The following is a 55399-nucleotide window of genomic DNA, read 5'->3' on the forward strand; positions in this document are numbered from 1 at the left end:
CGTCACCAATCCCCTGCGCATCCCCCACGATCTTGATCCTATCCGCGTTGACTTGATCAGCTTCAGAGAGGAGCCGACCGGCGCGCAAGTACGCCTCCTGCAACCGCATCGCCCCATCGATCAACTGGCTCAGCACCTCGACACCTTCGGCCGCTTTGTTCGAGAAGCCAGCTTGCAACTCCTGCCCAGAAGGAAAGCCACCAAAACCCCTGGCGTCTTTCACAGTACGGAGCTTGTCGCGAACCTTCTGCAGCGCAATGATCATCTGGCTGTACAGCTGGACCGCCTCGTGAACGGACTGCGGATCGAACTCGATGACCCCTGCACGCGCCGCGTCATCGAACGCCTTGATCTCGGCTCGACCGTAGTCGATTTGCGCCTCCACCATCGCTACCCCCGATCCAGTGCCTCGCTGGAGGGTACCAGCCAAGGGCTATCCGGTCGCCGTCTATGCCGGGCCACGCCGCGATATGCCCCAGGCTGCCACCTTGACGCCCGCGTCACGTACAGACACCATGGGGCCCAGCGCGATCACCGGTGGCTGGGATTGCCGATCATGTTCTTGTCCGTTCATTTTCGAGTGCTGGCGATGTCGATCCGGACGTTGTCTGCTCGAGGGACGACAAAAACCCGGTCTCGGGTGGCCTGCCACTGCTGAGGGATCAGGAAGTAGGTATCGGAAGTCCGCGCCAGGAGCCGCAGGCCGCTATAGGCGTAGCGAAACTTCTCGCCCGGCATAGTGATTGGGTCGACCTGCGCACCTTCGCCCTCGATCGCCAGTCGGTCGACGCTCAGAAGAAGAATCGACGGCTGGCCCGGGAACTTCGCCTGAGCCAGGCCGCGCGCATCCGAAATACCCCGCCGGTCGGCGTACGCCCCGATACCCCAAAAGACGCCGGCGAAGCCCAATGCCAACAGCGCGATCAAGATCGTCGTCAGTGCTGATCGCTCTGCATTGCGTTGCGCAAAACGACCGGAACCGATCAGTGCCGGGTAGTTCGCTCGGAGCGTGGTGGCAAAGCCGAGCAGCAAAGCACCCGTTACAAGAAAGCCCGGCAGATAGGTTTCCCATGGCGAGCCGACGGTTGGGGCAAGCAGCCACACCAGACCCGGCGCCACAGCAAGTAGCCCACCGACAGACAGCGTGCACCGGTACCAGCGGCGAAGGGTGCGCCGCGGGCGACGACTTCGAACGGCAAGCACTAAGGGGAGCCCGCGCGCGGAGATGAGCCCCAGCACGACGAGCAGTGAAATCACGACAGGCCAGAAGGTAGGGATGAGACTCCGCAGGACGTAGTCGGCCGTGGTGAAGCCCAGCATGCCGACGTCGATGCCGAAATACCCGTACCATGCACGGGCATAGGCCAGCCCGAAGTAGTAGAGGACTGCTCCCAAAACCACTGTCTGCGAAGCAATCGCTCCCGCCAACGACAGCGCAGAGGCCAACGGCGCCGCAGATGTCTGAGGCGTCGGTGCTGAGTTCACCGGACAACCGGCGACTCGGTCGGCGACACCGTCGTTGTAGTCGTGGTCGTTCTAGTGGTCGTGGTTGAAGGCAATACGGTCGTCGGCCCCAACGTTGTGGTGAGCTCGGCAGTTGGCACCGGTGTCGCTGTGAAGGGAATGACCCTTGTGGATCTCGCGTCCGACGACGGTTCTGTACCCGCCGACGAGCTCGATGAAGGCGACGATGTCAACGACGGCGGTGTGCTGACGTCCGTCCGTTCCGGACTGCCCGGTGAACATGCAGCCAGTGCCGGGACAACAATCGAAGCGACGATGTACCCGATTCGTCGAGAACCGATGTGCATCCGCAGCCACCCCCCTGCATGTGATTGTGGAAGGCGAATTGCCATTCGCTCATCGTAGACACGGGCGCGCACGCAAGTACGTCAAGGAGCTATTCGAGAACTCCTTGCGGGAGTCGGCACCCGAGCGCTGCCGCGAGGAGCCGATAGTGGGCTGGCGCCCAATTGGTGTGGCAGGCCTGGCAGATGCAGCCGTCCGCGGTGATCTGGAGGGCGGCTTGGCGGACGGGTTCACCGCTGGCGTCGGGCCGGTGTACGGTACGCACGCCGCAGGCCGGGCAAGCGGCGACGAGTTCCCAACGGCGCGTGGGCTCGATCAACGTCGTTCCCGCGGCCGCCCAGCGGCGCAGGTCGTTGACCCAAACCTCAAGTAATGGTGTATCTTCCGGCCTCCAAGATGTCGCGGCGAGCTGGTTGAGCCTGCGGATAGTGCCGGGTTGGCCGTTGTCCTCACCAGCGTCTGGACACCAGGCGGCGACGGTGGCGTCGACCTCGGTCAGCCAATCCAGGCCCTCAACCCAGGCCGGTGGAAGGCTGCGCGGGCGTAGGGTTCCGCCCTCGCCTTGGCGTGCGGCAAGTTCGGAGCGGATCTCGAGATAGATGCTGTCGCGATAACCATGGAGGGTTCCGTCGCTGGTGCCGTGGGATTGGTAGCGGTGGCCGATGACCGCATGTACGGCGTCTTCGAGGTCTCGGCAGATCTTAGTGACCGGTTCTGCGCCTGTCATGGTCGCGAATCCTGTTGTGCCGCTGATATCCAAACCATGGTCTCTACCGTAGCGCGAGTCAGTAGATAAAGTGGTGTGGATACCTCCTGCAGCAAGCGATCAGCGAGCGATCGTGGTCGCTGACATGTGTTGCACCTCAACGCGACTCTCGCTTTCTGAACCGGTGCGGCTGGTCAGCTTGCGCGATAGAAGTCGGCCTGCAGCGCGACGAGTTGGGCGTGCTGGTGAACGCAGCTTTGCTCGACCCATCGCGCCAGCACGGCAACAACTTCGGCTTCGTCACGCAGGTAGCAGAGTTCCCTGGCCTGCGCCGGATCGAGCCCGAGCAGGTCTCCGGCCAGCACCGGGATCGATCGAAGCTTCCCTCGCCACGACACCAATCCGGGCAGTGGCCCCCATACCGCCCCGCTGAGCTCGACCGTCCATCCGGCCACGCAGTGCGCGACCCCCTCGGCGCGGTCCTCTCGCCACACGGACTGGTCGTGCAGGTGCGGCTTGGTCCGCAGTGCGTCCAGGACGCGCCGGGCGAGCGGCAAGTTCAATAGGACAGGTCTTCGAACTAGCACAACATAAACCCCCTTTGGCCGAGTAGAGTCGGCCACGTTCAGTGGACCCGCTGGCGCCGCCGATGTCGGCGTCGCGGGCATGATTCGGACTTGCGAATTGCTGCCGCGGAGGCGTGGCCTGCTACGCGAGGGCTACGCCTTGCCGCGAGCAGAGAATTAGACGTGAAATCCATTATGTAGGAACAACTTTCAGCTAACCCACGTGTGGCCTGTGACCCTTTCGTCAGGCGGCGGCGGTTCGGATCCGCCGGTCAGCCGCACACGCTTGGCATCGACACGGACTGTCGTCCAGTCGCCCTGGGTGTCACGTGCCAACATGCCGCCGGTCACCTCTCCGAATTTGTCACCCGCTTGCGGGTGAAGATACGTTGATTAGTTGCCCCGCGAGATGTTGGCTCCGGTCCAGAGATTGCGGTCGGCAGCGCGATAGCCTTCGGCGCTTCTTTCAACGGCGTGTAGTGATCGATGACATCGCTTGCAGCACAGGGGTTCACGTCGATGGTCATTGACCGAGTCTCGATATGTTGCCCTGTTCTGGTCAAGATCATCTCGGGGACAACGTGTCCCGGCGATACAGCAAGAAGGGGACGGGCATTGGAGACCACGAAAGCAGTCGGTCAATGGTTGCGGGCGCGTCGCATCCAGGTCGGGCTGGAGAGACCCGAGGACCTTGGCAACCTAGTGGGTCTGAGCGCGGATCAGATCAAGAAGGCCGAGAACGGTACGCGCACATTGAGCATCGAGTCGTTCGAAGCGATCATCAGGGCGCTCGCACTTCCCGCTTGGTGGGGTCGAATGATTCTCGCCATGACCCGGACCACCCTCATCCCGTCAAACCTCGCCACGGACTACCCGCTAGAGGTCCGAGACCTCCGGATCCTGGAAGGCTATCCGGGACCTGCATGCTTCTACGAAGTGCCGCTGTTCAAGGTGAGGGCGGCAAACAGCAAGTACCTCGAGGCATTTCCTGGTCTGGTTCCTGGTCGATGCATCCTCGAGTGGTTGGTAAACGAACCTGCCGCACGAGAGGTCCTGGTGAACTGGTTCTTCGAGGCGGCGCTGATGGCACAAGGCCTCAAACTCATGTCGCCTGGCCTTGTGCCGCAGAACGAGGTCAACGCCGTCGTGGATGCCTGCCGCCATGCACCGGAATGGGATGACCTTTGGAATGCGGAATTCCCGCAGAGCTGGGCATCCATGGAGGGGAACGCTCTCGAGTGCTCCGTTATCAAGGATATCGAGACCGGGGAGGAACGACCGATGTGGGTTTCTCTCGACGTGAGCGAGTTGCCGTTCAGGCCGTGGTGGATCTACCACCTCACGCCGGTCGACGGACCGCTTGCGATCGCGTCGTAGCCGATGGCCACTCACATCGGCGTGTCAGAGCGAGTGGGAACGGACTGGTTCACAGCGATGGTCAGCGTCGTCCTCTGTCGGCTGCACTTTCGCTCCGCAATCGCTCGAACTCCGTTGCGCAGTGTGAGGAGAACACCGTCACCGCGTCACGGTGATCGCGTACCAGCTCCCGCAACCGCCGCTGGTTTTCGATCCGCAACGGGCGGGATGTGTCCACCGACCGCTGGAAAGCGCGCGCCCCCAACGGCATCCGCGGTCGCTCCTCCATCTGGCCGTGATAGGTATATGCGTCCCCGGCGTGTAACAGCCAGCCATTCCCGGTATCGACCGCAACGCCGACATGCCCACGGGTGTGTCCTGCCAACGGCACCATCAGTATTCCCGGGGGCAGGCTGCCTAGCGCCTGCACTGCTCGCAAGCCGAACCAGTGGTCGTCTCGACTGTCGGACTCCCCGTAGGTCGTCCACTTCGGTCCGTGCTCGAACTGTAAAGGCCGGTACCGGAACCGCTCACGACGCCCGTATACACCCGTCACGGCATCCAGTTCGGCCTGATAGACATGGACAGTTGCGTCCGGAAAGTCCGCCAGCCCGCCCGCATGATCCAGATCCAGATGAGTCACGATGATGTCGCGAACATCCTCACGCGCGAATCCCAGATCCTCCACGTGCCGGGCAATCACCTGATCGAGAACGGGTCTCGTGCGTCGAATGATCTGCGACCCCACCCAGACTTCGGGCCTGGTCACCGCTTGCTCTCCATAGCCGGTGTCAACCAACACCAACCCTGTCGAGTGCTCGATCAGCAGGCAGTGGCACGCAGTCTCTGCACGGCGGAGCATTCCCGGTCGGCCATCGATCAACCGGCCCCCAAGAGGCCGCGTCCCCCCGCCATCCAGATGATGGACACGCACGAATCTGCTCCCTCCCCGATTACCTCAGCTAGTCGGCAACGTTACACGTTCCGCAATCTGCTGCAAGAAGTTCAGCTGTGGCATGCAAGGCTAAAATCGCTGTGCTAGTGCATCATTCGGGAATGTTGGCGGGATAACCGGGGGTCGGGTTGATCAGGTGCGTGTGGTCGGCGCTGCTGCCGAATGGAGGGGTGTCGTGGCTCGCAAGCCATCGATCTTGTACGTCAAAGTTGCCCATTCCTACGCCGTCCATCACGTGACTGAAGCAATATCCCGAACCAGGGAACCGACCAATACCCACTCGCGTCTAACCTGTTGATCCGCACCAACGTTCGAGGAGGCTGCATGACAGGCCAACCCGGCTCGACCCCCAACGATTTCGCGCTGGTCCCCGACGAAGTCGCTGACGCTGGCCGGTACGTCCAGCAGGTCGCTGAATCGCTCGTCAACGGCTTGACCTCGATCGATACCGACATCACAGCACTGCTGTCCAATTGGCGCGGCACCTCCGCCGATTCGTTCAGCGCGGGGTGGACAGAAACCAAGCAGGGCGCCGACACCGTCCTCGACGCATTGGCCGATATGGCCGAACTGCTCGGTGTCACGAGCAAGACCCTGGACGATCAGGACAGGACACGGGCAGACACCAGCCTCGCGTTCACCGGGTCGTTGGACCTTCCGGAGTTGTGATGGTCGAGAACTCACAGCCTTTCCGTGTCGATCTCGACGAGCTCGAGCAGATGGTCGCCCGGGTCTCGGGGTTCATCGGTTTCCTCAACGACAGTCTCGACGGGTTACAGCAACGTATCTCGACGGTGCAGCAGAACTGGAACGGTGCCGCCGCGGATGCGCAGGCCGCGGCTTTTCGCGAGTGGCACACCGGGGCGACTGATGTTTCCGAGGGTATCGACACCATGCGCCAAGCCGTCCGGGATGCGCACGACCGGTACACGGCCGCCATCGCCGCGAATCTCGCGATGCTGGGCAGGTCGTAGGACTCGATGACAACGTTGGTAGTCGATCCTGCGGTGTATTCCTCGGCTGGCAAGACACTGTATTCGTACGCCATCGCGTACCAGCGGATCTTCTCCACACAGATCGCCGCGCTGAGCGAAACCGCCAATATGGGTGGCAATGTGGGCGAATCCAAAGCGTGGGCCACGTCCTATGATTCGACCGTCACCACGGCGAGGAGTATGACCGAACTGCTCGTCACCGCGATGGGCAACTACGCCGGCATACTGAACCAGCTCGGCTACAACCACGCTCTCGCGGATTACGTTGCCGGAACCGGCCGACCGGAACCGACGAAACCAGCGGATTTGTTGCCGGCATGGTCGGTATGCGTGACACCGCCGCCCTCGGCCGGCGGACCTGGTAGTGGCTTGTTCGACGATGTCGGGTTCGCGGTGTCGGCGCTCGAGGATTTCGGCGTGTCGATGCCCGACGGGGAACCGAACGACTTGCAGACCGCCGCCGATGCTTGGGACAAGCTCGCCTCCTCCGAATCGGGAGTGGGCAACTTACCGACGCTGCTGGACCAGCTGGCGAAGACATTCGAAAGCGAAACCGCTCCCGATGCCTCCCATGTCGACGAGGACATCCGGGAGCTGAAGGCGTCCGCCGAGGGCGTGCTCACCCTCTACAAGGACCTCGCTAAATCCTGCCGCGACCATCGCTCGGCGATTCTGGAGTTTCGGACGCAATTGGGCCAGCTGCTGGTCGATCTCGCCAAGGATCTCGCGCAGGAGGTCGCCGAGACCGTCGTCCTCAGTGTGATAGCGGGTGCATTGACGGCCGGGTTCGGTGCCGCGGCGATTGCCGCCGCCAAAGCGGGCAAGCTCGCGGTGAAGATGAAGAAGTATGTCGACCGGGTGCTTGCCGCCAAACGCTTAGCGAAATTCGTCGACAAGGTCACCGAAACCGGCGAGGATCTCGCCGCGAGACGGGCGGCGCTCCAGCGCATCGCCGACCTCATGGCGCAGCGCACGGCCGATATCGCCAGGATCGCGCGCGACAAGTTGAAGAGTTCGCTTGACTACGCGCTCAAGGACGAACCGATGAAACATGTATTCGACTATTCGAAGCATAATCTAGACGAATTTGTCCAGCAATCCGGTAGCCGGGAACAAGCCATGAGAAAATTGATTGAGAGTGTTCAGGGGGTTCCCGAGGGGGTCTATGGGCCGGGCAACGCTTTGGTGCGAACAATAGATGGGCATACGATACATGTACGCGGCGCGATGATTGACGGCGTATTCAAGATCAGTACGGCATACATTCCCTAACGCTTTGGAAGGTGAGGAAATATGAATGGAACATCGACAATGCCACGCCCGCTCTCTTCGTTGGAAGAGTCAATCATTCGGAAATTGTTGTCGGTCGACTTTCCCGGTGCGAGTGAGTTCGTATCACAAATCGCGCACACTCGGGTGGCTGCCAAGTGGAGCGACGGGTCGCCGAGTCTTTATCTGCATGTCTCTTCCGATGCGCCAAAGTCGAGCTTTGAAGATGGCGAGTTGCCGGTATCCGGTGAAGTGACCGACCCGCGCGGGACTGTCACTGGATTCATCACCCTTTGGGCAGAGGATGGGTTTCTACACGGGCTTGAGTACGCGTGGCACACAGACCGGTGCCCAGTGTCGCTACCGAACCCGGCCGATGTCTTGATCAAGCGGTTCAAGTAACACCACCTACGAGGAGGGCTGATGAGTGCCACACCGATTCAGCCGCGGGCGCTCACCGAGCTCGAGTCCGGTGTCGTCGCCAAGCTGCTGTCGTCCGGTGCCGCCGGTGCGGGCGAGTTCCTGTCGCAGATCCCGTTCGCGCAGGCCGTCGCGACCTGGGGTGTCGGTTCGCCCAGCGTTGACTTGTCGGTGCTGCCCAGTGCGGTGCCGGCGTCCGGGTCAACGGACGGAATCTTTGCCAGCGGAGCGGTCACGGACCGGAACGGGGCACCTGTCGGTGAGGTCATCCTGTGGGTCGAGAACGGCAGGCTCAGCGGAATCGAGTTCGCCTGGTATACGGATGAGCGCCCACGGGCGCTGCCCGAGCCCGCGCGGATCGAGGTGCTGTAGAGCTGGCCGAGCTCGCGTGGTTGCTGGCGCGGATACGAGAACTTCAGCCGGAACCGTGGCCAATCGATGTCAACCGGCCATTGTTCGAGACGGGAATCGACTCGCTGGCCCTGACCCAAATCGGAGCAAGAGCTCGACTCGCGTTTACAGTCGACGGCAAGGGCTGGCTGATTTCCTCGCTGGTGATGCAATCGGTCGAAGACGTGGCAGGGCTTCTCGCGCAACGCAGAACCAATGGCGGACCAGCGTACAGTCCGCTCGAGCCGAGACCCGAGAAGTCGCTATTCACGGCGCTGCCTGTGCGTCACGTCGACTCGCTACCGACAATTACCGCTGGCCACAACGACATTGATGACTGGGGCCTACGAGCATGCTGGGTGATGGTCCGGCCGCCGATCGTTGTGTCTGATCGGGCGGCCGGACCTGCAGTGGTTATTCCACTGTCGCAACCACCATCTGTCCGGTGATCTGCTGGACGAACACGTCCGGGTTGACGTTCCCGTCGGCGCGGTGGCGTGCGCCGTGGTCGCCGATCTCGATGTTGACGCCGTGGCCGTCGATGGCGGCTCCGTAGCGTTCGATGTCGCTGTCGTCGTCCATGATGGACAACAGTTCCCCGCCGACGAGGAAGGATTCCCGCGATGGTGGTTGTGGTGTGCCGGGCGGGAAGTACCGGAACAGGGCGGTTTCGGAGATCGTCGTCAGCCCGGCGCCGGTGTCGATGTCGATGTCGATGTCGCGTTGGACGTGCATGACCACGACATAGTCGGTGTCGCGCCAGGGGCGTAAGAGCCGGTAGGCCCAGACCGGTCCCCGGTATGCGTCGGCCGCGGGGAACGGAACGCGCAGCGCACAGCCGTCCGGCGGTGCGGGTGAGGGCGGTAGCGGTGCCGGCGCGGGTGGCTCACGCAGTAGTGCGGCGATGTCGATCACGATGACACCGGCGCGGGCGGCGCGCGTCTCAAGCGGTTCGAGGGGGCCGTGGAAGGTTGAGCCGGGGCAGATGATGGGGCTGGTGTCGCTGACATAGTCGTAGGCGGCGAGGATTCGGTCACAGCCCTCACATCCGCAGTACAGCTGTCGCATCATCAGTAGCGTCTTGCGGATCGGCAGGGAGTGCCATTCGTCATAGCAGTGCGGGCACGTCTCGCGGGTGCCGCTGTCGGGTGCGGCGGCGAGTTGTTCATCGACGAGGACGTCGATCTCGTCGACGAGGGCGCGATCGGGGGTTGGATTGTGTTGAGGCATCAGTTGATTCCGAGTTCGTCTAGTTTGTCCTCGAGCGCGTCAGCGGCGGCGTCGGGGTCGGTGTGAATGGCGCGCAGGCGGCGGATGCGCCCGGCCTGGTCGCGGTAGACAGTGGTCGCCGACCATCGTTCGGGTTGACCACCGTGCGACGGCAGCTGCGCAATGGTGATGGGATTGGAGGTTCCGGGGGCCAGGAGTGGTCTCATAGCCTGCTCCCGGCAACGCCTCGGATGCGCAGATCAGCGACGTCGAGGGCGTCTCGCCATCGGCGTCCTTTGCCTTCGTGGGATTGAACGATGTTGAGCCACAACAGGTCTTGACCCCACATGCCGAAACGCACGAAGTGCATGACCGTGGCGGCGGCGCTGAGGGCGTAGGCGTCGTGTTCGGCGAGCAGCTCGGGGTCGGCACCGAGGTCGAGCAGGGCACGGCCGATCAGCCGTGACCCTTGCCAGTGGCCATCGGCGTCGCGCACGACGTAGCGGTCACCGTGTGGATGTTCGGCGGCGGTGGGGGTGGTGGCATCAGGTGTGGCCGCGACGAGTTCGCGGACCTTCTCCACCAGTGCGGTGGCGGTGATGACGGTACTCATATCAGGCCCTTGCCGATTCGGTTGATGACCTCGGTGAGGTCATCGAGGGTGTTGGTGGCGAAGAACAGCTCGTCGGCCTGGCGCGCGGTGAGTCCGAGCCGTCGCCTGGCGTAGGCGCGGGCGGGCAGGTTGTCTCCGGTGGTGAGATCGCGTGCGGTGGTCAGGTCCGGGCGCAGCTGGACGGGCGGGCAGACGGTGTCGTTGGCCAAGCCTGCGGTGCGTAGTGTCATCGAGTCGTAGGCCCAGGCGACATCAGGGTCGAGCTCGACGACCCACCCGGCGAAGCACATCGCGGTCCGGCAGACCGGCGCACCGTAATCGGCGTGGACGATGTCGTGGATGTGGACGAATCGGTAGGCCCGCTGGTCCCACTCCCTACCTGGGTAGTGCCCGTGGTCGGGCAGATGGCCGATCGTGTCGAGCACGCGGCGAGCGAATCGGATATCAGGGGTGGCGCGGCGGATCATGACCGAACCCCGTGCCTTGCAGCATGTTCGACGCCCATGAGGCGTCCGGCGGCCAGGAGCCGCGTCTGATGGCCCGGCAGCCAGGTGGCTTGACAGCAGGGGCAGTACCCGGTTTCGTGCTCTAGTCCGCCGGTGAGGGTGACGCCTGGTTCGAGGGACTGTTCTGGGCAGGTCGGACACCGCCGCCCCGCCAGCAGTCGAGTCAGGCTGGATACGATCCGCGCGGCCGTCGAGCGCCCGGAATCATGAGCGTCGACGTGCGCTTCCGGGCAATACATATTCATGACGATTTTCATCGTTTCTCCCGTAGATGCGGTATTCAATTCACACAGAAGATTCCGGTGGTGCTAGCCACAGTGAAATCCCCTGCCTCACAGTCTATTTCATGCAATATCGATCTTCAATGGCTCATATTCGTTGTTAAACAAGATAATTCGCACTCTCTATCCGTCGAACACTCCTCTGCTGCGGCACAGACTGAAATAGCTACCCGACGGTGTCCACGGCAGGCCGTGGGTGGAATGGTGCAACTCGTGCGGGAACAGGCGTTCATCGCGGGCGTAGCGCCATTGGCGCAGGTTCACCACGGTCGGATGTTCTTCGTCTTCGTAGCCGCGTCCAGGGACGATGCCGTACCCGAATTCGGGCCACCGCAGCAGCAGTGACGAACCGATCGGGCGCACCGACCGCGACCGCCCATCGGCAGCGTGCGGGATATGGCCTTCCAGGATCAGCGTGAACCGGTATTTCACGCGCAACCGGTCCAGGATCCGCACCAATTCCCGTGCACCATCAGCGCCCTCGGTATCCAGCGCATTGAGCCGATACAGCGGCCCCGCCACCACGAGCACGGGCTGATGGGCAGCGATCGCGGCTTCGATGCGGCGCAGCTCGCGCGGTTCCTCGAGCCGCACCCCGTCGGGGCGGGCCTCGATGCGCAGTTCGTCGTTCCAGTCCGGGTGCGGATGGTTTTGTTGCTCGCAGACGGCGTCGACGCGGGTGACGATATTGCGGTAGCGGCGGCGCAGCTGGCCGGGCAGGTTCTCCGCGTCGATCACCAGCACCCGATGCGACACCGATTCCGGCGCACCGTGACCGGTGATCGGCGCGGCCAAGAACGGATGCAGGCCCGCGGTCACCGCGCACGCGATCTGTGCCAGCAGCGTGGATTTCCCGAGTCCTTCGATACCGGTGAGGATCATGCGGTCCCCGTACTCGAACAATTGTGGGATCAGCCAGTCGTAGGAGTCGCTGCCGGCCAGCAGCTCGGCCACCGACGGCGGTAGCGCCGAAACCCCCGGCGCCGCAGGGTCGGTGAAATCCAGATCCAGGCCCTCGCGCGCGCGGGCGACGACCTGACCAGTTAACGATAGGTCCCCGTTGCGGTGCAGGACGTGCAGTTTCTGGATCATCCGGGTGGCTTCGGCGACGGCGGTGCGGGCGTGCCAGAGGGTGATGATGCGGTCGGCGAAGTACGGCACCGATCCCGGTACGCCCTTGCCGAGGAGGTGAAGGGTGAGCGTGCGCAGCCGCTGGCTGTTTGTACCGAGTTCGCCTCTGCTGGCGGCCTTGTCGAGGATCACGACCGGATCAGCTGGCTGCCCGTCGCGCAGCACCTCGACCAGGGTGGCGTGCAGCAGCTGATGCGCGGGCGGGTAGAACGCGTCGGTGGGGATCTCGGCGACCATGTGTGCGACCTCGGTGTTGTGCTCGGCGTAGAGCGCCGCGCCGAGGATCTGCTGCTCGGCCTCGATATCGCACATCTCGGGGCACTCCCAGTCCTCGGCGTTCACGTGCGAGCCCTCTGAAGGCGTTCACGCAGCTTCGAGGCCGCCCACATCCCGGCCTCACGCATTCCGGCGAGTTCGGCACGCAACAGGTCCTGGTGGACGCCATCGCCGAGCAAGGTTTCCAACTCGGCGCGCAGGGCTTCTCGCGCTGGACCAGGTGGGGTGCCGCCGTGGCGGGTGATGGCGTCGATGTGGTCGCGGGCCAGCCGGAACGCCATCGCCCGCACCTCACCGGGTGTGACCGGATCCGGGGTCGGTAGCGGGGTGTGCGCGGCCGCCATCCGCCGGGCATAGCCGCTGTCGCCGTGTGGGTCGAAAAGCCGGTCGGTGTCGGGGTTTTCGGTAAGGTCGCCGGTGGCGAGGAATTCGGCGCGGGCCTCGATCAGCGCGTCGGCGCGGTCCAGTTCGGCCTGGGCGTGGGCGTGGCGCAGCCGACCGGCGTGCGGGTCGGCCAGGACCGCGACAGCGTCAGGTGCGAGCCTGGCCAGGACGCGTTGGCGCATCGCTGGGGTGGCCGGGATTTCCGGTGCGGCGGCGTTGAGCCGGTCGGCGACGTCCTCGCCGCCGTGGTGACGACGCGGAGCCGGTCTCGGTGGTCTTGGTGGGGGTGGTTTTCCTTCCCGCGCGTTACTTACCGCAGGGTGGATACCTACAGAAGAAGAGATATCTATAACTTGTAACTTGTGAGACGCGTACGCGAGGCCCGCTTCGGCGTCTGTGGTTTCGCCAGCGATTTCGGTAGCGGTTTCGCTAGCCGAACCGCGTGTTTCCGCCGTTTCCGTCCGACTCTCTGATTTGCCTTCTGAGCTGGTCTTTTCATGCGTTCCGGTGGGGTGGCAGTAGTGGTTTTGATGCTTGCGATAGTCGTGCATGATGTCGAAACCTTGGCGGCATGGTGTCGCCGCTGTGCAGCCACCGTGGCGGCATGGTGTCGCCGTGGTGCACTCGTGGTGATGCCAGGATCCCGCCACGGTGAGGACGTCACGGATGCGTCGCGGCGCAATCCTGCGCGCTTGGGCGGCGGCGATGACGCCGTTGGTGCGGTTGCGGGCACAGTAGATCCACAACTCGATCAACGTCAGCTTCGTCACCGGGGACATCGGCCCGGTCTTACGGTGCTCGAGGAAATCGAAGCTGACCTTGATATAGCCGCGAGTGTCCTTCTCACCTCGGGCGGCATCGTCGGTGTAGACGTTCTGATGCTTGCCGTAGTCGTGCATGACGTAGACACCCTGACCGCACGATGCCGCCACCGTGCACACACCATGGCGGCATGGCGTCGCTGGCGTGCACTCGTGGTGATGCCAGGACCTCACCTCGGTGAGAACATCACGGATGCGTCGCGGCACCTTGCGGGCTCGAGACGCCGCAACAATGCCGTTGGTGCGGTTGCGAGCGCAATAGATCCACAGCTCGATCAAGGTCAGCTTGGTGACCGGCGACATCGGGCCGGTCTTGCGGTTCTCCAGGAAGTCGAGGCTGACCTTGATGTAGCCGCGAGTGTCCTTCTTGATCTCGTCGCGGGATTCAACGGGCATCGGCGTACTCCGAAAGGCTGGGCGCGCCAAAGCCGCTCGGCACCGCCGATACGGTGCCGAGCTGCTGGGTGTTGAGCGCGCGTTCGGCAGGCAGCGGGTCAGGTGCGCGGCTGGACATCGCGGGATTCGTGTTCACCGTCGTGCCAGCGACGTTCGGTCACCCACGCGCTACCGCCACCGCCACCGCTCTCGACGACGTAGCTGCACTCATACAGCACGCGCACCACCCGACCGTTCATATCGCGGCACTGGTGGATCGCAGACCACTGCTGCCCGTCGCCGAACGGGTCACGCTCACCCGACAGCGGCAATCGCGCTGGTGTACTGGCGATCTCGTGCGCGCTCATGGGCGGCTCCATACCGGCGTGTATACCGAGGGCTGCTGTGTTCTTCTGGACCGTGTCTGCGATGAGCGGATGCGGCCCCGTTTGAGGGCAGCGCTGATCAGCCAGTGGGCTGTCCCGTCATCGAGCGAACAGACCTGCTCGAGGGTGAACGGCTCTCCGTGTTCGATGAGGGCGTCGAGGTTGTCGGAGATGCGTTGCTCGGCTGGCGACAGAATCAGGCAGTCGTAGCGCAGGATCCGGGCTTGCAGAGTGCCCACCGTGATTCCGAGCTTGCGAGCAATCGCCTCGTGGCTCATCAGCGACTGACGCAGAAACCGGTATTCCTCGACAAAGACCATGCGGGCGTCCTCAGCGGCGATACGTGCGGCGCTGGGCTGCGAACGCCCGCGGCGGGCTCTCATGCCGACCTCGGCTGCATGAGCTCATCGAGGTATTGGTGATAGTCGCATTCGCGCCACCGCAGTGGCCCGGACTCACCGTTGAGCCGGAAACCCTTGTCCGCCAACAGATGCGGCTTCACTTGAGCCCGCCACTGCAACACCAGCTGCTTGGTCACCTTCAACCGTGCTGCGATCTCGCCGGTGTCGAGCAACCCGTGCCCGCATCCCAGCGCGTCACATCGTTTCGCCATTTTGTTCTTCACCCCCTCTCCTCGCCGTAGTCGTCGGAGGTCTCAGCGGTCGTGCGCTGCCGCGCCTGTTTGGCGTCCACCGCTTCCATGGCTGTCTTGATCGCCACGATCAACTCCCGCAGCGTCGTCGGCGCGCCTTCCAGGTCGACCGTGGGTGCACCGAGCATCCGATAGGACTCGATCTCGAGATAGATCCCGCGCAACTGGTCCATGGATTCCACGTCGAGGATCCGCTGTCGGAACTCTGCCACCGTGGGAACTTCTTCACCGCCGTCGAGCCAATCAGCGATCTGATTGGCCAACTCCGCACCCGGGGTGGGAACCACCTGGTTGGTCAGAAACGGCAGACGGGTCTTGGAAATATGCAAGTTGTTGTGCAGGTCGAGGTCGGCGACGATATCGAACTCGAACTCCAACCCCTCCCGCTGCACCGGCCGCGTCCCGACCTTACGAGGCACCGAACGGCCTCTGCCGTCCTCGTCGACAACGTATTCGGTCTTGGTACGCATGGTGACGATCAGGTGCCCAGGAAAGGTCAACATGGCCTCGACCATCCGGCGCTCGTCGGGGTTGGCTTCCTTCCACCCCGAGAAGCTGTTGCTACCCGATTTGCAGCGGTCGACCTGCTCGAGCATCCCGTCCTGGCCCATCCAGTAGTGCGACCACGAGTCGATGATCAGCGTGGTGAACCCGCGCCCGGCCGCCACCCCTAGGATCTCGACCAGACTGGCTGGTGAGAACCGGTCCGGTTCGACCGTCTGCCAACCCCAGCCATTGAGTCCCTGATACTTGCTGGCGCTGCCGTGCTCGGTGTCGACCATGCCGACAACGCCGCCCTCACGCTGCGCCCATTCCCAGGCCAGCGCGAGAGCTGTGTAGGTCTTCCCCGACCCAGATGGTCCGGCTAACGCCATGCGCGCCTTGCTCTTTCGCCGGACCGCGGGCTTGAACTCGAACGCCATCACCACCACCCGACTGGTGGATAGACGGCAAGCCCGGCCACCAAGACATCGGTGGCCGGGTTAAACTGATACCGCATAACTACTCCCGTAGATGTGCACCGACCCGGCGGAGTGCTAGCCCGCCGGGTCAACCTTTTCTCCCGTAGACGAAATCTGCGCTCGGGCCTGTTCGGCTATCCCTTCTCCTCGATCCGGAACATGTGTTCGGCCGGGACATCCAGTGCCGCAGCGAGTTTCGCCGCCAGCTCCGGGCTGCACGAATTCCGCGCCCCCGACCGCAACAGCCCGACGATGCTCTTGCCGCACCCGGCACGCTCAGCCAGAACACGCACCGGCACACCCGTGGCCTGCATCGCCTCACGTAATGCTGTCCGGGACTTCAACCTCGCCCGATAGACCATTCTGGATTCCCTCCTGTGCCCTCTCCCTGAGCAGACACTATCAGGAGAATCCATTTATGGCTATCCGAACATGGATGAGTGGAATATGTTTCCGCAGCTCATGCAATATTTGAAGTTGTTTTACGTGCACATCGTTCGCGCATACTGCACTAGCTGCTATGTCGGTGTGGACATATGCCCTACGCTTGTGGACATGCCACGCAAGCGCGCCATACCCGAGCCCTGGGCCTCCGCCATGGCCGCAGCGGGTATCACCAGCCGAAACGAACTCGCAGACACCGCCGGTGTACACCCGACCACCGTCAGTCGATTGATCGACAACCCTGAACACCCGTCCTCGATCGACACCATCCGCGCCGTAGCTCAGGCCCTGAAGCTCGACGTGCGCGATGTCGCGCACTGGTCCGGCATCGCACTCGAGCTCGACGAGGCCTACCTCCCTCCACCGGAAGCAGCTCTCCTCGGTCGAGAGCAACGCAAACTCGTCACCGACCTCATCCGCGCGCTCGCGGCGACGAACCGACATCCACGGCCGCCGTTGAAGATTCAGACCACCGGAGTTGTCGTCCTCTCCGGCGACTAGCTTGTTCACGAGTGGCCACCGATGCGTGGTTCGGATCGGGAGGTCCTGATGGAACCGAACGTGCGTGGCCCGCGTCTGACCTAGAATGTCGGCATCTTCTACCAGGTGCGCGTCACTCGCGGCCAGCTCCAGCCTGAGCCGAATGGTGAAACCGCTGAGTCGATCTGGATTCCGATCCCTGACGTGGCCCGCCTACGCCGACCTTCACTTGTCGATATCGGCCTCGCCCTGGCTCGGACGGGTCCGGCGACCTGCCACGTCGCTGCCGTACGGGTCGGTGGCTTGATCCAGCACTGAGGCATGCGCGGCTCGGCGCCGAGCTGCTGTTCCAGATCCTCGCCGAACACGAGGATAAAGCGTTCTCGCAACCGACACTATTTCACGCAGCCGAATCAGACGGAATCAGCTTCATTACCGAAAGTGCCTGCACCCCAGTAGAATTGGCTTGTCTAACTCCGGCTAGCACCGGAAGTGTGTATCTACGGGAGAACAATTGAACAGGCACTACTTGGCGTGCGTCCACAGGTGGCACACCTGATGGCGCGCGAACGCATAAGACCCGGCAAGCATGGGAAGATCACCACCACGCCGGTATACAACTCCGCCGGGAAAATCGTCAGACACATCGCAAAGACCTATTTCCGAGACACCGACGGGGCGCTGCGTCTAGTCACGGCCAGTGGCCGCAGCCAGCCCAAAGCCAAAGCGGCACTGGACAATAAGCTCAGCAGCCGCGTTGCTCCGTCGAGTGCGGCCGTATCGTCGGAAACCCTGATCGGCGCGCTTGCCGACCGATGGCGAACCAGAATCGAACGATCGAACCTATCCTCGAATACCAAACGCCGGTACGCAGAGATCCTCGATCTGCACATCGTGCCGGAACTCGGCAAACTCACGATCGGCGAAGCCACCAGCGCCGTCTTGGAAGGCTTCCTCGACGATCTCGGAGAACGGATCGGAAAACCCACCGCGAAGCTGGCGAAGACATGCCTATCCGGAATGTGGACCATCGCAAGCCGGTACGGGGCAGCACCGGGCAATATCGTCAAACTGCTGGCCCCGATCACTGTGGATGACAAGCCCGTCGTCGCGTGGTCGGCTACCGAAGTCCTCCGCATTCGCGCGGCAATGCGTCAGGACGAGCAAGCCGTTCGGACCGGCATAGCCGACCTCCTGGACACCCTGCTCGGCACCGGATGCCGGATCGGTGAAGCACTGGCGCTCAAGTGGAAGCATCTCGACCTCGATGGCCCCAAACCCAGTGTTCTGATCGAGGGCACCGTCGTACGTCTCCGCGGTGGCGGAATGTTCATCCAGCCTCATCCAAAGGGCGGCCCCAACGGCAAGCGACGACTATTCCTGCACAACTGGACCGTACTGAAGCTGGCAGCTCGGCGCGCCCTCGTGGCGCACGACCCGGAGGACTTGGTCTTCCCATCGGCGCGCGGCACCCTGCGAGATCCGCGCAACGCGCGCAAGCAACTCAAGCGGATCCTCACAAGGCTCGGATTCACCGAAATCCCGCAGAACCCTCACACCGCCCGCAAGACCGTCGGCACACAGCTGGCCGAAGACGCCGACGGCGGCCAGTCCGACATCTCCATCGCCGCAGCTCAGCTTGGCAACACCGAGGCAATCACGCGTCGCCACTACATCCAGCGAACTCACGTCGGACCTGACGCACGCGAGCGCTTCGACGCCTTCGCCCTCCCGGACGAAAATGAAGAATAAATAGAGAGTTGGCCCCAAATAGGCACGCTCCCACGCTCCCCCTGACTCGCTGACCAGGGGGTTTGTGGGGCGGGCGGGGCTCGAACCCGCGACCAATGGATTATGAGTCCACGGCTCTAACCGACTGAGCTACCGCCCCGTGTGCGGTGGATACCGACAGCGTTGGGGATGCTACCGAATGGGTGGGGTCGGACACCACTCGGATACCGCGGAACGCGGCGGCGGGGTGCCGGGGCGGGCGGGCCGGGCGCGGTTAGGGTGGGGGTGTAACCCCGGAACCAGGCTGGAGGGTCGGTTGTGGCGAGTGTGTTCGCGAATGTGCTGAAGGTGCATCAGTGGGTTTACGAGAACAGCGGCGGGGTGGTGGGGCATCGGCTGCTGTTCGGGAATCCGACGTTGTTGTTGCGGACGGTGGGGCGCAAGACGGGGCAGCCGCGGACTTCGGCGCTGACCTACGGGCGGGATGGGGCGGATTATTTGGTGACCGCGTCGAATGGCGGATCGCCGCGGCCACCGGGTTGGTTGGCGAATGTAAAGGCGGAGCCGGAGTGTGAGATTCAGGTCGGGCGGCGCAAGCTGGCGGTGGTTGCGCGGGCTACGCTGCCCGACGATCCGAACTACGCGCGGCGTTGGGCGATTGTCGACAAGGTCAATCAGGGGCGCTACAGCGCATATCAGAAGATGACCAAGCGGCCGATCGCGGTGGTGGTGCTAACTCCGGTCGGCTGAGTTCAGTCGCTCTCCCAGCGGTCGTAGTCATCGTCGACATCACTACGGTCCCAGCGTAATTCGTCGCGCGGCGGGCGACTGGCCAACTGCACACTGAACGCGACGAGACCCAAAACAGCGAAGATGACAACAACGATAATCAGTGTTTCCACGCGGGCACCCTAGCGCCGAACCAGGGTGCGCCGCACTGCAGGTGAGACAAGTTGTCTCGGAGGGTCGTTCAGATCGTAAGAACCGTGCGTCCGATGGCGGTTCGAGACTCGATCGCGGCGTGGGCGCGGCCGGCCTGTTCGAGCGGGAAGGATTGGCCGATAACAACTTCCAGCCGTCCCGCCACCGCCTCGGCGAGCGAACGTTCGGCCAACGCGTGCCAATCGATATCACCGTCGGCGGTCAGGTCGAACAGACCCTGCACACCAATATTGCGTGCTGCCACCGCTTCTCGGTCGAAATCGGCGAATTGTCCTGCGGCAGCGCCATATCCGATGAATCGACCGCCATTGGCCGCGGCATCCATGGCGCCAGCGCCCAATGCGCCTCCCGCCCCGTCCAATACGACGTTCACGCCCTTTCCTCCGGTCGCGGCGCGCGCCTTCGCCGACCAGTCGGGCTCGGAGTAATCGATGACAGCATGTGCGCCGAGTCGCGACGCGAGCTCGAGTTTGGCGCTACCGCGCGCCGCGGCCACCACATTCGCCCCGGCCGTGCGGGCGAGTTGAATCAGCAGGGTGCCCAATCCCCCGCCCGCCGCGGTGATCAGCACCCATTCGCCGGGCTGAATGGCGGCCCGGTCGAAAACGGCGAGCGCCATCTTGCCGTCATGGGCGAGTGCCACCGCCTGCGAAAGACTCACCCCATCGGGCACCGGCACCAGGGTCTCGGCCTTGGCAAGGGCCTGCTCCGCGTACCCGCCGATCGGCTGCCCACCACCGATGCCGCTGGCGGCGGTCTGGGTGGTGACGCGCTTGCCGACCCAACTCGGGTCGACGTCCGCACCCACCGAAGCGACCACCCCGGCGACTGCTCCACCTGGCACATAAGGCGGTTCGATCTTGAAAAACTCTGTGCCCCAACCGCTTCGAAGCTGAGCGTCCAGGAACATCACATCGGCCGCCGCGACATCGACGACCACCTGCCCCGGCCCGGCCACCAGCCCGGGCACCTCCCGTACCGAAAGCACCTCGGGCCCACCGAATTCCGCAGCGTGCACAGCGCGCATAACAACCTCCGACATTTCTCGCTCGATCCGACAGGAACCAGCCTGGAACCTGAACCAGAGTTGAGGTCAAGCCGCACGGGGATGATTACGCTACGGGCGGAAATACGCTCAGCCGGGAATCGAATTCGCCCGACGCGCCAACAATCGCAGGGCGGGTTGGCGACCGAACCCCATGTGGGATCCGCCCAACCCAAATGGAGATCCCCACCAAAAACAGCGTGTCATGGCAGTCGCGCTGGGGTCGATAGGTAGGGCGCAACGGTGGCGAGCCCGTTCGCTTGCCGTTCGCACCGATCGGTCGCAGCAGCCACGGCCGGGCGGACGATCACAGGGAAACCCATGCCTTGGAGCGCGAGAGCCCGCCACCGGTTCTAACCTGATCTTGGTCACCGCCAGGACAGAGCGTGCAGATCCCGAGTATGGATGTAGCTCTGGAACAGCGGATCATGATGCGCGACGGCACCGCAGGTCAGGAACCGCCTCCGCCGCAACTGCTTCCACCACCGCAGCTACTGCCACTACCGCCGCCACAAGAGCTGCCCCCATCGCCACCGCAGCAGCTACCACTTCCCGAGTCATTGCTACCGGTATCCCCCGCCGCCCATGACGAACTGGACCCACCGAGCCACCCGGCTCCCCGGTGGGGCCGACTCGACCAGTTGGACGCCAGTGCTACGAAGCCCGCGACACCGCCCATGATCACGACGGTTATCAGGACGACCAGAAGCAGTGCCGTCATTCAGGAACCTCCCCCGCCACAACTGCTCCCGCCACCACAACTGCTGCCCCCACCACCGCAACCGCTGCTACCGCCGCTACAACTGCTGCCCCCACCGCAACTGCTGCCGCTGCCACTGTCATGGCCGTGCCCATGGCCGTGACCATGACCGTGGCCATGCCCGCCACTACCGGGGTCATAGCCACCAGAGCTCCCCGACTCGAACCCTGCGGCCCCGTAGGCCCACGGCGAGCTGTCGTTCTGGCCCACGTACCCGCGCCGCCCCGGCGGCAATGGCCTTCTCGTCGCTCGCGTGATCAGGACCGCGATCAACACCGCGACGCCACCGCCGATCACGAGAATGGCCAGCAGCACAACGAAAAAGACCTGCATTCCCGAATGGTATCCCCGCACCTGCATCAGAGCCTGCGGAAAAGCAGCAATCTGCACCGTACGGATCCACCTCTCGCTCGGTATTCCCAGATCGCCGTACAGTGAATCGTGGTGCTTTTGCGTCCTGGAAACCGTGCCCGCCGGATCGACCTCAATGCTGTCGACAAAGCGGTAGCCGCGCTCGAGTTCCCCGATGCGGTCTTCAAGACCAGCCCGTGGCAGCCGCGCGAGTTGGTGGAGACCGGTTTGCGGCAATGGTTGCGTTGCTGCGGCGCCGCGATGCGTGACGGTCAGGTAGTCGGAATGCCGTCACATGCGGTCGACGAGGCCTGGCACGGCTTCATCCTGTGCACCCAGATGTATGCCGCATTCTGCACCGCCGCCTACGGCCGATTCCTGCATCATTTTCCGGAAGGCATACCGACGCAGGGCAATTCGCACGGCTCCATGGCTGAACAACTCGGCCGCACGGTGGTCGCCTGGTCGATTGTCGCCGCGCCCGGCGAGAAGTGTGTGCTCTGGGATCTCGACAGCGTTGTCGGCGTCGAGCATCCGTGGGGAATCAGCGCCGAGCGAGTAGCGGCCATCGAAGCCGAACTCGCCAGGACGCCTTTATGATCCGACTCAGGTGCGCTCGACCCGCGCGGCGAAGAACCGCACGATCGCCGGAGCGAACTTGTTGAACTGGTACTGCAGCCGCCCCTCAGGAGTAACCGGAACGATGCTGCGATCACGCTCGACCGCGCGTACGTAGCACCAATTTCCGGCGCGACCAGTGTCGACGACCTAGTCGAGAGCGCGGCTGAGCAGCGCTGTGAGTTGCTCGCGCTCACCAGCCGACAAGGAGTTCAGCAGCTTGTCTTGAACCTTGACGAGTGTCGTATCCAGCTTTTCGAGCCGCCTCCGGCCCGTGGGGGTCAGGGTGATCAGGTTGCGGCGCCGGTCGGTCGGGTCCGCGGTGCGCGCGACGTGCCCCTGTGCGGTCAGCTCCCTGAGCATGGCGTGCATATCGCTCTGGTCGATGCCACACCGTTGACCGATCCGTACCTGGCTGTCCGGGCCGAACTCGTCGAGGGCGGCAAGGATCGCGAAGTGGTAGGCGCGCCCGTCGACCGCACCCATCGCTTCGCCGATGAGCCGGTGCGCCCGCGCTGCGGTTTTACTGATCAGCCAGCTCGGTTTGCAGCGCAGGCGGGCGGGTGTCTCCTCCAGCTCCATGCATGAAGCATAGCCAATCCCTTGGTTCTTCCCACGAATTCGATTACTCTTGGTCCCCCCAAGCTTGGCTGTACCAAGGAATATGAAAGGTGGAGGGATGTCAATCACTTCGAAAGAGGCACGGACCGCCAGCGCCCACGTTCGCGAACGTGCCGCAGAACTCGGCGCCCGGGTCACGGTCGCGATTGTCGACGGCGGCGGGCACCTACAAGTTCTCGATCGCATGGACGGCGCGCCACCGCTGTCGGCTCGCATCGCCCCGGCAAAAGCGTCCAGCGTTGCATTGTTCCATCGCGACGGCGGCGAGTTGGTGCGTCTTCAGCAGGCCTGGCCTGCACTGTTCGCACAGATGGATCAGGTGGCGGGAACGCCCATCATGGCGGGTGCAGGTTCTCGGCTGATCCGGCGCGGCGATGCCGTTGTCGGCGCAATCGCGGTCAGCGGCGGCATACCGGAGCAGGACGACGAGTGCGCCGCTGTCGGGCTCGCTTCCCTGTCGCTCCCTGTGTCGACTTAGTCGCCCCGGTCAGCGACCGGCGTGCCTCAACGGACGAGCTTCACTCGGGCCGCCAGGGATCGGACCATGCCGGGGGCGAGGCGTTGCAAGTGGTATTGCAGCCACGCTTCCGGCGTCACCGGCACCACGTCACGGTCGCGTTCGACGGCGCGCACGACCTGCTCGGCCACCTTGCCCGGGGTGTAGCGGCGCATCCGGTACAGGTTGTCGTAGCGCTCCCGCTTGCGCTTCTCCTCGTCGGCGCTGACACCCGAGAACGTAGTGGTGGCAACGATATTCGTGTGGACAAGACCCGGGCAGATGGTGTGCACCGAGATGCCGCGCCCGGCCAGTTCCGCACGCAGGCAATCGGAGAACATGAACACCGCCGACTTGCTCGTGGAGTAGGCGCTGAACCCCTGCTGCGGACTGTAGGCGGCCATGCTGGACAGGTTGACGATATGCCCGCCGAGTCCGCGTTCGGCCATCGCGGACCCGAAGGCCCGGCAGCCGTTCACCACACCGCCGAGATTGATCCGCATGACCCGGTCGAACTCCGTCGACGGCGTATCGAAGAATCCACCGGCCTGCCCGATTCCGGCATTGTTGATCAGGATATCGGGCACGCCGTGCGCCGCGAGCACCTCCACCGCATGCGCGTTCATCTCGTCCGCATTCGCGACATCGAGCTGATAGGCATGCGCCACACCGCTTTCCGCGCCGATCAGCTCCGCCGTCTCCTTGGCCGCGTCCAGATTGATATCCGACAGTACGATCTCCGCGCCGAGCCGCGCGAACGTCAATGCCGTTTCCCGACCGATGCCGCTGCCGCCGCCGGTGATCACCACGAGCTGATCCTCGAACGGCCGTCGGCTGCGCCCGATTTCGGCGCGGCGCAGCGCACGCGGCGTCGCGCCGCCATTGACGGCGTCGATGAGTTCGGTGGTCGCGGTGGCCAGCAGTTCTGGATGGGAGAAGGGCATCCAGTGCCCGGCGGGCACATCACGCCGCCACAGCCGCGAAACCCATTTGTGTTGGTCGTCATAGCCCGCGGGCCGCACCGCGACATCGCGCCCGGCAACAATCAACTGCACCGGTACCTCGGTGTGGCGCTCGCGCGGAGCGAGCAGCCGCGGCAGGATATTGGCCCGGTAGATGAGCAGACCCTCGACCGCGTCGCGGCGGAAGGTCGGGCCGAGAACGATATTCGACGGTGCGGTGTCGTTCATGATCGACACGATGCGCTGCCAGCGCTTCTCGTGTGCAACCACCCGGAACACCTGATCGAGTCCGGGCGTCATGGAGAAGACCGTGTACCCCGACGACAGCGCTTGCGTGAGCGGCTGCCACAGATTGCGCGGCGTCGGCCGGGACAGCCTGGCACGCACCCACTTCGCGAGGTGGTCGAGATTCGGCCCGGAGACCGAGGTGAACGAGGCAACTCGCGCGGCGGCCTGCGTTTCGCATACCGCCTCCCACACCTGCACCGAACCCCAGTCGTGCGCTAGTACGTGCACCGGCCGATCCGGACTGACCGCATCGGCGACGGCGAAGAAGTCGCTGGCCAACTCTTCCAGGCGGAAGTCCTTGGCGCGCCGGGTGCGGGTGGACTCCCCGTGGCCTCGGGTGTCATAGGCGACGACGTGGAAGCGTCCGGCCAGCAGCGGCACCACCGCATCCCACAAATGATGGGTGTCGGGCCAACCATGCACCAACACAATGGTTTCCGCGCTCGGATCCCCGTATTCGAAGACGGCGATATCGAATTCGCCGCTGCGCACCGTTCGCCGCGTCTCGGCCGAAGCCAGATCGGTCGTCGTCACTGAAGTAACTCCTCGAGGTTTCCCGCCACCGGCGCGGTGGCCGTGGTTCGCTTGCTCCGGCCGCTCACGACTCCGCCTCGCTGACGCTCGGCTCCGTCGTGCGCGAAGGCGCACTGTGCTGATGGTTCACTCGCCGACGCTCGCTCACAGATCGAGCACCAATCGCCCACCCCGCGACCGTGATACGCAGACCAGCATCTCCCCCGCCTCGTGTTCGGCGGCGGTGAGCACGGTCTCGCGATGCTCGGGTTCGCCGGACAGCACCCGCACCTTGCAGGTACGGCAGAAGCCCTGGCGGCAGGAATACGGCCGATCCGGGCGACTCTCCAGAATGGTTTCCAGCGCTGACTTGTCCGCGGGCACCTCGACAACCGCACCGGTGGAGGCGAATTCGATCTCGAACCGGACACCGTCCACGATCGGTGGCGGCGAGAAGCGCTCGGAATGCAGTTCCACACCGGGCATTTCGCGCACCGCGGCGGCGACGGCGGCATTCATCGGCACCGGGCCGCAGCAGTACACCGCGGTATCGCCGGTGACACCGGCAAGCAAGGTCGCGGCATCGGGAAATCCGAATTCATCATCGGTGCGCACGGTGGCCCGGTCCCCGAATCCCGCGATCTCGTCGAGAAACGGAATCGTGTCGCGGCTGCGCCCCGTGTACACCATCGACCACTCGATACCGAGTCGCATCGCCAGCCGCGCCATCGGCAGAATCGGTGTGATCCCGATTCCGCCCGCAATGAAATGCAAACGGGTGGCGGGTGATCCGTGACCGGGCACGGCGAACGGAAAGGCATTGCGCGGACCGCGCACCACGATCCGCGAGCCGACCGGCAGCTCATCGTGCACCTCGACCGAACCACCGCCACCGTCCGGAATGCGGCGCACCGCAATACGATAGGCACGGCTATCGGCCGGATCGCCGCACAGCGAATACTGCCGCAATCGACCCGATGGCAGCTCCAGATCGAGGTGCGCGCCGGGCCGCCACGGCGGAAGTTCCTGCGCGTCAGGCGATTCCAGCCGCAGACTCACCACATCCTGATCATGTGCCTCGATCCGGCGTCCGGTCACCACCAGCGACAGCCGGTGATCATCGGCCCGCGGCGACAGATCGCGGCGGTTGATGATGGTGGTCCAGCGCAGCCGCGCCGAGGCGACCGCGTCGAGCACCCGGACCGCCCGATCCTGATCACGCCTACCGAACAGATCGGCGGGCAACTGCTCCGGCATCGGCCGCCAATTCAAGACGCGACCGCCTGTGCCGCAGGGGATTTGGCCAGGTATGCCACCGCCTGTGCCGTCGACCCGACCGATTCCGGGTTGTAGCCGGGCTGGAATGTCGTCAGCGCGCTCCACAGCAGCGAGGGCACGCCGGGCAGCGCACCGCGCCACATCGAGCCGAAGACCCGAGTGATCAATCGCGGATAGCCGAGGTCGGGCAGTGCGGGATCCCGATGCACCATGAATTTGGTGCCGCGAACCACGAGCGTGATGAAGATCGGGAAGACGATCGTCATGATCGCCGCGCGGCGGATATAGCCCGCGCCGAAGTAGACGGCCACATCGTGCGCGACGTGCCGGTGCTCGACCTCCTCGGCACCATGCCAGCGGAACAGATCCGCCACCCGGGGGTCGGCGCCGAACTTCTCCAGATCGGCATTGAGCACCCAGTCCCCGAGATAGGCGAAGAAGTGTTCCAGACAGGCGATGAACGCCAGTCGCTCCACCATCACCTGCCGCTGCGCCACCCCGTCGACATCCTTGGGCCCGAGCGACTTGCGGAACAGGTATTCCGCCTGCCGCACATACGGTTCCGGATCGATACCGTTTGCGGCGAGCACCTCGTGCAGCACCTTGTCGTGCGTCTCGGCGTGCATGGACTCCTGGCCGATGAAGCCGAGCATGGCCGCACGCAGCTTCTCGTCCTTCACATACGGCAGCGCCTCGGAGTACGCGGCGCAGAACATGCGCTCGCCCTCCGGCAGCAACAGGTTCAGCGCGTTGATCAGATGCGACGCAATGGGTTCCGCGGGCATCCATTGCAAAGGAGTATCCGCCCAGTCGAATCGCACATTGCGCGCATTGAGGGCAACCTCGCCGGGATCGACGTCCGCCCGCTGCTGTCCCCTACGAAGTAGCTTCATCGATACTCCTCGATCTCACCGGCCGCGCCACAGCCCGTAACGAGCCGAAACCGCGACGTTGCCTACCTTCCTGCATGGCCGTAGCAATGATCATACACATATATGAAACCTCTGGTAACACACATATACCCGGCAGCCGCCGCACCCCGATCCCGATCACCATAACCGCACCATAGCAACCAACTTGAACACCGTTCAAGCTATGTAAAAGCAGTCTCCACTTCATCCGACAAGGCGCACGTCACACATGACCGCCCAGCCGACCGCCGATAAGCCGAGCAGCTTCGTCACCCCAAGAACCCCCTTGATCGAACTGCCACCGACCCCCCACCGCCACCCGATCGCCCCTCAAAACGACACCACCCACTCCCCCATCAGCACGAGCCCCCGCGACCCACACACCAAACCAAGGCGAAGCAGTCCACACACCACCCCACCAGCACACCTCCACCCCGCCCCACATCCCACTCCAACATTCAGCTGAGAATGCGCTGACGCAGAGGCACTCTCGACGCTTGCCTGTACGGGCACATGGTGATCACTCGTCCAAGGCGAGGTTGTGCGCGGCATTGGGGATGACGACGGGGGTCGCGCGGTGGGTTGAGTCCGGACGGATCGTCATGGCGGGTAGATTGCGAAATGTGCGGCCGCCAATTGTGTCGGCGCGCACATTGCCCGGATACGCACTGACACAGCGATGACACCTCGAATGAGTTCAACGCCGGTAGCCCACTTGACAATAGAGCACTCCACTGTGACCGACATCCCTTCGTTTGCCAGGTAGGCTAGAACACGTTCTAGTAGGCTTTCGCTATGGAACGACTAACCGGATTGGATGCCAGCTTCCTGTACCTCGAGACCGGGACCCAGCACCTGCACGTGTGTGCGCTGCTGATCCTGGATCCCACCGCAGGGGGCACGCACTACACCTTCGAAACATTCAAAGCAGAACTCGGCCGCCGACTGCCGCTGATACCGCAGATGCGGCGGCGGATTCATGAGGTGCCGTTCAATCTCGATCATCCGGTCTGGGTGGAAGACCCGAACTTCGATCTGGACTATCACATTCGACGCATCGAAACGCCACGCCCGGTCGGCCGCCAGGAACTTGCCGACCTGGTCGGCGAGATCGCGAGTGTGCCAATGGATCGCAGTCGCCCGCTGTGGCAGATGCACGTGGTGGAGGGGCTCGAAGACGGCAAGGTCGCGGTCATCTGCAAGTACCACCACGCCGCCGTCGACGGCATCACCGGCACCAACATGATGATGCACCTGTGCGATCTGGAACCCGGCCTGAGCAAGCCCGAACCGGCCGAGGAATGGCGGCCCGAACCCCAGCCGAGCGATGTGCGGTTGGCGGCCGAGGCGGTAGCGAATCTGCCGAACAGGCTCGGTCTGGTCGGCATGGTGCCGAAAACCCTTGGCCTGGTTGCCAATTTCGCGCAGCGGCGACGAAACAACCAGGCGGGCATGGCATTACCGCTGACCGCACCGCGCACCCCCTTCAACGGCGCGATCAGCCCGGACCGCGCGGTAGCCTTCACCGAGGCCGATCTCGGCGCGATCAAGGAGATCAAGGCCGCCTTCGAGGTGAAGGTCAACGACGTGGTGCTGACCATCGTCGCGGGTGTACTGCGCTCCTACTTGGAGAAGCACGATGAGCTGCCCGATAAATCCCTGATCGCCTCGGTGCCGGTTTCGGTGCACGACACCTCCCGGCACACCGCGGGCATCAATAAGGTCTCCTCACTGTTCTCGCACCTCGGCACCGATATCGCCGATCCGGTGCAGCGGCTGCGGCAGGTGGCCGAGGCCAATCGCGACGCCAAGGAGGAACACGCCCTGGTCGGCGCGGACTTCCTGATGGACTGGTCGCAGTACGCCCCGCCGAATACCTTTCAGCTGGCCGCACGGGTCTATTCGTCGTTGAAACTGGCCGAGCGCCACCCGGTGGTGCACAACCTGGTGGTGTCGAATGTTCCCGGCCCGCCGATGCCGCTGTACTTTCTCGGCCACCAGGTCGAGGCGATGTATCCGTTCGGGCCGGTTTTCCACGGCGCTGGACTGACGGTCACCGTCCTGTCCAATAACGGTGATCTGGACTTTGGCTTCATCGCCTGCAGGGAACTGGTGCCCGATCTGCAGACGATCGCCGATGCGGTCCCCGGCGTCGTCAATGAATTGCTGACCGCGGCACGCGATCTGGGTTAACCCACACCGCTGCCCTGTTCGCCATCGCCGCCGAACAGGGCCGCATTCGAGGTCCTCGCCCGTCTTGTGGCGACAGCGGCGCAAGCCTCCAGCAGTACCGGCACGAAGCGGTCGGCCTCGAGCACGCAGGATGCGTGACCGGCCTTGACCAGATGAATGCTCGCCCCGGGAATCATGGTCGCCATCTCCAACTGCCGATAAACCGGAATCGCCCGGTCCCGCGTCGTGATCACGACGGCGGTCGGCATGGTCAGCGTGGAAAGCCAAGCGGTCGAATCGAATCGGCCGACCTCGGCAATGACCTGTGTCATCGCCCAGCCGCTGTTGCTGCGAAATTCATTGAGCGCCCAGCGATTCAGCTGTCCCGGCGCCCAGGTGTGCTCCGGCATATCGGACAGCTGTCCGGCATGTTCCTCGGCGCGGCGGTACGAATAGGGACCGATGGCTGCGGCCAATGCGCCGAATGTCAGATGAAAGGCACGCTCGCGCAGCTTTTCCTGGAATCGATATGGTGTCGCGCACAACACCAGACCGCTCACCCGATCCGGATGCCGGTGCGCGGCAAGCAATGCGACGACACCGCCGAGGGAATATCCGGCCAATATGGCCCGCTCGACGCCGAGTGCATCGGCAATGGCAACGACATCGTCCGCGCAGTCCTGCACCGAGAACCACGCCGAGCGGATGCCACGGCCGTGCCAACGCTGGTCGAAGACGATCACCCGGTAGCGCTCGGCGAGTGCGTCGAGTGCGGGGAACCAGGTGAGGTAGCCCGTGCAGGCGGTGGCGTGCAGCAGGATCAGGGTCGGCGCGCCCTCGGGTCCCGGTATATCGACGACGTAGGTGCGGCCACGGCCCGGCAGGTCGATGAGCCGTCCGCCGGGCACCTGCGCAATATCGGGAACTCCCGAACGCCGGGAGAACCGTCGCATCGCCACCACCGCGTCCGGATCCGGATTCGTCATCGTCGACCTCCTCGGCGCAGTCCGCGGTAGTACTAGAACGCGTTCTACATCGATGATGCCACAGGACCCGGCAGGACTCAGACCAGGGCCCGGACGACGCACTCGGCGATGCAGGCGGGCCTGATCGCCGTCCTCGCGTTCGACGGTCGCCTGGTGTAGACCGCCGGGAACCTCCGCGATGCTCACGCTGTCGGCCCGGCCGCGGATGCGGGAACCAGCGGGCACCGGCGACGGGAAGCGAACCTTGTTCAGGCTGGTGCCGTGTCCCATTGGCCGATACCGATGTGGAAACGGATCAGCGAATCCTCTGTAACGTGTTTCAGTAGTTCGACGGATTCGAGAGGAGGCCGCGATGGGGCGGTTGACCGGCAAGGTGGCGTTGATCAGTGGCGGGGCGCGCGGAATGGGCGCCGCGCACGCGCGGGCGCTGGTGGCCGAGGACGCGCGGGTGGTGCTCGGCGACATCCTCGATGACGAGGGCGCCGCACTCGCCAAGGAAATCGGCGATAGCGCCGCCTACGTACACCTCGATGTGCGCGAAAAGCAGCAGTGGCAGGATGCGGTCGCCGAGGCGGTGCAGCGGTTCGGTTCGCTCAACGTCTTGGTGAACAATGCGGGCATCGTCAATGGCAACCTGCTCGTCGACTTCGAATTGGCGGAGTGGCAGAAGATCATCGACATCAATCTCACCGGCACCTTCCTCGGCATGCAGGCCGCGACGCCCGCAATGATCGAGGCGGGCGGCGGTTCGGTCATCAATATCTCCTCGGTCGAGGGCATGCGCGGCAGTCCTGGTCTGCACGGCTACACCGCCACCAAATTCGCCGTCCGCGGCCTGACCAAATCCACCGCACTCGAGCTGGCGCAGTACGGAATTCGCGTCAACTCGATCCATCCCGGCCTGATCCGCACCCCGATGACCGAGGGCATCCCGGAGGATTTCCTGCAGATCCCGCTCGGCCGCGCCGCCGACCCTGCCGAGGTCTCCGCCCTGGTGACCTACCTGGCCAGCGACGAATCCTCATATTCGACCGGCGCCGAATTCGTCATCGATGGCGGCCTCACCGTAGGCGTCCCGCACAAGACCTTCTCCTGACCTCGCCTGCACGACCCGGACGGCGACGATGACACTCCCGCGATGGCCGGGTAGTTGCCGCGGGCCGAGTGCGGGGTGAGACTGGGCGGATGGCGGAGCCGAGCACTGTGACCACCGCGCGGGCCTCGGGTGAGGTTGGGCGGGCGGCTCGGCGGCGGGTTTCTCGGTCGGCATTGGGGGTGTGGGCGGTACCGGCGGATCGGGCGGATCCGGTTGGGGTGCTCGAGCGTCAGGCGGCCAGTCGGGTGCCGGAGTTGGTGCCGATTCGGTATGGGCGGATGGCGGCGGGGCAATTCGCGTTTTTCCGGGGGGCGCCCGCGATCATGGCGGCCGATTTGGCCGCCGGGCCCGATACCGGGTTGGCAGTGCAGTTGTGCGGGGATGCGCATTTGTCGAATTTCGGGTTGTACGCCTCGCCGGAGCGCGCGTTGGTGTTCGACCTGAACGATTTCGATGAGACCCTGCCGGGGCCATTCGAATGGGATGTGAAGCGGCTGGTCGCGAGTGTCGCGGTGGCGGCGCGGGCGAATGGGTTCAGTGATGGCGATGCGCAGGCGGCGGTGCTCGCGGCGGCTCGAAGGTACCGGGAGTCCATGATTCGACTGGCCGGACTCGATGAGATGAGCGTGTGGTACGAGCGGGTCGATGCCGAGCAAGCGGCGGTCTTGGTGCGAGCACCCAAGCAGCGCAAGGATGTCGAGAAGGTGATCAACAAGGCTCGGGCCAACACCAGTTTGCAGGCGCTCGGCAAGCTCACCGAGCCGGGTCCGGATGGCACGCCGCATATTCGGAGTCGGCCGCCGCTACTGGTGCCGATCGAAGAGCTGGACGCGGCGGTTATCGACCGAGTCGTCACCGACTATCACAAAACACTGAGCGAGGACCGGCAGGTACTGCTGCAACGGCATCGGATAGTCGATATCGCGCGCAAGGTCGTCGGCGTCGGCAGTGTCGGGACGCGATGCTTCATTGTGCTGCTCGCCGGGCAGAACACCGGCAGTCCGCTATTTCTGCAGGTGAAGGAGGCCGAGGAGTCGGTGCTCGCGCCGCATTTGAAGCCCAGCAAATTTCGACATCACGGCCATCGGGTTGTCAACGGGCAGCGGCTGATTCAGGCGGCGAGCGATATCTTTCTCGGCTGGGCCACTGGATCGGATCAGCGCAGCTATTACGTGCGCCAGCTGCGGGATATGAAGGGTTCGGCGGTCATCGAGGATATGAGCCGTACCGTGCTCCGCGACTACGCCACGCTCTGTGGGCATACCTTGGCTCGGGCGCACGCACGTTCCGGTGACCGTGCCGCGATCGCCGCATATCTCGGTACCGGCGATGCCTTCGAGCGGGCGATGGGCGAGTTCGCCATCGCATACGCGGATCAGACGAATGCCGACCATGACGCGCTGCTCGCGGCGATCGCGTCGGGGCGGATCGAGGCCACGGCGGCCTGAGGACTGGCTCCTATCACCGTGCCGCCCAAGGGATCAGGGCTGCCGGCGGTTCGCCTCGAGCCACTGTGCGACCTCATCGGGGGTTACCTCCGCACCGAGGACATTGTCGATGACGACCCGACCGACACATACCGAGCTCAGTACCCGATCGGTGAATGCGTCGAGATCTCCCCACGGCAGATAGGGTTTCGCGATCAGCAGCGAGGCGATCCCGTGCGCGCTCGACCACAGTTCCAGCGCCACCGGCACCGGGTCGCCGGGAGTGATCATGCCGAGGTTCATGCACTCGGTAACGGTCGCTGCGAAATGCGCGAAGGCACTGCTGGTCAACACCTGATCGACCGCGCCAGCGGTCGCACCGGGCATGGTGGCCAGCCGGTAGTGCTCGGGATGCGCTCTGGCGAAGCGCACATAGGCCAGTCCCTGCTGGCGCAGCCGCTCCATCGGCGACTCGTTCGGATCGCTCGCAGCCGACATCACCGCGTCCAGATCCTCGAATACCTGGGCCACCACCGCATCGATCAACTGATCCTTATCCGCGAAATGGCGGTAGATCGACGGCGGGGTCACGCCGACGATCTTGGCGATCGCGCGAATGGAGACCGCGTCCACCTGACCGGTGCGAGCCAGCAAACCCTTTGTGGCATCTATGATTTCGGCGCGCAGCCCCTCACCTGTGCCGCGCGCGGAGCGCTGCCGACGGGTGAAGTTCACCTCCGCCGAGCCAGTTCGGGTTTGCCGGATTCGGGTGCGCCGGCTATGGATTCGTCCTCGCGCAACCCGATCTTGGTGTGCATCCTGGCAAGTGGCGCGGGCGCCCACCAGTTCGCGGTGCCCAACATTCGCATGAGGGCGGGCGCCAGGAGGCCGCGTATCAGCGTGGCGTCCGCGAGCACCGTCAAGGTCAGTCCGAGGCCCATCATCTGGATGAACGATACCTTCGAGGTGACCATGGCGGCCATCACGATGGCCATCAACAGTGCGGCGGCGGTGAAGATCTTGCCGGTACGGGCGACGCCGAGCGCAACAGCGCGGTTACTGTCCGCCGCCGTGCGGCCAGAGGCCAACCACTCCTCGCGGATGCGCGACAGCAGGAACACCTCGTAGTCCATGGACATGCCGAAGGCGAGGCAGAACATCAGGATCGGCATGGTCGGGACCAGATATCCCGTCGCGTCGCTGCCGAGCACAGCGGACAGATGCCCCTCCTGGAAGATCCAGACCATCGCGCCGAACGCCGCCGTCAGCGAAAGCGTGTTGAGCACAAGGGCTTTCAGCGGAAGCAATAAGCTTCCGGTGAACAAGAACAGTACGACGAAGGTGGCGAGCACGATCAGCGCACCGGCCACGGGCAGTCGCGCACCCAGTGCGTCGAGGGCGTCGACGTTGACCGCGGCCGCGCCGGCGAAGAGCGCGGGCCCCGGACTGGGCACATCGCGCAGTTGGGCCAATTGCGTCTTCCCTGCGGCGGTGAAGGGATCGACTGTGGTCGCGACAGTGAGGAATGCGCCGGTGTCGTTGATCATCTGCGGCGGTCCGGCCGATACCTTGGACCCGCCCGCGTACACCCCGACGCCGGACAGCACTCCGGCCACACCGGGCACCTTGGACAGTTCAGCGGCGTAATCACCGATGGCGGCCGGGTTTCCGTGATACCCGTCGAGCACCACGGTGACATTGGTGGCGGTATTGGCTTGGAAGTCGCTGCGCAGTGCGTCGCCGACCGTCCGACTGGTGGCGGACGCGCCGGTATTGAGCACCCGATCGTCGGGATAGCCGAATTTCACGCCGAGGAACGGGGATCCGACCGCGAGCAGCAGCACGATGATCACAATGGCGACCGGGGCGGCATTGCGCATCACCCGCTGCACCGTGCGGTACCAGAAGGTCTGCTCGGGTGCGAGATCCCCGCGCGGTGTCCGACCGAGCAAGCGCCCCAATGGCTTTCGCAGATCACCGGCGTTCACGCGGTGTCCGAGCAGCATCAGGACCGCGGGCAGGATCAGGATCGAGGCGGCAGCCGCAGCGGCGACGACCGCGACGCCGGCGTAGGCAAAGGATTTCAGGAAGTACAGGTTGAACACGCCCAGCGCCGCCACCGACAGCGCGACGGTCAGCGCCGAGTAGAGGACGGTGCGTCCGGCGGTCTGCACCGCACGCACCACGGCCGCCTCGACATCGAGGCCGTTGCCGAGTTCCTCGCGGTAGCGGCTGACGATGAACAGGCTGTAGTCGATCGCGAGGGCGAGACCGAGTGCCGTGGTCATATTCAGCGCGAAGATCGAGACATCGGTGAACACCGTGAGGGTGCGCAGGATCGCCAACGTAGTGAGGATCGCGAAGATACCGACAGCCAGCGGCAGGAAGGCCGCGACGAGGCTGCCGAAGACCAGGATCAGCACGATGAACGACAGCGGGATGGCCACGCCCTCGGCGACCGCGAGATCGTGGGTGATCTGTCCGTTCACGTCGTGGTAGATCGAGCTGAGTCCACCTTGAGCGATGCTGACGCCGTCATTGCTTCCGACCACTTGTTCGGCGATCTCACCGGCGACCTTTTGCGCCGTGGTCTCGCCTCCCGTGATGTAGCCGATCACCAGCGCGCTCTTGCCGTCCTTGCTGCGCAATGCGGTGGACAGCGGCTGCGGAGTGCTCCAGTAGGACTGGATGCCGATCACGTCACCGCGCGAGCGCAGCGTATCGACCACCTTCGTGCCCGCGGCCTTGGCGGCCGGGCTGTCCGCGCCCGCATTGTCGCGGACGAGCAGGATGAGGTTGGGTTCGGCGCCGCCGAAGTTATCGGCGATGAGCTCGGCGGCCCGTGACGATTCGGCATCGCTGGAGGTGAAACCGCCGGTCTTCATATGTGCGGTCACCGATGCGCCGAATGCACCGCAGAGCACGGCCAATAGTGCCGCGGCGAGCAGGATCGTACGTGGATGCCGGGTGGCCAGATGGGCGATCCGTACAAGCATGAGCGACTCCCTGTTCGACTGCGCTCGAGGTAACAGCGTTAGCGTAACGCCGCTATCTCAGGAGGTATAGGGCCGCTCCGCACGCAGTCGGTGATCCCGATCACGAAAGTCACCTACCCGAGGAAGGCGGCGATGGCGCTCGCGATGGCGTCCGCGTAGCGGGCCCGGCCGTCGGGAGATTCGATCAGCGCGGCATCGCCGGGGTCGCGCATATTTCCGCATTCGACCAGCGCGACAGGGCGTTCCGAGAGATTCAGACCGGCCAGATCGGCGCGCGGGTTCATACCGTCCGACCCGACATAGGTGGACGGGGTGAGACCGGAACGAATCATGGTGTCGCGCAACGTTGTCGCCAGTCGCTGAGACGGCTCTTCCTGTGCGGAATTCAGCGGTGGCGACGAGTGGGCGATGTGGAAGCCATGTGCGCCCGCGGCGGCGCCGTCGGCATGGATCGAGACGACAGCCGCTGCGCCACTGCGGTTTCCGATGGCGGCGCGTTCATCGACACACGGGCCGACACTCGTATCGTCGTCGCGGGTCATGACGACGCGAATACCGCGGGCGGCCAATGTGTCCCGAACCCGATCGGCGACGTCCCAGTTGAATTCGTGCTCGGTGTATCCGTCGATGGCCGAGGTGCCGGTGGTGTTGCACGCCTTGGTCTTTCCGCGACCGTCGGGCACCTGCTGGTTGATCTCCCCGGGGTTTGCGGCATTGCCACCGTTGTGTCCGGGATCGATGACGACCACGCGATCATCGGCGATAAAGCGTGCGGGCGTCGATATCGGTCCGGCCTCCGTCCGCGGCATCGCGCCTGAAGACGTCGTATCCGATGCCTTGGTCGGCGTGGGTGCGCCGTGTCCGCATCCGCCGAGCAGCAGGCCCCACGCGCAGATCGCGGCCGTCGTATTCCAGCTTCGGAGTCGCATGACTTCGACACTGCCACAGGCTTGCGAACGCTTCATCAGCTCAGCGATCGCTAGCGGAACGCCAGCGCGCCGAGCGTATCGGCGTGCCGGTACTGCAGATACTTCTTGACCGTCTCCACATCGACGGCTCCGGTCGCCGTGGCCACGGTGACCACGACGAACTGCTTCTCATTCCCATCGCGCCATTTGCCCGTGACGAAATGATCGATATAGGTGCCCGAGCGCAGGTGCAGATCCGCATCGCTGAACTTGCCGAGCGCGGCGGCGGCCTGTCCCTCATCCGACATGGCGATGAGGAACTGGGTGATCTTCAGTCCGCCGCCCTCGGCCCGATACACCAGTTCAGCGGCGTACTGGCAGCCCAATCCGGTGAGCTTGCCGTCCACCTCGAAATCCCGGCAGCTGGCGTGATCGCGACCCTCGACCCAGTCGGCGTGCAGTTCCACATTGTCGAATTTGAAATTCCAGTCCTTGGCGAAGTCGTTGTAGGTGAGTTTGCCCGAGGACGGCTGGCCTGGGCGTGGTGTCGTCGTGGTCGGTCGCTGGGTGATCGAGCCCGGCACACTCGTCGCCGGGACGACAGTGACGGTGGAATCGGCTGCCTGCGATCGGCCCTTATCGCGGCCGACGAAGACAACCAGGACGACGCTGACCACGGCGAGCACCGCGACCAGCCCGAGCGCCACGAGGACCCCGGTCCTGGACTTCGGGGGCCGCGGCGGCTGGCCCGACGCGGGCGCACCGGGATATCCCGCCGGATAGCCGGTGTGATCCCAGCCCGTTTGCTCCGGATAGCCCACCGGCTGCCCCCAGGGCGCCGGATCCTGCCGTGGCGGCTGCTCCCCATAGCCGTACGGATAACTCACTGCCTGCCCACCTCTCACGCCTGGGGCGGCCATCCCCACCCTGCACCACCGAACCAGTCACGTACTGATCGCAATCCGGTCCTGCGGCGTTGCAGCGTTTACGCAAGCTTAGCCCTGCACAGCGGGCCTAGCTGGTCAGCAATAGGCCCAGCGCAAGGGCGAACATTACGGCCGCGATCACCGAATCCAGGACCCGCCAGGCACTCGGGCGGGCGAACAGCGGGCCGAGCTTGCGGGCGCCATAGCCGAGTGCGGTGAACCAGAGCACGCTGGCGAGCATCGCGCCCGCCCCGAGGAACCAGCGGTCGGGGCTGGCATAAGTGTTGGCGAAGGAGCCGAGCAGTAGCACCGTATCCAGATACACGTGCGGGTTGAGCCAGGTCAGCGCCAGGCAGGTGAGCACGGTCGCGCCGAGCGCGACGGTTGCGCCGGTGGTTTCGGTGGTCAGCGATGCCGCGGCGAAGGCGCGCCGCGCCGCGAGCACCCCGTAGCCCGTCAGGAAGGCCGCACCGGCGTAACGGATGACCGTCAGCGCCACCGGGGCGGACTCGATGACAACCCCCAACCCGCCGACACCGGCGGCGATCAGCACCACGTCGGACACCGTGCAGACCGCGACCACCGCCAGCACATGCTGCCCACGCAGACCCTGCCGCAGGACGAAGGCGTTCTGCGCGCCGATCGCCACGATCAGGGAAAGTCCGAAGCCGAGTCCCGAGATGGCCGCCAGGGCCGCCGATGATGCCGTCACATACATCGACGCTAGATCCGCACAGCGCACCAGACCAGCTAAAGATTCTGAAGTACCTTTACGATTTCTTAATGGATCTGCAGCTGGATCAGCTCCGCGCACTCAACGCGGCGGTCACCGAGGGCACCTTCGACGCGGCCGCGCGCAGTCTGCGCGTGACGCCGTCGGCGGTCAGTCAGCGCATCAAGGCACTGGAGGATGCGGCCGGTCGCATTCTGCTGCAACGCACAAAACCGGTGCGCCCCACCGAATCCGGACTCGCGGTGCTGCGGCTGGCCCGGCAGATCGAACTGCTCTCCGGTGACACCGCACGCGAACTCGGTGATGCCGATCGACCCGCGGATCGGCCCATCCGGGTGCCGATCGCGGTCAATGCCGACTCACTGGAAACGTGGGTGATGCCGGCGCTACGGCACGCACCGGCCGGTGTGTGTTTCGAGATACACCGCGAAGACGAGGAGCACACGACGCGGCTGCTGCGCGATGGGACGGTAATGGCGGCGATTACCGCCACGGCGGCGGCGGTGCAGGGCTGCCGGGTCGAGAAGCTCGGCGCGATGCGGTATCGGCCCATGGCGAATCCGCGGTTCGCGCGGACCTGGTTCGCGGATGGGCCGACTGCCAAGGCGTATGCCGCCGCGCCGGTGGTGCTCTTCGATCGCAAGGACGATCTGCAGGACCGGCATTTGCGACGTCGGTGCAAGCAGCCGGTCGATCCACCACGCCACTATGTGCCGTCATCTGCCGGGTTCGCCGAGGCGATTCGGATCGGGCTCGGCTGGGGGATGTTGCCGGATCTGCAGACCCGCGGCGGCCGGGCCGGGCGCGACCTCGCACCCATCGATGGGGATTCCTATATTGATGTTCCGCTGTACTGGCAACAGTGGAAGGTCGATTCCCCTGCGCTCGGTGCGGTCGCTGGCGCGATCGCCGCAGCCGCGGCCGATGCGCTGCGGTGAATTTGTCTGCTCAGACGCTCCACGCTGGCGTTTTGGGGAATGTCACCGGGAGTGCCGTCAGCGCCCGGTGGAACGGACCGGGCCGCCAGGTGAGCTCGGCCGCCCGAGTCGCAAGTCGCAATTCCGGTATTGCGTCGAGCAATTGGTCGATGGCGTCCTGAGCTATCAAGTACGCCATGGACTTTGCGGTGCAGGCATGCGGGCCCGCGCTCCACGCCAGATGCGAGCGGTTCCCGGTATGCTCCCCACCGATTTCGGGGTCGTTATTGCACGCGGCCATGCTGATGAGGACGGGTTGGTGTGCGGGCAGCCATATTTCGTCGATCAGAATGGGCTGGCGCGGATAGGTGATGCAGTAGTTCGCCAGCGGCGGATCGGTGAACAACACCTCGTCCAGGGCGTCGCGGGTGGACAGGCTGCCGCCGAGCATATTGTCGGCGACGCGGTCATCGGTGAGCATCAGCAACAGCGAATTGGCGATCAGATTCTGCGCCGGTTCGATGCCAGCGCCGTATAGCAGCATCACATGTTCTAGTACTTCCGAATCGTCGAGGCCGACGGGATGCTGTAGCAGTCGAGTGGTGATGTCGTCACCGGGTTCGTCCTTCTTGAGCGCGATCAGCTCGGTCAATGCCTCGTGCACGAGTTCATTTCCCTTGGCGGCATTGACCGTATCCAACATCGCCGCCAAACCGAGCGCGGTGCGCCCGCCGATTTCGGGCGGACAGCCCAGGACGGCATTGATCGCGGTGAAGGCGAGCGGAAGTGCGTACTGGGCGATCAAATCCGCCGACCCGGTCTGGCAGAACGCATTGATCAGCGGGACGGCGATCTCTGCCACGGTGGTGTGCAACGCATGCAGATCGACACCCTCGATGGCCGCATTCACCACTTCCCGGTATCTGGCGTGCACCTCGCCATTGCTGTGCAAAAGAGTTGGGCGCCAATCCATCATGGGCAAGACGGGGCAGTCCGGCGGAACGTCGCGCTGCCAGGTGCGCGGATCACGCGGAAAGCGCCCGGGATCATGCAGGATGCGCACTGCGGCGCGATAGCCGACCACCAAGGTCGCGGGAATGCCGGGAGCCAGATCCACCGGTACCAGCGAACCGTATTTCCTGCGCATCTCCCGATAGGCGCGGTGCGGATCGGCGGCGAACTCCGGGGTGTAGAGCGGAGCGCGTTCGCCGTCGGTAGCAATCGGAGAGCCGTGCGGAACGGGACAGGACGGAGACTGCGGGGTGGTCACGAAACTAACTCCAAACGGTGGAACAAATTCGACGCGCATGCCGCTTACGTCGAATACCGCGGAGGTAGAGCCGAATTCACCGCCCCACCCCTGCGGCGTATGGCTGCCGAATCAGCTCGGCGGCACTCCCCGGTACGGCACATAGCCGCCGCTGGGGTCGATATATCGGGCGTCCTCGACCGAGTCCAGCAGACCCGCCATCCCCTGCAGGATCTGCTCCAGCATGGTGATGGCCGCGTTCTCCTCGTCGGAGCAGGGCCACGTCGAATCGGTGCTCATGGCAATACCTTTCGAACTTCAGGACAGCATGGGTGTCAGACGGTGGTGATCGGTGCGCCGCTGGAAGGCATCGCCCGCGCGCAGCACGGTTGCCTCGTCGAAGTGATTGCCGCTGATCGAGATGGACAGGGGCACGCCATCGGCGGTGAGTCCGATCGGCACCGCAATGGTGGGATTGCCGAGCGAATTCCAGTACGGCGTATGCAATCCCGCGAGCACGCTCACCGGGTTCAGCTGCTCCATGGCGTCGATGCGCGGGGCGCCGAGATGGCCGGTCGGGGTGACCACCAGATCCACCTCGGTGAACAGCTCCGCCATCCGACGCTGCGCGACATGCCGAACACGTTGGGCCTGAACATAATCCGCCCCGCTGACGGAATTGCCCGCAGCGAAGACGACGCGACTGCCGCGCGCGTAGTCCTGGTAGCGGGAGCGCAGGGTCGGCCGGTGGTAGGCGGCCGATTCGGCGGCCAGCACGACCAGGGCGGTCGCTGTCGTCTCCACGTACATGGGGATCTCGATCGCGACGATGGTCGCGCCCGCTTCGCGCAGGGCATCGATGGCCGCCGAGAACCGTTGCGGCTGTTGCGGATCCCGTCCGTCGCCGACGAAGCGATCGAGATCGTCCACGCCGATGGTGATGCCGCGCAGATCGCCGCTGAGCGCGGCCGTGTAGTCGGCGACCGGTTCATTCGAGCTGTACGGATCTTCGGCATCGTGACCGGCCAAAACCTCAAGCAGCAAGGCGCAGTCGGCGGCCGTGCGAGCCAATGGCCCCGCGTGGTCGAGGGTGTAGGCCAGCGGCACCACACCGGATTTCGGCACCCGGCCGAATGTCGGCTTGAATCCGGTGATTCCGCAGAAGGCGGCGGGAATTCGGAGGCTGCCGCTGGTATCGGTGCCGACCGCACCCAGAAATGCCCCGGTCAAGAGGCCGCTGGCAGATCCCGAACTGGACCCGCCCGCCCAGCGCTGCACGTCCCACGGATTCCGCGGTATCGGAAATGGCTTCTCCGGATCGGGGACCCCGATCGCGAACTCCATGGTGGTGGTCTTTCCGACCACGATCCCCCCTGCCTGCTCGAGCCGCCGCACCACTGCGGCATCCCCGGCCGACTTCCCCCACTCCGGGTCCAAGACCAGGCTCTGTGCCGTGGTCGGCCCCGCCGAATGCGCGAAGATATCCTTGACCCCCAACGGAATCCCGTCCAAGGGCGCCAGCCGCTCCCCCGCCGCGATCTTCCGGTCCACCTCGGCGGCGCGCGCCCGAGCCCGCTCCTCGAACCGGGTCAGGAACACTCCGAATGTCTCGTCGTGCGCATCCGCGGCGGACAGCGCGCCCTCCACCAGATCCGTCGCACTCACCTCGCCCCGCCGCAGCCGGGCCGCCGCCTCCGCGATCGTTGTGAATACCGTTGCCGTCGAATCAGTTTCAGCCATCACATCCCCATCCGTCATCCACGCCGATCCTGCCACGCTGCGGCGCCCGGCGGGCGAATTCGGAATACACACTCTTCACAGCTACCGACACACCTGCGTGCCCCGATGCGCTCATGGGCTGCGGACATTTACCGCGAGTACGTCCCGAATCGCCCCCCGCCGCCACCGTCGACTGCTACCCCGAACCGTAGCTCAAAGGCACACGCGTGCGGCCAGGTTCAGGAGAGGAAGGTCGCCGAGGTGACGGCGACGTCGGCATAGCTGTAGTACCAGCCGTTCCAAGTGTCGGCCACATCCACCTGGATGCCGTGGCCACTCGCCGGTCCGTCGGTGATCAACCACAGGCCATTGCCGAACCCGGTCGCTGAGCTGACGCTGCCATCCGACCACGCAAATGTGGCCGCGCTGGTCGCACCGGGTGCGTTCCACGGAATCGTCACACTGAACTGTCCGGCCTCGATACCCGGAAGCAGCGAACTGACGCACTCCCACAGGGTGGCAGCACGCCGAATGTTCTGACCCGCGCTACCGGTGCCGGGGACCAACCGGCCGGTCATCACGCTGCCTTGCCGACAGCCCCCATTGCCCGCACCGGACGGGTAGGCATGCCCCTGCGGCGCGCCCAGCACCGACAACGCACACAGAACGACTGCCACCAGCACACTTCGACGAATGGACACGGCACCACCTCCCTGCGACGGGGACAGCAAACCGACCTAGCCGGGCACGCTCGATGTTGCCGCACTCGCGAGACGAGGCACTGCCGACTCGATCAGCAGTTTAACGCCCGCACCCAACGGTCTCCGATGCGATCAACGCCTGTGCGCTGCCTCGATCCCAGCAAATGCGCAACCAATAGTTGCGCATGCGCGGGACGTCGACTACCGTCATGCGCAACCAAACATTGCACATGGAGGAAGAGTATGGAGTACGGAAGCATCGAACGAGAGATCCACGTCGACGCCTCGCCCGAGGTGGTCTTCGAGGTCGTCAGCAGCCCCGAGCACATCTCGGAATGGTGGAGCGACGATGCCTCGGTCGAGGCCACGCCCGGCGCGGTCGGCGAGCTCGTCTGGGACAACAGGGCGCAGGTCGTTCCGATCACCGTGGTCGACGCCGAGCCGCCTCGACTGTTCTCATTCCGCTGGGGCTATCCCGGCGACAAGGTCGACAACTCCGCCGACACGCTGCTGGTCACCTTCGAGCTGACCCCATCGGGTGCCGGCACCAGAATTCGGATGACCGAGACCGGATTCCGCGAAATGGGCTGGGAGGCAGCGAAATTGGAGGAAGTGTACCGGGACCACAGCAGCGGTTGGAACACCTTCATTCCCCAGCTCGGGGACTACCTCGCGCGGCTGGTGTCGACCCCATGACCACCGCCGTCGACGACGACCTGTGGTCCGCGGTCGGGGATCCGACCCGTCGGCGGATGCTCGATCTACTCCTGGCGGATGGCGGCGGCACGGCCACCAGCCTCAGCGGGCAGCTGCCCGTGACACGACAGGCGATCGCGAAACACCTCGGCGTGCTCGACCGTGTCGGCTTGGTGCACGCCACGCCCGCCGGGCGAGAACGGAGGTACCGGGTGGACGAGGCGCAACTTGCCCGCGCGGTCGCGCAACTGTCCTCGGTGGGGGCGGCGTGGGACGCCAGGCTCCGGCGCATCAAGCGGATTGCCGAGACCATTCAGCGCAGCAAAGACGCACAGCAGTGAATTCGCGCGAATCTCGAAACTGATGCTCCCCGCCCCTGCCGCAACGACTTCCGTCGCGGCAGGGGCCACCTGCTCCGATATCCGTTGCCCAACACGACTTCTCACGCAATTAGGCAATTTCAACACCGAGAGTTGTTGCGCGGGTTCGCAAGTCACGCAGTGCCGCATGGGCGATCTCGGCGTGCGGCTCCCGATTGGCGGGCTCTGTCCAGCGCGCGAAGGCGGTGACCGACCACCGCGCAGTACCGGGTCGGCACACAACTCCGAATTTGACTAAATTTTTAGTCAGGATCTAGTGTCCTGGATTGTCATGCGCTCGCTCGCACTTCAGGCGCGGTCGCGGCGCGAATGGGCTCACTGGCGTCCGATGCCGACCTCCGTCGCGCGGACGCCCAGAGACGACAGGGAGTTAAGGATGCGACGGCGCACATTCGTGCAGACAGGTTTGGCCGCCATGGGCAGCCTGCTGCTGGCGGGTTGCGACGATTCGTCGTCGCCGATGCGCGGCGATCGCACCAGCTATAAACATGACGATGGGAGAAAGTGGATGATGCCCGAGGAAGGGCAGCCACACAGACGGACCTGGATGGCCTTCGGTGCCAGCGAACGGATCTGGGGCGGCAGGCTGCTACCGGAGGTGCAACGCAATCTGGCGACCATCGCGACCGCCATCGCCCGCTTCGAACCGGTATCGATGCTGGTGCGGCCGGGCGAGATGGGGCTGGCACAGAGCCTCATGGGTGGCGCGAACGTCGAATTGATCGCCGCCGAGATCGATGATCTGTGGATGCGTGACACCGGGCCGGTATTCGTCAACAGCGGCAACACCAAGGCCGGGGTGGACTTCAATTTCAACGGCTGGGGCAACAAACAAGAGGACCGCCATGACGCCGAGGTCGCGGGGTTCGTCACCGGCCGCGCCGGAGTCGAGACCCGGCACACAGATCTGGTGCTCGAGGGCGGCGGCATCGAAGTCGATGGGGAGGGCACCGCGATCATCACCGAAAGCTGTGTGCTCAACAACAACCGCAACCCCGGCTGGCGCAAGCGCGATGTCGAGGAGGAGCTGGCCTACCTGCTGGGCATCGAGAAGGTGATCTGGCTGCCCGGCATCGCGGGCGAGGACATCACCGACGGCCATACCGACTTCTACGCCCGCTTCGCCAGCCCGGGCGTGGTGGTCGCCGGACTGGACAACGAACCGGACTCCTTCGACTACGACGTCACTCGCCGCCACCTCGATATCCTGCACTCGGCCACCGATGTCCACGGTCGCCCCCTTCGGGTCGAGGTCCTCGAGGGCCCGTCGACGGTGCGGGAGACCTTCGCCGATGACGACTTCGCCGCCGGATACATCAACTTCTACGTCTGCAACGGTGCGGTCATCGCCCCCGAATTCGGTGATCCGGACACCGATCCGGCCACCAAAACCACCCTGGAGCGCCTGTTCCCCGGCCGAGAGGTCGTGCAGATCAATATCGACGGCGTCGCCGCCGGTGGTGGCGGTATCCACTGCACCACTCAGCAGGAACCCGCCGACTAACCTCGTCGGCGACCGTTGAACTCCGGCAAATTCGCCAGCCGACGCGGCCGGGCCGACAACCCCGCATTTCCGGCTCGGCCGCACCCTGCCCCTACTGTGAGGACTTGTGTCGCAGCGTCAAACGCAGATCCTGGAAGCCGCCGTCCGTGTCATCGCCCAAGACGGAGTGCGTGGGCTGCGGATCGAGAAACTCGCCGCGGAAGCGGGCGTGTCCACGGCACTGATCTACTACCACTTCAAAGACCGCTCCGGAGTCCTGCACGCCACGCTCGAACACATCAACCACCGAGCCAAGGACTACACCGACCGCGCCTTCATCGAGGCCGACCCTTGCACTCAGCTCGAACAGATGCTGATGCTCGAACTCCAAGATGACGACGAGGTGCGGGTGAACAGCATCGCCTGGGGTGAGCTACGCGCCAGCGCTGTGTTCAACCCCGACCTGCGCGAACCTCTCGACACCACCACGCGGGCATGGAACAACGACGTCGAAACCCTCATCGCCCAAGCCCGACAGGCCGGTACCGTCGCCTCCGATATCGACGCGGCCGCAACTGCTGAACACCTCACCGCCCTGGTCGAAGGACTCAGCGAACGCTGGCACAGCGGCTCGATCACCCTCGACCGAGCCAGGGAAGTCCTCGCCCACGCCATCAGTCGCGAATTGCGCGACCTCGCCTGAGCCCGCGGGTACTGCACAACATCCGAACTCGACTGCCGCGCAGTGGAACTCGGACAGGAGTTGGCCGCGCTCGAACTACCCGCGTCGAGATCGCTCGCGGGACACGGGATTCGGCGCCGGCCACGATGTCACGGTCGCGGATGACCGTGACATCCAAGTGCGCTACCCGACTCGCGCCGCCTCGCGGGCGAGGATGCGGTCGCGCTGTTCTTCGAAGCGGATGACATCGCGACCGAGTTTGTCGAGGTACTCGGCGAGTTCTTCGCGGCTGCGCTCGCCGCGCGCGGTGAAGTCGGTGCGCTTGAAGACATTCCATGTTCGCAGGACCGGCAACAGCACCTCGTCCAAGTGCTGACGCAAATCGTAGATTCCATGCTTGACCATCAACACGCCATTGCGACGCCAGTTCGGCATGCCGGTACCCGGCATCGCGAAGGTCTTCGCGACGTGGGTCACGGCCTCCATTGTCTGGTCGGGAGCGATGTCGAACGCAGCGCCGGTGATGTTGCGATAGAACATCATGTGCAGGTTCTCGTCGGCCGCGATGCGCTGCAGCATCCGGTCGGCGATCGGGTCGTCGCAGACACGTCCTGTGGTGCGATGGCTGACCCGGGTCGCCAACTCCTGGAACGTCACATACGCGACCTGATCGAGCACACCGCCGAAGCCCTCCGGGGCGTGCACACCACGAGTCAGATGCACCATCCGGTCGTTCTCCAAGGCGACCGGATCGACGGCGCGGGTGCATACCAGGTAGTCGCGCATGGCGATGGCGTGGCGATTTTCCTCCGCGGTCCAGCGGCCGATCCACGTGCCCCAGGCACCGGTCTGCGAGAAGTTCTCCGAGATCACACGGTGGTAGGAGGGCAGGTTGTCCTCGGTCAGCAGATTCGTGACCATCGCGACCTTGGCGACCTCCGAGAGCCGTGACTGCTCGGGATCCCAATCCTGGCCACCCATTGCCGCGAAGTTGCGGCCCTCGTCCCAGGGCACATAATCGTGCGGACACCAGTCCTTGGCGGTGGCCAAATGCCGGTCGACATTGGCCGCGACCACTGGTTCCAGTTCGGTGAGTAACTCGACTTGTGTCAAATCCATTGCCTACAGCGCCTTTCGATTCGGTGGAAAAACCACGGAACGTACCGCTGTTCACGCATTTTTTGACTGTGCGAGCTCGCCTACACCTTAGTCGAGCGCGATCGAGTTTGGTGCGCAGCCACCCGGTCGATTGACCGAGTGGCCGACCGAAGGGAAGTGCAGGATCACTGGTAGCTGAGGACGATGTCCGCGCTGACGGCGCGGTCGTCGGTCGGGCGGCGGCGCAGGCGGGCCTGTTCGATGGCGGGTGGGTTGTAGGCCATGTCGAGCATTCCGATATCGGTACCGGGCGCCACGATGGCGTCGATCCGGTCGAGAACTTCGTCACTCAGGATCGTCTCCGCACCGGCGAGCACGTCGTCGAGGTGGTCCATGGTGCGCGGACCGATGATCGCCGAGGTCACGCCCGGGTGGGTGATCACGAACGCGAGAGCCAGGTGCGTCAACGACATCCCGGCCTCTTCGGCGACGGGGATGAGTTGCTCGATAGCGTCGAGCCGACGCTCGTCGCGCAGATGCCGGAAGCCGAAGCTGGCCCGATGACTATTGGGCTGCTGACCCTTACGGTAACGGCCGGTGAGCAGGCCGCCCGCCAGCGGACTCCAGACCAGCGTGCCCATTCCGTAGCGCTGACAGACCGGCAGCACCTCGCGCTCGATGCCGCGATTGAGGATCGAGTACGGCGGCTGCTCGGTGCGAAAGCGCTCCAGACCTCGGCGCTCGGCAACCCACTGCGCCTCGACAATGTCCGATGCGGGAAAGGTGGAAGTACCGATGGCCCGGACCTTGCCGCTGCGGACCAGGTCCGACAGCGCCGAGAGCGTTTCTTCGACATCGACCGACGGATCCGGACGGTGGACCTGGAACAGATCGACATGGTCGGTTTGCAGTCGGCGCAGCGAATCGTCGAGTGCGCGTACCAGCCAGCGCCGCGAATTGCCTTGCTGATTGGGATCTTCCCCCATGGGGAGGTGCGCCTTGGTGGCGAGCACGACATTGTCCCTGCGGTCCTTGATGGCCTTGCCGACGATCGTCTCGGACTCGCCGCGGGAGTAGAAATCGGCGGTGTCGATGAAGTTTATTCCCGCGTCCAGGGCCTTGTGGATGATCCGGATCGAGTCGTCGTGGTCGGGGTTGCCCACGGCGCCGAACATCATGGCGCCCAGGCAGTACGGGCTGACCTTTATGCCGGTTCGGCCCAGCGTGCGGTAGTTCATGGCTCTCCTCAGGGCGGGGTCGGTGGTCGGCACCGTATGCGTGCCCTACCATCAACCAATCGGAACAATGTTCCGAAACTATACGGAACATTGTTCCGGTAAAGCAAGAGGAGGAGCGGGATTGGGCGAGATCGAGCACGGCGACACCCCGGGTGCACCCGGTACGGGGCGCAGCGCGTCCGGACGTCGGGTACGCGCCGATGCGCAGCGCAATATCACGGCGGTACTGGACGCGGCCAAGGCTGTTTTCGCCGTATCGGGTGTGGACGCCCCGGTGCGGGAGATCGCCACCAGGGCGGGCGTTGGCCTCGGCACCATCTACCGCCACTTCCCGCAGCGCTCCGACCTGGTCGTGGCCGTTTTTCAACAGGAAGTCGACGCCTGCGCCGACGCGGCCCCCGTACTGGCGGCCGAGTATGAGCCCGATGCGGCACTGGCGCGCTGGCTGCACAGGTACACCGGCTTCATCGCAACCAAACGCGGACTCGCCGCGGCGCTGCACTCGGGAGACCCTGCCTTCGAGCCCCTACCCGCCTACTTCCAGCAGCACCTGGTGCCCGCTCTCGGATCTCTGCTCGAATCGGCGGCGGCCACAGGTGCGATCCGCGCCGATATCGCGCCCTACGAGCTGCTGCAAGCGGTGGCCAACCTGTGCCTACCCGCCGATAAGGACCATGCCCAGCGCATGGTCGATCTGCTCATCGACGGGCTGCGGTACGGCGCCCCTGGCGGTCGCGCGACCTGACACAGTCACCCCGATGGCGGTGTCAGGTGGCCGACCGGTTTTCGCGCTGGCGAAGTCGACCGACGAGGCGAGGTGCGGACCGTAAAGCCGTCCTATTCGACGTCCAGTGACCGGTCCAGGAACGCCCGCAGGTGTGGGTTGACGGCTTCGGCGTCGGTGAGGCTCAGGAAGTGCGCGCCGCCGTCGATGATCACCGGAGGTTCGGCGTTCGGCAGGGCCGCTGCCAGCTCGCGGGCGCGGTCGACGGCGTAGGCGGCGTCGGCGGAACCGTGCAGAACCAGTGCTGGGCAGCCGATTTCGGGCGCGCGGTCGAGCACGCTGTCCCGCTCGACCAGTGGGGTGAGCACGCGGTCGATATGGTCCCCGGACAGCCGACGCCACTTGGCCTGCCACTCCGTCGCATCGTGCTGGCCCAGGCAGATCGCGGCATTGAGATCGAGCAGTTCCTGGGTCGGACCGTTTTCGCGCCAGGCGGCGGCCGCTTGGCGGTACCCGGCGGCTACCTCCGGATCCTCCGCACTGCCCGAGGTGCCGAGCAGCGCGAGTGCGGCTACCCGCTGCGGCGCCAGCAGTGCCATGCGCAGGGCGATGAACCCGCCCTGGCTCGTACCGATTACCGCGCTCCGGGCCACCCCGAGCTCGTCGAGGAGGCCGAGCGCGTCGCGAGCCACATCCCAATAGGTGAACGGGTTCTCGGCCGGAGTATCACCGTGGCCACGCTCGTCCATCGCGATGAGCCGGAACGCCCCGCCGAGCGCCTGCACCTGTGGGGCGAACATATCGGCGTCCATCAGATAGCTGTGCAGCAATAACACCGCGGGTCCGGTGCCGCCGTGATCGATAAAGCTCACCAGTTGGTCATCGTTTACCTTCGCCGTTTTCCGCACGGGCCCAAGTCTATTCAGATCGCCGTCAGCGCGAGCTGTTTGTCGGATCCGTGGCATTCGGCCGAGCCCACCACGGCACATACACGCTGGGCTATCGCAATCATTCTCGCTGGTCAGGGCCGCACGTTGGCGACTTCGACACAGACGGCACCGTGTCCGCAAAGACGTGACGGTCTCCGGCGGCCATTATGCGCTCGGCGTCCTCCCCGAACCTCATCCCACCCAAACCATTTCCTGCCGACCAATTCGACGTGCAGGTATATGCCACATCCCGTCCGCGACCAGCGGCCGGATTATAACGAATGCGCCGCTGATCCAGGTGATCTGATCCGGATTTCCCAGGCTCGAGAGCAAATGCGGCACAATCTATGATGGTTTTTCCCGATTCCGGGCGCGCGGGAGTGCGGGCGTGTACGAACAACCCGGCCTGGATGGCGGCGGAATTCGGGTCCGTTCGGCAACTTGTCAGAAAACGAGCAGGAGGTGTGAGTGGACGTGGCAGAGCGAACAGGGGACGGGTGGGGATTTGTTCGTGGTTGGCTGAGCAAGGTCGGCATTGTCATGGCGACAGCTGTGCTGGTGTCATGGATCGGCGGGGCGGTGGTTATTGCCGCGCCGCCGCACGCACAGATACTGCGCACGCCAGCAGGCGGTTTCGAGGAACTTTTCGCGCCGTCCAGTATGGGGCCGATCAAAGTCCAGGTGCAGTGGGCAGCGCGCGGCGGGAGCGCGGCACTCTACGTGCTCGACGGTCTCCGCGCGCCGAACGACCACAGTCAGTGGACGACGGATACCGATGCGCTGCGCCAGTTCGCGGGCGACAACGTCACGTTGGTGTTTCCGGTCGGCGGTCGGTCGAGTTTCTACACCGACTGGTATCGACCGAGTAGTACCAACAATCAGGCGACCACGTACAAGTGGGAAACCTTCCTCACCCAGGAATTGCCTGCCTTCCTGGCAGGGTTCGGCGTGTCACGTACCAACAACGCCATTGTCGGCGCATCGATGGGCGGAAGTGCCGCACTGACGTTGGCCGGCTACCATCGCGATCAGTTCAAGTTTGCCGGATCCTTTTCGGGGTTCGTGCACCCGACATTTCCGCTCTGGAACGAAGCGATGCGCGCTGCCCTGTGGGACGAGGGCAACTTCAATCTCGACGATATGTGGGGTCCGGCCGGGGATCCGGCATGGAACCGCAATGACGCCACCGAGCAGGCCGAATTGCTGCGCGGACTGCCGATATACCTCTGGACCGGCAATGGCACGCCCGGTCCGCTCGACCTGCCACAAGGGGTGGGCAATACGGTGAATGCAATGGGCCTGGAGTCGATAACGGAGATCTCCGCCGAAATGTTCCGTGATCGAGTGGCGGCGTTGGGAATTGCCGCTCGAATCGATATCGTCAACGGAACACACACCTGGCCCTACTGGCAGCAAGCGCTCGCGACGGCGCGGCCGATGATTCTCGATGCGCTCGGCGTATAACGCGCACCGACAAGTGCCGATCCGAAACCTGCGGTCGCGCAACGACATGCTCATGTCGTTTCCCGGGCGGGCGTAGACAGCGGCGGACCGGGCGGCCAATGGTCGCCCGGCCCGCAGGTCATTGTGTTCGATCACCGCCACTGATCCACCGATCACATGGACGGCATGTAGAGGCCCATCATGGCGCCCCAGGCTGCGCCGATTGCGCATCCGATGATGGCTCCGACCAGGAAGAACCAGATCCCGATCGCAACGCCCACCATGCAGCCGAAGGTCGCACCGATGGCAATGGACATCGGTCCCCATGCCTGATGCACACCGGGCATATTCTGCGACGCGATGACCTCATCGGACGGACCGCCGACCGGCGTCAGGCTCAGTTGCGTGCCGGTGCCGTCCAGCGCCGGTGTCACCGCAAGCGCCTGCCCCGCCTCGGTGCGCAGTGTCGTCGGGATCGTGCCGACTATCGCACCGTCGTCCGCGAGCACATTGACGGCATCCGGCGCGAGGTCGAATCTGCCGGAGGCGAGGGTCACCAGTGCGCTGGTGTGATCCGCCGCCAGACTCGTCGTGTAGGCGATCGGGCCGTCCGAAGCGGTGAAGCTGACATCCGCCAGCCCGGCCTCGCCATGTGCGGTGACCGTGGCCATGCCGGTCGCCGCGACGGCCATAAACGCGGTCGCGAGCAATTTCTTGAAGACCATTTGCCTTCCAATCGTTGCCGGTTCCTTTGATGTTCCCCCCCGGACAAACGACACCGAGACAAGTACAAGCATGCGCCGCCCAATTGACGAATGTCGATGGGATACCGAATTTCCGAATTCCAGTCGGTTTTCTTCATGGGGATTTGCCCGAATCTCCGTGTTCCGCGCATGTTGCTGAAAACCGTTGCGAAATCGACGCGCAACGCTACCCGGACGCCGATGTTCTCCCGTTACCATGACGGCGGCGAGCGGGCCGAGGCGGAATGATGCCGCGGGCCAGGTGGCCGCGGGGCGCGGGGTCCTACATACTGACTGCATGGGACTTGAGCTCATACTCTTACTTCTCGTGATCCTCGCGGTCATCGTGTTGCCGATCGTGTTGATCGTGGGCTCGAGTTCGCGACGACGCCCCCCGGCTTCCACATCGATGGCCCCCGGCTGGTATCCCGATCACTCGAATCCCGCGCTACTGCGCTGGTTCGACGGATACCAGTGGACCAACCAGACTCACCCCCGCCAATGAAAGCGGGGTCAGGGGGTGGTCGAAGGTAGTCGGATGGTGGTCGCCCGACCGTATTCGACGCCATAGGAGCATCTTCGCTCGGCGAGCAGCCGAGGGGGTAACGCAGCGAGGGCGCTAGCTGTCGACGTGGACGTGCGGGCGTTCGGCCGGATTCGGCACGGCTCGGCGGATGATCTCCCGGGTCACCGGTGCGACCTCACCCTCGCCGACGAAGAGGAATTTGAGCAGGTTGACCAGCGGATTGCCCTCTGTCCATTCGAAATACACATGCGGTTCCAGGCCGGTGCGGTCGCGGATGGCGAGCAGGATCGCGGCGATGGAATTGGGGACGGCGGTGGCTTCGACGCTGAGGATTCGATAGCCCGCCAATTCGAGTCCCGTGACTCGCAGGTCGGTGCTGAATTCGGAGGCGTCACGGACGATGACCTCCAGGAACAGGATGGGGGCGTCCGCGGGAATGTGGCTCTCCAGACGCTGATCTGCCTCTTTCTCCCGGTACTCCTCGGGTCGACGCTGGTCGATATCGTGGGTAACGATGCGGATCATGCCCTCGGCCGCGGCCCGATCGATCATCGCGGCGGCGGTTTCGTCGAAAGTCACCTCGATGGCCCGCAATTCGAAGGAGCGCCGGGCGCGCGAGACGAAGGACACCACGATGATCGTGACGATGAACAGCGAGGCCAGCTGCACACCCTCGGGGCGTTCGAAGATATTCGTGATGGTCGTGTATACGAAGACCGCCGATATCGCGCCGAACCCGATCACCTTGTTGCGCTCGCCTTTTCGCGCCGCGGACAGCGTCACCGCGACCGCGGCGGAGGTGATGAGCACGAGCACACCGGTCGCGTACGCACCACCCTGCGCATCGACATCGGCGTCGAAGTACCACGTGATACCGAAGGCGATGACCGCGAATACCAGCACCAGGGGCCGCACCGCGCGCGCCCATTCCGGCGCCATGCCGTACCGGGGTAGGTAGCGCGGCACCAGATTCAGCAGTCCGGCCATGGCCGACGCACCCGCGAACCACAGGATCGCGATGGTACTGACGTCGTAGGCGGTACCGAAGACATCGCCGAGATATTTGTGCGCCAGGAAGGCCAAGGCCCGACCGTTCGCGGATCCGCCGGTTTCGAACTCCTGCTCCGGAATCAGCACGACCGTAATGAAGCTGGTCACCATGAGGAAGGTGCTCATGATCAGGGCGGAGGTTGTCAGCAGCTTGCGCGCACCGGCGATGCGCGCGACCGGATTGTCCTCGGAATCGCCTGGCGCGCCCTTGATCTGCGGCATTACCGCGACGCCGGTCTCGAATCCGGACAACCCGAGCGCCAGCTTCGGGAACACCAGCAGCGAGATGCCGATCATGGCCGCGATATTGCCGTGTTCGGCGGTCAGTGCATGCGTCCAGTCCACGACCAGATCACTCGCGGTGAGCACCTGATACAAACCGACAACGGCGACAACAACATTCAGCGATAGATACGCCGCGACCAGTGTCACCGCGATCTTGATCGCCTCCGCGAAGCCCTTCAGGAAGATCGCCGCGAGCAATGCCAGCAGGACCAGTGTGATCAGCAGATTGCGGTCGTGCAGAGCCGAAGGGACATAAGGGTTTTCGACGATATGCGCGGCACCGTCGGCGGCTGAGAGCGTCATGGTGATGACGAAGTCGGTGGCCGCGAAGCCGAGCAGCACCAGGATGAAGATCTTGCCGGTCCAGCGCGGCAGGTGCTGCGTGAACATGGCCAGGGAGCCGCCGCCGTGTGGACTCTCCTGCGCCACCCGCCGATACACCGGCAGCGCGCCCAACAGCGTCAGCGCGACCAGCACCAGTGTGGCCAGCGGTGAGAGCACACCGGCCGCGACCGCCGCGATACCGGGCTGATAGCCCAGGGTCGAGAAGTAGTCGACACCGGTCAAACACATCACCTGCCACCAGGACCGCTCGTGTTCGGCATCACCCGGTTTGCGCATCGGACCCGCATGCTGGGAATACCGCTCGTCGGTCGCGCCCTGCAATAGCCAGGATGAGAAGGGCGAGCGCGTCCGCTCCTGGGTTGTGGTCATGACATTCCCCTGCGAGATTCGTCCGGTTGCGCCGGATGATCTCCGACCCCGCGCAAATCTACGGGAACTCTCCGTC

General features: G+C 64.5%; 62 protein-coding genes and 1 tRNA gene (1 of these 63 cut by a window edge). 22 read left to right on the forward strand and 41 right to left on the reverse strand.

The genetic code is table 11. From position 1 onward, the window contains the following. From ACWEO2_RS17865 to ACWEO2_RS17890, 6 genes are all read right to left on the reverse strand, one after another. Window positions 1-388: the 5' portion of a hypothetical protein gene (locus tag ACWEO2_RS17865; protein WP_452406307.1), read on the reverse strand. Its footprint begins 11 nt before the window's first position; 388 of the gene's 399 nt are visible here — the first part of the coding sequence; it begins with the start codon at window positions 386-388; its stop codon lies off the left edge, out of view. Between the two features lie 182 nt (window positions 389-570). Then, window positions 571-1485 (reverse strand): hypothetical protein, encoded by a 915-nt coding sequence (locus ACWEO2_RS17870; RefSeq protein ID WP_452406308.1) that lies wholly within the window; start codon window positions 1483-1485, stop codon window positions 571-573. 51 nt (window positions 1486-1536) lie between these two features. After that, window positions 1537-1746, reverse strand: coding sequence for a hypothetical protein (locus ACWEO2_RS17875; protein WP_452406309.1), 210 nt, complete (start codon window positions 1744-1746; stop codon window positions 1537-1539). 154 nt (window positions 1747-1900) lie between these two features. Continuing rightward, the gene (locus tag ACWEO2_RS17880) at window positions 1901-2536 is read right to left on the reverse strand and encodes a DUF7341 domain-containing protein (RefSeq protein ID WP_452406310.1); all 636 of its coding nucleotides are present in this window, start codon (window positions 2534-2536) and stop codon (window positions 1901-1903) included. A gap of 173 nt (window positions 2537-2709) precedes the next feature. Beyond that, the gene (locus tag ACWEO2_RS17885) at window positions 2710-3078 is read right to left on the reverse strand and encodes a hypothetical protein (protein ID WP_452406311.1); all 369 of its coding nucleotides are present in this window, start codon (window positions 3076-3078) and stop codon (window positions 2710-2712) included. Window positions 3079-3428: 350 nt separating this feature from the next. Beyond that, entirely contained in the window at window positions 3429-3608 is a 180-nt protein-coding gene (locus tag ACWEO2_RS17890) for a hypothetical protein (protein ID WP_452406312.1), read from the reverse strand. 88 nt (window positions 3609-3696) lie between these two features. On the opposite strand from ACWEO2_RS17890, the gene ACWEO2_RS17895 reads away from it, so the two are divergent. After that, entirely contained in the window at window positions 3697-4458 is a 762-nt protein-coding gene (locus ACWEO2_RS17895) for a helix-turn-helix domain-containing protein (RefSeq protein WP_452406313.1), read from the forward strand. Between the two features lie 61 nt (window positions 4459-4519). Here ACWEO2_RS17895 and ACWEO2_RS17900 read toward each other — a convergent pair whose 3' ends face one another. Beyond that, on the reverse strand, window positions 4520-5371 hold the full coding sequence (locus ACWEO2_RS17900) for an MBL fold metallo-hydrolase (protein ID WP_452406314.1): 852 nt from the start codon (window positions 5369-5371) through the stop codon (window positions 4520-4522). Between the two features lie 345 nt (window positions 5372-5716). Here ACWEO2_RS17900 and ACWEO2_RS17905 point away from each other — a divergent pair, with 345 nt between their 5' ends. The 4 genes from ACWEO2_RS17905 (at window position 5717) to ACWEO2_RS17920 (ending at window position 8448) form a co-directional block, all read left to right on the forward strand. Further along, window positions 5717-6061: a WXG100 family type VII secretion target gene (locus tag ACWEO2_RS17905; protein ID WP_452406315.1), complete on the forward strand. Its 345-nt coding sequence runs from the start codon at window positions 5717-5719 to the stop codon at window positions 6059-6061. Beyond that, window positions 6061-6366, forward strand: coding sequence for a WXG100 family type VII secretion target (locus ACWEO2_RS17910; protein ID WP_452406316.1), 306 nt, complete (start codon window positions 6061-6063; stop codon window positions 6364-6366). The genes ACWEO2_RS17905 and ACWEO2_RS17910 overlap by 1 nt, the downstream gene beginning before the upstream one ends. Before the next feature lie 6 nt (window positions 6367-6372). Next, window positions 6373-7659, forward strand: coding sequence for a hypothetical protein (locus ACWEO2_RS17915; RefSeq protein ID WP_452406317.1), 1287 nt, complete (start codon window positions 6373-6375; stop codon window positions 7657-7659). A 420-nt stretch (window positions 7660-8079) separates the two neighbouring features. Further along, complete coding sequence (locus ACWEO2_RS17920; RefSeq protein WP_452406318.1) at window positions 8080-8448, forward strand: hypothetical protein; 369 nt, start codon at window positions 8080-8082, stop codon at window positions 8446-8448. A 432-nt stretch (window positions 8449-8880) separates the two neighbouring features. Here ACWEO2_RS17920 and ACWEO2_RS17925 read toward each other — a convergent pair whose 3' ends face one another. The 12 genes from ACWEO2_RS17925 to ACWEO2_RS17980 form a co-directional block, all read right to left on the reverse strand. After that, window positions 8881-9696 carry a hypothetical protein gene (locus ACWEO2_RS17925; RefSeq protein ID WP_452406319.1) on the reverse strand — a complete coding sequence of 272 codons (816 nt, stop codon included), beginning with the start codon at window positions 9694-9696 and terminating at the stop codon, window positions 8881-8883. After that, window positions 9696-9902, reverse strand: coding sequence for a hypothetical protein (locus tag ACWEO2_RS17930; protein ID WP_452406320.1), 207 nt, complete (start codon window positions 9900-9902; stop codon window positions 9696-9698). The genes ACWEO2_RS17925 and ACWEO2_RS17930 overlap by 1 nt, the downstream gene beginning before the upstream one ends. Continuing rightward, window positions 9899-10288 carry a hypothetical protein gene (locus ACWEO2_RS17935; protein WP_452406321.1) on the reverse strand — a complete coding sequence of 130 codons (390 nt, stop codon included), beginning with the start codon at window positions 10286-10288 and terminating at the stop codon, window positions 9899-9901. The genes ACWEO2_RS17930 and ACWEO2_RS17935 overlap by 4 nt, the downstream gene beginning before the upstream one ends. Next, window positions 10285-10755, reverse strand: coding sequence for a hypothetical protein (locus tag ACWEO2_RS17940; protein ID WP_452406322.1), 471 nt, complete (start codon window positions 10753-10755; stop codon window positions 10285-10287). The genes ACWEO2_RS17935 and ACWEO2_RS17940 overlap by 4 nt, the downstream gene beginning before the upstream one ends. A 443-nt stretch (window positions 10756-11198) precedes the next feature. Continuing rightward, window positions 11199-12548, reverse strand: coding sequence for an AAA family ATPase (locus ACWEO2_RS17945; RefSeq protein ID WP_452406323.1), 1350 nt, complete (start codon window positions 12546-12548; stop codon window positions 11199-11201). Continuing rightward, window positions 12545-14083 carry a hypothetical protein gene (locus tag ACWEO2_RS17950; protein ID WP_452406324.1) on the reverse strand — a complete coding sequence of 513 codons (1539 nt, stop codon included), beginning with the start codon at window positions 14081-14083 and terminating at the stop codon, window positions 12545-12547. Before ACWEO2_RS17950 ends, ACWEO2_RS17945 begins: the two co-directional genes overlap by 4 nt. Next, entirely contained in the window at window positions 14073-14201 is a 129-nt protein-coding gene (locus tag ACWEO2_RS17955) for a hypothetical protein (protein ID WP_452406325.1), read from the reverse strand. Before ACWEO2_RS17955 ends, ACWEO2_RS17950 begins: the two co-directional genes overlap by 11 nt. Continuing rightward, the gene (locus ACWEO2_RS17960; protein ID WP_452406326.1) at window positions 14182-14430 is read right to left on the reverse strand and encodes a hypothetical protein; all 249 of its coding nucleotides are present in this window, start codon (window positions 14428-14430) and stop codon (window positions 14182-14184) included. The genes ACWEO2_RS17955 and ACWEO2_RS17960 overlap by 20 nt, the downstream gene beginning before the upstream one ends. After that, the gene (locus ACWEO2_RS17965; RefSeq protein ID WP_452406327.1) at window positions 14427-14768 is read right to left on the reverse strand and encodes a hypothetical protein; all 342 of its coding nucleotides are present in this window, start codon (window positions 14766-14768) and stop codon (window positions 14427-14429) included. The genes ACWEO2_RS17960 and ACWEO2_RS17965 overlap by 4 nt, the downstream gene beginning before the upstream one ends. 59 nt (window positions 14769-14827) lie before the next feature. Next, the gene (locus tag ACWEO2_RS17970) at window positions 14828-15073 is read right to left on the reverse strand and encodes a hypothetical protein (RefSeq protein WP_452406328.1); all 246 of its coding nucleotides are present in this window, start codon (window positions 15071-15073) and stop codon (window positions 14828-14830) included. Next, window positions 15070-16023 carry an ATP-binding protein gene (locus ACWEO2_RS17975; RefSeq protein WP_452406329.1) on the reverse strand — a complete coding sequence of 318 codons (954 nt, stop codon included), beginning with the start codon at window positions 16021-16023 and terminating at the stop codon, window positions 15070-15072. Before ACWEO2_RS17975 ends, ACWEO2_RS17970 begins: the two co-directional genes overlap by 4 nt. A 173-nt stretch (window positions 16024-16196) precedes the next feature. Further along, the gene (locus ACWEO2_RS17980; protein ID WP_452406330.1) at window positions 16197-16406 is read right to left on the reverse strand and encodes a helix-turn-helix domain-containing protein; all 210 of its coding nucleotides are present in this window, start codon (window positions 16404-16406) and stop codon (window positions 16197-16199) included. Window positions 16407-16617: 211 nt separating this feature from the next. Here ACWEO2_RS17980 and ACWEO2_RS17985 point away from each other — a divergent pair, with 211 nt between their 5' ends. Together ACWEO2_RS17985 and ACWEO2_RS17990 are read left to right on the forward strand one after the other, a co-directional pair. Continuing rightward, window positions 16618-17007, forward strand: coding sequence for a helix-turn-helix domain-containing protein (locus ACWEO2_RS17985; RefSeq protein ID WP_452406331.1), 390 nt, complete (start codon window positions 16618-16620; stop codon window positions 17005-17007). 537 nt (window positions 17008-17544) lie between these two features. Further along, window positions 17545-18738, forward strand: a complete 1194-nt coding sequence (locus tag ACWEO2_RS17990) for a tyrosine-type recombinase/integrase (protein ID WP_452406332.1) — start codon at window positions 17545-17547, stop codon at window positions 18736-18738. Between the two features lie 65 nt (window positions 18739-18803). Here the strand turns inward: ACWEO2_RS17990 and ACWEO2_RS17995 are convergent. Then, window positions 18804-18877: transfer RNA gene (locus tag ACWEO2_RS17995), tRNA-Ile, on the reverse strand. A gap of 158 nt (window positions 18878-19035) precedes the next feature. On the opposite strand from ACWEO2_RS17995, the gene ACWEO2_RS18000 reads away from it, so the two are divergent. Then, window positions 19036-19467, forward strand: coding sequence for a nitroreductase family deazaflavin-dependent oxidoreductase (locus ACWEO2_RS18000; RefSeq protein WP_452406333.1), 432 nt, complete (start codon window positions 19036-19038; stop codon window positions 19465-19467). Between the two features lie 2 nt (window positions 19468-19469). On the opposite strand, the gene ACWEO2_RS18005 is transcribed toward ACWEO2_RS18000, so the two are convergent. Both ACWEO2_RS18005 and ACWEO2_RS18010 read right to left on the reverse strand, forming a co-directional pair. Beyond that, window positions 19470-19619, reverse strand: coding sequence for a hypothetical protein (locus ACWEO2_RS18005; RefSeq protein ID WP_452406334.1), 150 nt, complete (start codon window positions 19617-19619; stop codon window positions 19470-19472). A 68-nt stretch (window positions 19620-19687) separates the two neighbouring features. Next, window positions 19688-20686: a zinc-binding dehydrogenase gene (locus ACWEO2_RS18010; RefSeq protein ID WP_452406335.1), complete on the reverse strand. Its 999-nt coding sequence runs from the start codon at window positions 20684-20686 to the stop codon at window positions 19688-19690. Between the two features lie 1222 nt (window positions 20687-21908). Here ACWEO2_RS18010 and ACWEO2_RS18015 point away from each other — a divergent pair. After that, the gene (locus ACWEO2_RS18015) at window positions 21909-22415 is read left to right on the forward strand and encodes a hypothetical protein (RefSeq protein ID WP_452406336.1); all 507 of its coding nucleotides are present in this window, start codon (window positions 21909-21911) and stop codon (window positions 22413-22415) included. A 168-nt stretch (window positions 22416-22583) separates the two neighbouring features. On the opposite strand, the gene ACWEO2_RS18020 is transcribed toward ACWEO2_RS18015, so the two are convergent. Beyond that, window positions 22584-23015 (reverse strand): MarR family winged helix-turn-helix transcriptional regulator, encoded by a 432-nt coding sequence (locus ACWEO2_RS18020; RefSeq protein WP_452406337.1) that lies wholly within the window; start codon window positions 23013-23015, stop codon window positions 22584-22586. A gap of 97 nt (window positions 23016-23112) precedes the next feature. Here ACWEO2_RS18020 and ACWEO2_RS18025 point away from each other — a divergent pair, with 97 nt between their 5' ends. Beyond that, window positions 23113-23532 (forward strand): GlcG/HbpS family heme-binding protein, encoded by a 420-nt coding sequence (locus tag ACWEO2_RS18025; RefSeq protein ID WP_354958995.1) that lies wholly within the window; start codon window positions 23113-23115, stop codon window positions 23530-23532. 26 nt (window positions 23533-23558) lie between these two features. On the opposite strand, the gene ACWEO2_RS18030 is transcribed toward ACWEO2_RS18025, so the two are convergent. The 3 genes from ACWEO2_RS18030 to ACWEO2_RS18040 form a co-directional block, all read right to left on the reverse strand. Beyond that, on the reverse strand, window positions 23559-25334 hold the full coding sequence (locus tag ACWEO2_RS18030) for an SDR family oxidoreductase (RefSeq protein ID WP_452406338.1): 1776 nt from the start codon (window positions 25332-25334) through the stop codon (window positions 23559-23561). Between the two features lie 144 nt (window positions 25335-25478). Beyond that, window positions 25479-26570 carry a PDR/VanB family oxidoreductase gene (locus tag ACWEO2_RS18035; protein ID WP_452406436.1) on the reverse strand — a complete coding sequence of 364 codons (1092 nt, stop codon included), beginning with the start codon at window positions 26568-26570 and terminating at the stop codon, window positions 25479-25481. Window positions 26571-26581: 11 nt separating this feature from the next. Then, window positions 26582-27484: a metal-dependent hydrolase gene (locus ACWEO2_RS18040; RefSeq protein ID WP_452406339.1), complete on the reverse strand. Its 903-nt coding sequence runs from the start codon at window positions 27482-27484 to the stop codon at window positions 26582-26584. 813 nt (window positions 27485-28297) lie between these two features. Between ACWEO2_RS18040 and ACWEO2_RS18045 the strand changes: the two genes are divergently transcribed. After that, the gene (locus tag ACWEO2_RS18045; protein WP_452406340.1) at window positions 28298-29695 is read left to right on the forward strand and encodes a WS/DGAT/MGAT family O-acyltransferase; all 1398 of its coding nucleotides are present in this window, start codon (window positions 28298-28300) and stop codon (window positions 29693-29695) included. Here ACWEO2_RS18045 and ACWEO2_RS18050 read toward each other — a convergent pair. After that, entirely contained in the window at window positions 29692-30660 is a 969-nt protein-coding gene (locus ACWEO2_RS18050; RefSeq protein ID WP_452406341.1) for an alpha/beta fold hydrolase, read from the reverse strand. The genes ACWEO2_RS18045 and ACWEO2_RS18050 overlap by 4 nt on opposite strands. A gap of 352 nt (window positions 30661-31012) precedes the next feature. On the opposite strand from ACWEO2_RS18050, the gene ACWEO2_RS18055 reads away from it, so the two are divergent. Both ACWEO2_RS18055 and ACWEO2_RS18060 read left to right on the forward strand, forming a co-directional pair. Next, window positions 31013-31756 carry a glucose 1-dehydrogenase gene (locus tag ACWEO2_RS18055; RefSeq protein ID WP_452406342.1) on the forward strand — a complete coding sequence of 248 codons (744 nt, stop codon included), beginning with the start codon at window positions 31013-31015 and terminating at the stop codon, window positions 31754-31756. Between the two features lie 89 nt (window positions 31757-31845). Then, a complete protein-coding gene (locus ACWEO2_RS18060) occupies window positions 31846-33204 on the forward strand; it encodes a DUF2252 domain-containing protein (protein WP_452406343.1) in 1359 nt (452 codons plus the stop codon). A 33-nt stretch (window positions 33205-33237) separates the two neighbouring features. Here ACWEO2_RS18060 and ACWEO2_RS18065 read toward each other — a convergent pair whose 3' ends face one another. The 5 genes from ACWEO2_RS18065 to ACWEO2_RS18085 all read right to left on the reverse strand — a co-directional run bounded on the left by ACWEO2_RS18065 (window position 33238) and on the right by ACWEO2_RS18085 (window position 38731). Continuing rightward, window positions 33238-33918 (reverse strand): TetR/AcrR family transcriptional regulator, encoded by a 681-nt coding sequence (locus tag ACWEO2_RS18065; RefSeq protein ID WP_452406344.1) that lies wholly within the window; start codon window positions 33916-33918, stop codon window positions 33238-33240. Then, the gene (locus ACWEO2_RS18070) at window positions 33915-36179 is read right to left on the reverse strand and encodes an MMPL family transporter (protein WP_452406345.1); all 2265 of its coding nucleotides are present in this window, start codon (window positions 36177-36179) and stop codon (window positions 33915-33917) included. Before ACWEO2_RS18070 ends, ACWEO2_RS18065 begins: the two co-directional genes overlap by 4 nt. Window positions 36180-36292: 113 nt before the next feature. Next, complete coding sequence (locus ACWEO2_RS18075; protein WP_452406346.1) at window positions 36293-37108, reverse strand: N-acetylmuramoyl-L-alanine amidase; 816 nt, start codon at window positions 37106-37108, stop codon at window positions 36293-36295. Between the two features lie 50 nt (window positions 37109-37158). Then, entirely contained in the window at window positions 37159-37974 is an 816-nt protein-coding gene (locus ACWEO2_RS18080; RefSeq protein ID WP_452406347.1) for a hypothetical protein, read from the reverse strand. A 127-nt stretch (window positions 37975-38101) separates the two neighbouring features. After that, window positions 38102-38731: a LysE/ArgO family amino acid transporter gene (locus tag ACWEO2_RS18085; protein ID WP_452406348.1), complete on the reverse strand. Its 630-nt coding sequence runs from the start codon at window positions 38729-38731 to the stop codon at window positions 38102-38104. Window positions 38732-38796: 65 nt separating this feature from the next. On the opposite strand from ACWEO2_RS18085, the gene ACWEO2_RS18090 reads away from it, so the two are divergent. Beyond that, entirely contained in the window at window positions 38797-39684 is an 888-nt protein-coding gene (locus ACWEO2_RS18090) for a LysR family transcriptional regulator ArgP (RefSeq protein WP_354959008.1), read from the forward strand. A gap of 10 nt (window positions 39685-39694) precedes the next feature. Here the strand turns inward: ACWEO2_RS18090 and ACWEO2_RS18095 are convergent, their stop codons facing one another. The 4 genes from ACWEO2_RS18095 to ACWEO2_RS18110 all read right to left on the reverse strand — a co-directional run bounded on the left by ACWEO2_RS18095 (window position 39695) and on the right by ACWEO2_RS18110 (window position 43332). Continuing rightward, window positions 39695-40933, reverse strand: coding sequence for a cytochrome P450 (locus ACWEO2_RS18095; RefSeq protein ID WP_452406349.1), 1239 nt, complete (start codon window positions 40931-40933; stop codon window positions 39695-39697). A 111-nt stretch (window positions 40934-41044) separates the two neighbouring features. Beyond that, the gene (locus ACWEO2_RS18100) at window positions 41045-41212 is read right to left on the reverse strand and encodes a hypothetical protein (protein WP_452406350.1); all 168 of its coding nucleotides are present in this window, start codon (window positions 41210-41212) and stop codon (window positions 41045-41047) included. Between the two features lie 18 nt (window positions 41213-41230). Then, on the reverse strand, window positions 41231-42652 hold the full coding sequence (locus ACWEO2_RS18105) for an amidase (RefSeq protein WP_452406351.1): 1422 nt from the start codon (window positions 42650-42652) through the stop codon (window positions 41231-41233). Between the two features lie 218 nt (window positions 42653-42870). Beyond that, the gene (locus ACWEO2_RS18110; protein WP_452406352.1) at window positions 42871-43332 is read right to left on the reverse strand and encodes a hypothetical protein; all 462 of its coding nucleotides are present in this window, start codon (window positions 43330-43332) and stop codon (window positions 42871-42873) included. Window positions 43333-43575: 243 nt separating this feature from the next. Here ACWEO2_RS18110 and ACWEO2_RS18115 point away from each other — a divergent pair, with 243 nt between their 5' ends. The 4 genes from ACWEO2_RS18115 to ACWEO2_RS18130 all read left to right on the forward strand — a co-directional run bounded on the left by ACWEO2_RS18115 (window position 43576) and on the right by ACWEO2_RS18130 (window position 46594). After that, window positions 43576-44028, forward strand: a complete 453-nt coding sequence (locus ACWEO2_RS18115) for an SRPBCC domain-containing protein (protein ID WP_452406353.1) — start codon at window positions 43576-43578, stop codon at window positions 44026-44028. Next, entirely contained in the window at window positions 44025-44369 is a 345-nt protein-coding gene (locus ACWEO2_RS18120; protein ID WP_452406354.1) for an ArsR/SmtB family transcription factor, read from the forward strand. The genes ACWEO2_RS18115 and ACWEO2_RS18120 overlap by 4 nt, the downstream gene beginning before the upstream one ends. 415 nt (window positions 44370-44784) lie before the next feature. Continuing rightward, on the forward strand, window positions 44785-45912 hold the full coding sequence (locus tag ACWEO2_RS18125; RefSeq protein WP_452406355.1) for an agmatine deiminase family protein: 1128 nt from the start codon (window positions 44785-44787) through the stop codon (window positions 45910-45912). Between the two features lie 106 nt (window positions 45913-46018). Continuing rightward, window positions 46019-46594, forward strand: coding sequence for a TetR/AcrR family transcriptional regulator (locus ACWEO2_RS18130; RefSeq protein ID WP_452406356.1), 576 nt, complete (start codon window positions 46019-46021; stop codon window positions 46592-46594). Between the two features lie 162 nt (window positions 46595-46756). On the opposite strand, the gene ACWEO2_RS18135 is transcribed toward ACWEO2_RS18130, so the two are convergent. Both ACWEO2_RS18135 and ACWEO2_RS18140 read right to left on the reverse strand, forming a co-directional pair. Then, a complete protein-coding gene (locus ACWEO2_RS18135; protein ID WP_452406357.1) occupies window positions 46757-47692 on the reverse strand; it encodes an acyl-ACP desaturase in 936 nt (311 codons plus the stop codon). A gap of 164 nt (window positions 47693-47856) precedes the next feature. After that, entirely contained in the window at window positions 47857-48909 is a 1053-nt protein-coding gene (locus ACWEO2_RS18140; protein WP_452406358.1) for an aldo/keto reductase, read from the reverse strand. A 121-nt stretch (window positions 48910-49030) separates the two neighbouring features. Between ACWEO2_RS18140 and ACWEO2_RS18145 the strand changes: the two genes are divergently transcribed. Then, entirely contained in the window at window positions 49031-49654 is a 624-nt protein-coding gene (locus ACWEO2_RS18145) for a TetR/AcrR family transcriptional regulator (RefSeq protein WP_452406359.1), read from the forward strand. A 92-nt stretch (window positions 49655-49746) separates the two neighbouring features. Here the strand turns inward: ACWEO2_RS18145 and ACWEO2_RS18150 are convergent, their stop codons facing one another. Beyond that, window positions 49747-50541, reverse strand: coding sequence for an alpha/beta fold hydrolase (locus ACWEO2_RS18150; protein WP_452406360.1), 795 nt, complete (start codon window positions 50539-50541; stop codon window positions 49747-49749). Between the two features lie 495 nt (window positions 50542-51036). Here ACWEO2_RS18150 and ACWEO2_RS18155 point away from each other — a divergent pair, with 495 nt between their 5' ends. Beyond that, entirely contained in the window at window positions 51037-52026 is a 990-nt protein-coding gene (locus ACWEO2_RS18155; protein ID WP_452406361.1) for an alpha/beta hydrolase, read from the forward strand. Between the two features lie 152 nt (window positions 52027-52178). Here ACWEO2_RS18155 and ACWEO2_RS18160 read toward each other — a convergent pair whose 3' ends face one another. Continuing rightward, window positions 52179-52730 carry a hypothetical protein gene (locus ACWEO2_RS18160; protein WP_452406362.1) on the reverse strand — a complete coding sequence of 184 codons (552 nt, stop codon included), beginning with the start codon at window positions 52728-52730 and terminating at the stop codon, window positions 52179-52181. 90 nt (window positions 52731-52820) lie between these two features. On the opposite strand from ACWEO2_RS18160, the gene ACWEO2_RS18165 reads away from it, so the two are divergent. Both ACWEO2_RS18165 and ACWEO2_RS18170 read left to right on the forward strand, forming a co-directional pair. After that, window positions 52821-52997, forward strand: coding sequence for a hypothetical protein (locus ACWEO2_RS18165; protein WP_452406363.1), 177 nt, complete (start codon window positions 52821-52823; stop codon window positions 52995-52997). A gap of 160 nt (window positions 52998-53157) precedes the next feature. After that, window positions 53158-53253 carry a DUF2510 domain-containing protein gene (locus ACWEO2_RS18170; RefSeq protein WP_452406437.1) on the forward strand — a complete coding sequence of 32 codons (96 nt, stop codon included), beginning with the start codon at window positions 53158-53160 and terminating at the stop codon, window positions 53251-53253. Window positions 53254-53367: 114 nt separating this feature from the next. Here the strand turns inward: ACWEO2_RS18170 and ACWEO2_RS18175 are convergent, their stop codons facing one another. Then, complete coding sequence (locus ACWEO2_RS18175) at window positions 53368-55323, reverse strand: amino acid transporter (RefSeq protein WP_452406364.1); 1956 nt, start codon at window positions 55321-55323, stop codon at window positions 53368-53370. Window positions 55324-55399: the final 76 nt, after the last annotated feature.

It is taken from the genome of Nocardia sp. NPDC004278 (assembly GCF_053602975.1).

Coding starts and splice junctions, on each gene's coding strand:
- ACWEO2_RS18100 (WP_452406350.1), bottom strand. CDS start 41,212: ATGAGCACCGATTCGACGTGGCCCTGCTCCGACGAGGAGAACGCGGCC.
- ACWEO2_RS17880 (WP_452406310.1), bottom strand. CDS start 2,536: ATGACAGGCGCAGAACCGGTCACTAAGATCTGCCGAGACCTCGAAGAC.
- ACWEO2_RS17930 (WP_452406320.1), bottom strand. CDS start 9,902: ATGAGACCACTCCTGGCCCCCGGAACCTCCAATCCCATCACCATTGCG.
- ACWEO2_RS18165 (WP_452406363.1), top strand. CDS start 52,821: ATGTCGATGGGATACCGAATTTCCGAATTCCAGTCGGTTTTCTTCATG.
- ACWEO2_RS18140 (WP_452406358.1), bottom strand. CDS start 48,909: ATGAACTACCGCACGCTGGGCCGAACCGGCATAAAGGTCAGCCCGTAC.
- ACWEO2_RS18055 (WP_452406342.1), top strand. CDS start 31,013: ATGGGGCGGTTGACCGGCAAGGTGGCGTTGATCAGTGGCGGGGCGCGC.
- ACWEO2_RS18135 (WP_452406357.1), bottom strand. CDS start 47,692: ATGGATTTGACACAAGTCGAGTTACTCACCGAACTGGAACCAGTGGTC.
- ACWEO2_RS18050 (WP_452406341.1), bottom strand. CDS start 30,660: ATGACGAATCCGGATCCGGACGCGGTGGTGGCGATGCGACGGTTCTCC.
- ACWEO2_RS18025 (WP_354958995.1), top strand. CDS start 23,113: ATGTCAATCACTTCGAAAGAGGCACGGACCGCCAGCGCCCACGTTCGC.
- ACWEO2_RS18170 (WP_452406437.1), top strand. CDS start 53,158: ATGGCCCCCGGCTGGTATCCCGATCACTCGAATCCCGCGCTACTGCGC.
- ACWEO2_RS18120 (WP_452406354.1), top strand. CDS start 44,025: ATGACCACCGCCGTCGACGACGACCTGTGGTCCGCGGTCGGGGATCCG.
- ACWEO2_RS17925 (WP_452406319.1), bottom strand. CDS start 9,696: ATGCCTCAACACAATCCAACCCCCGATCGCGCCCTCGTCGACGAGATC.
- ACWEO2_RS18060 (WP_452406343.1), top strand. CDS start 31,846: ATGGCGGAGCCGAGCACTGTGACCACCGCGCGGGCCTCGGGTGAGGTT.
- ACWEO2_RS18090 (WP_354959008.1), top strand. CDS start 38,797: ATGGATCTGCAGCTGGATCAGCTCCGCGCACTCAACGCGGCGGTCACC.
- ACWEO2_RS17990 (WP_452406332.1), top strand. CDS start 17,545: ATGGCGCGCGAACGCATAAGACCCGGCAAGCATGGGAAGATCACCACC.
- ACWEO2_RS18035 (WP_452406436.1), bottom strand. CDS start 26,570: ATGCCGGAGCAGTTGCCCGCCGATCTGTTCGGTAGGCGTGATCAGGAT.
- ACWEO2_RS18125 (WP_452406355.1), top strand. CDS start 44,785: ATGCGACGGCGCACATTCGTGCAGACAGGTTTGGCCGCCATGGGCAGC.
- ACWEO2_RS17960 (WP_452406326.1), bottom strand. CDS start 14,430: ATGAGCGCGCACGAGATCGCCAGTACACCAGCGCGATTGCCGCTGTCG.
- ACWEO2_RS18115 (WP_452406353.1), top strand. CDS start 43,576: ATGGAGTACGGAAGCATCGAACGAGAGATCCACGTCGACGCCTCGCCC.
- ACWEO2_RS18175 (WP_452406364.1), bottom strand. CDS start 55,323: ATGACCACAACCCAGGAGCGGACGCGCTCGCCCTTCTCATCCTGGCTA.
- ACWEO2_RS17950 (WP_452406324.1), bottom strand. CDS start 14,083: ATGCCCGTTGAATCCCGCGACGAGATCAAGAAGGACACTCGCGGCTAC.
- ACWEO2_RS17965 (WP_452406327.1), bottom strand. CDS start 14,768: ATGGTCTTTGTCGAGGAATACCGGTTTCTGCGTCAGTCGCTGATGAGC.
- ACWEO2_RS17910 (WP_452406316.1), top strand. CDS start 6,061: ATGGTCGAGAACTCACAGCCTTTCCGTGTCGATCTCGACGAGCTCGAG.
- ACWEO2_RS17975 (WP_452406329.1), bottom strand. CDS start 16,023: ATGGCGTTCGAGTTCAAGCCCGCGGTCCGGCGAAAGAGCAAGGCGCGC.
- ACWEO2_RS17915 (WP_452406317.1), top strand. CDS start 6,373: ATGACAACGTTGGTAGTCGATCCTGCGGTGTATTCCTCGGCTGGCAAG.
- ACWEO2_RS18085 (WP_452406348.1), bottom strand. CDS start 38,731: ATGTATGTGACGGCATCATCGGCGGCCCTGGCGGCCATCTCGGGACTC.
- ACWEO2_RS18040 (WP_452406339.1), bottom strand. CDS start 27,484: ATGAAGCTACTTCGTAGGGGACAGCAGCGGGCGGACGTCGATCCCGGC.
- ACWEO2_RS17890 (WP_452406312.1), bottom strand. CDS start 3,608: ATGACCATCGACGTGAACCCCTGTGCTGCAAGCGATGTCATCGATCAC.
- ACWEO2_RS18160 (WP_452406362.1), bottom strand. CDS start 52,730: ATGGTCTTCAAGAAATTGCTCGCGACCGCGTTTATGGCCGTCGCGGCG.
- ACWEO2_RS18010 (WP_452406335.1), bottom strand. CDS start 20,686: ATGCGCGCTGTGCACGCTGCGGAATTCGGTGGGCCCGAGGTGCTTTCG.
- ACWEO2_RS17935 (WP_452406321.1), bottom strand. CDS start 10,288: ATGAGTACCGTCATCACCGCCACCGCACTGGTGGAGAAGGTCCGCGAA.
- ACWEO2_RS17905 (WP_452406315.1), top strand. CDS start 5,717: ATGACAGGCCAACCCGGCTCGACCCCCAACGATTTCGCGCTGGTCCCC.
- ACWEO2_RS17985 (WP_452406331.1), top strand. CDS start 16,618: ATGCCACGCAAGCGCGCCATACCCGAGCCCTGGGCCTCCGCCATGGCC.
- ACWEO2_RS17955 (WP_452406325.1), bottom strand. CDS start 14,201: ATGTCCAGCCGCGCACCTGACCCGCTGCCTGCCGAACGCGCGCTCAAC.
- ACWEO2_RS17940 (WP_452406322.1), bottom strand. CDS start 10,755: ATGATCCGCCGCGCCACCCCTGATATCCGATTCGCTCGCCGCGTGCTC.
- ACWEO2_RS18045 (WP_452406340.1), top strand. CDS start 28,298: ATGGAACGACTAACCGGATTGGATGCCAGCTTCCTGTACCTCGAGACC.
- ACWEO2_RS18020 (WP_452406337.1), bottom strand. CDS start 23,015: ATGGAGCTGGAGGAGACACCCGCCCGCCTGCGCTGCAAACCGAGCTGG.
- ACWEO2_RS18070 (WP_452406345.1), bottom strand. CDS start 36,179: ATGCTTGTACGGATCGCCCATCTGGCCACCCGGCATCCACGTACGATC.
- ACWEO2_RS18075 (WP_452406346.1), bottom strand. CDS start 37,108: ATGCGACTCCGAAGCTGGAATACGACGGCCGCGATCTGCGCGTGGGGC.
- ACWEO2_RS18105 (WP_452406351.1), bottom strand. CDS start 42,652: ATGGCTGAAACTGATTCGACGGCAACGGTATTCACAACGATCGCGGAG.
- ACWEO2_RS17875 (WP_452406309.1), bottom strand. CDS start 1,746: ATGTTCACCGGGCAGTCCGGAACGGACGGACGTCAGCACACCGCCGTC.
- ACWEO2_RS17920 (WP_452406318.1), top strand. CDS start 8,080: ATGAGTGCCACACCGATTCAGCCGCGGGCGCTCACCGAGCTCGAGTCC.